The sequence below is a fragment of the Polaromonas sp. CT11-55 genome (genome assembly GCF_047303325.1).
Taxonomy (GTDB): domain Bacteria; phylum Pseudomonadota; class Gammaproteobacteria; order Burkholderiales; family Burkholderiaceae_C; genus Polaromonas.
In genome coordinates this window covers 1-54,495 of record NZ_JBKBEX010000001.1, presented here as the reverse complement: position 1 = coordinate 54,495, position 54,495 = coordinate 1, and the positions used below count along the sequence as shown (strand labels likewise).

General features: G+C 62.0%; 52 protein-coding genes and 11 tRNA genes (1 of these 63 only partly in view). 27 read left to right on the top strand and 36 right to left on the bottom strand.

The features are described from left to right. The 14 genes from ACEN8I_RS00315 to ACEN8I_RS00250 form a co-directional block, all read right to left on the bottom strand. Positions 1-212 carry the 5' end (the start) of an SPFH domain-containing protein gene (locus tag ACEN8I_RS00315; RefSeq protein ID WP_413325119.1) on the bottom strand. 1,831 nt of this gene lie to the left of the window's left edge, so the window shows 212 of its 2,043 coding nt (coding positions 1-212); it begins with the start codon at positions 210-212; its stop codon lies beyond the left edge, outside the window. A gap of 888 nt (positions 213-1,100) precedes the next feature. Then, a tRNA-Asn gene (locus ACEN8I_RS00310) sits at positions 1,101-1,176 on the bottom strand. A gap of 15 nt (positions 1,177-1,191) precedes the next feature. Further along, complete coding sequence (locus tag ACEN8I_RS00305) at positions 1,192-1,377, bottom strand: hypothetical protein (RefSeq protein ID WP_413325117.1); 186 nt, start codon at positions 1,375-1,377, stop codon at positions 1,192-1,194. 32 nt (positions 1,378-1,409) lie between these two features. Further along, positions 1,410-1,487 (bottom strand) — tRNA-Arg (locus ACEN8I_RS00300). A gap of 17 nt (positions 1,488-1,504) precedes the next feature. Next, positions 1,505-1,590, bottom strand: a tRNA-Cys gene (locus tag ACEN8I_RS00295). A gap of 120 nt (positions 1,591-1,710) precedes the next feature. Continuing rightward, positions 1,711-1,786 (bottom strand) — tRNA-Asp (locus tag ACEN8I_RS00290). A 27-nt stretch (positions 1,787-1,813) separates the two neighbouring features. Further along, a tRNA-Pro gene (locus tag ACEN8I_RS00285) sits at positions 1,814-1,889 on the bottom strand. Positions 1,890-1,897: 8 nt separating this feature from the next. Then, positions 1,898-1,983: transfer RNA gene (locus ACEN8I_RS00280), tRNA-Tyr, on the bottom strand. Between the two features lie 12 nt (positions 1,984-1,995). Continuing rightward, positions 1,996-2,075 (bottom strand) — tRNA-Arg (locus ACEN8I_RS00275). A 9-nt stretch (positions 2,076-2,084) separates the two neighbouring features. Beyond that, positions 2,085-2,163: transfer RNA gene (locus ACEN8I_RS00270), tRNA-Gln, on the bottom strand. Between the two features lie 9 nt (positions 2,164-2,172). Beyond that, positions 2,173-2,263, bottom strand: a tRNA-Ser gene (locus ACEN8I_RS00265). Positions 2,264-2,366: 103 nt separating this feature from the next. Further along, positions 2,367-2,444, bottom strand: a tRNA-Glu gene (locus ACEN8I_RS00260). A 198-nt stretch (positions 2,445-2,642) separates the two neighbouring features. After that, positions 2,643-2,718, bottom strand: a tRNA-Gly gene (locus tag ACEN8I_RS00255). Between the two features lie 174 nt (positions 2,719-2,892). Next, on the bottom strand, positions 2,893-3,078 hold the full coding sequence (locus ACEN8I_RS00250) for a hypothetical protein (protein ID WP_413325115.1): 186 nt from the start codon (positions 3,076-3,078) through the stop codon (positions 2,893-2,895). Between the two features lie 117 nt (positions 3,079-3,195). Here ACEN8I_RS00250 and ACEN8I_RS00245 point away from each other — a divergent pair, with 117 nt between their 5' ends. Together ACEN8I_RS00245 and ACEN8I_RS00240 are read left to right on the top strand one after the other, a co-directional pair. Continuing rightward, the gene (locus ACEN8I_RS00245; RefSeq protein ID WP_413325113.1) at positions 3,196-3,600 is read left to right on the top strand and encodes a hypothetical protein; all 405 of its coding nucleotides are present in this window, start codon (positions 3,196-3,198) and stop codon (positions 3,598-3,600) included. A 355-nt stretch (positions 3,601-3,955) separates the two neighbouring features. Next, on the top strand, positions 3,956-4,660 hold the full coding sequence (locus ACEN8I_RS00240) for a hypothetical protein (RefSeq protein WP_413325111.1): 705 nt from the start codon (positions 3,956-3,958) through the stop codon (positions 4,658-4,660). Positions 4,661-4,981: 321 nt separating this feature from the next. Here ACEN8I_RS00240 and ACEN8I_RS00235 read toward each other — a convergent pair whose 3' ends face one another. Continuing rightward, positions 4,982-7,318, bottom strand: a complete 2,337-nt coding sequence (locus ACEN8I_RS00235; RefSeq protein ID WP_413325109.1) for an ATP-dependent DNA helicase — start codon at positions 7,316-7,318, stop codon at positions 4,982-4,984. A 154-nt stretch (positions 7,319-7,472) separates the two neighbouring features. Here ACEN8I_RS00235 and ACEN8I_RS00230 point away from each other — a divergent pair, with 154 nt between their 5' ends. Beyond that, a complete protein-coding gene (locus ACEN8I_RS00230) occupies positions 7,473-8,411 on the top strand; it encodes a DedA family protein/thiosulfate sulfurtransferase GlpE (protein WP_413325107.1) in 939 nt (312 codons plus the stop codon). Between the two features lie 375 nt (positions 8,412-8,786). Further along, a complete protein-coding gene (locus ACEN8I_RS00225; protein WP_413325105.1) occupies positions 8,787-13,958 on the top strand; it encodes a PAS domain S-box protein in 5,172 nt (1,723 codons plus the stop codon). Positions 13,959-13,981: 23 nt separating this feature from the next. On the opposite strand, the gene ACEN8I_RS00220 is transcribed toward ACEN8I_RS00225, so the two are convergent. Next, positions 13,982-14,326: a VOC family protein gene (locus ACEN8I_RS00220; protein ID WP_413325103.1), complete on the bottom strand. Its 345-nt coding sequence runs from the start codon at positions 14,324-14,326 to the stop codon at positions 13,982-13,984. Between the two features lie 252 nt (positions 14,327-14,578). Between ACEN8I_RS00220 and ACEN8I_RS00215 the strand changes: the two genes are divergently transcribed. Continuing rightward, complete coding sequence (locus tag ACEN8I_RS00215) at positions 14,579-16,135, top strand: ABC transporter substrate-binding protein (RefSeq protein WP_413325101.1); 1,557 nt, start codon at positions 14,579-14,581, stop codon at positions 16,133-16,135. Positions 16,136-16,210: 75 nt separating this feature from the next. On the opposite strand, the gene ACEN8I_RS00210 is transcribed toward ACEN8I_RS00215, so the two are convergent. Further along, positions 16,211-16,582, bottom strand: a complete 372-nt coding sequence (locus tag ACEN8I_RS00210) for an EF-hand domain-containing protein (RefSeq protein WP_413325099.1) — start codon at positions 16,580-16,582, stop codon at positions 16,211-16,213. A 228-nt stretch (positions 16,583-16,810) separates the two neighbouring features. On the opposite strand from ACEN8I_RS00210, the gene ACEN8I_RS00205 reads away from it, so the two are divergent. From ACEN8I_RS00205 to ACEN8I_RS00175, 7 genes are all read left to right on the top strand, one after another. Then, complete coding sequence (locus tag ACEN8I_RS00205) at positions 16,811-17,269, top strand: ArsR/SmtB family transcription factor (RefSeq protein ID WP_413325097.1); 459 nt, start codon at positions 16,811-16,813, stop codon at positions 17,267-17,269. Next, on the top strand, positions 17,161-17,616 hold the full coding sequence (locus ACEN8I_RS00200; protein WP_413325095.1) for an SRPBCC family protein: 456 nt from the start codon (positions 17,161-17,163) through the stop codon (positions 17,614-17,616). Before ACEN8I_RS00205 ends, ACEN8I_RS00200 begins: the two co-directional genes overlap by 109 nt. Positions 17,617-17,664: 48 nt before the next feature. Then, positions 17,665-18,042: a VOC family protein gene (locus ACEN8I_RS00195; protein WP_413325092.1), complete on the top strand. Its 378-nt coding sequence runs from the start codon at positions 17,665-17,667 to the stop codon at positions 18,040-18,042. Positions 18,043-18,058: 16 nt separating this feature from the next. Next, positions 18,059-18,838, top strand: coding sequence for a DUF899 domain-containing protein (locus ACEN8I_RS00190; RefSeq protein ID WP_413325088.1), 780 nt, complete (start codon positions 18,059-18,061; stop codon positions 18,836-18,838). Between the two features lie 246 nt (positions 18,839-19,084). Further along, positions 19,085-20,536, top strand: a complete 1,452-nt coding sequence (locus ACEN8I_RS00185; protein ID WP_413325086.1) for a DHA2 family efflux MFS transporter permease subunit — start codon at positions 19,085-19,087, stop codon at positions 20,534-20,536. A gap of 155 nt (positions 20,537-20,691) precedes the next feature. Next, positions 20,692-21,156, top strand: coding sequence for a hemerythrin domain-containing protein (locus ACEN8I_RS00180; RefSeq protein ID WP_413325083.1), 465 nt, complete (start codon positions 20,692-20,694; stop codon positions 21,154-21,156). Between the two features lie 30 nt (positions 21,157-21,186). Then, on the top strand, positions 21,187-21,564 hold the full coding sequence (locus ACEN8I_RS00175) for a GFA family protein (protein WP_413325081.1): 378 nt from the start codon (positions 21,187-21,189) through the stop codon (positions 21,562-21,564). 164 nt (positions 21,565-21,728) lie between these two features. Here the strand turns inward: ACEN8I_RS00175 and ACEN8I_RS00170 are convergent, their stop codons facing one another. Then, the gene (locus ACEN8I_RS00170; protein ID WP_413325079.1) at positions 21,729-21,968 is read right to left on the bottom strand and encodes a SlyX family protein; all 240 of its coding nucleotides are present in this window, start codon (positions 21,966-21,968) and stop codon (positions 21,729-21,731) included. Between the two features lie 105 nt (positions 21,969-22,073). Here ACEN8I_RS00170 and ACEN8I_RS00165 point away from each other — a divergent pair, with 105 nt between their 5' ends. Continuing rightward, on the top strand, positions 22,074-22,790 hold the full coding sequence (locus ACEN8I_RS00165) for a glutathione binding-like protein (RefSeq protein ID WP_413325077.1): 717 nt from the start codon (positions 22,074-22,076) through the stop codon (positions 22,788-22,790). A 748-nt stretch (positions 22,791-23,538) separates the two neighbouring features. Next, the gene (locus tag ACEN8I_RS00160) at positions 23,539-24,543 is read left to right on the top strand and encodes a lysylphosphatidylglycerol synthase domain-containing protein (RefSeq protein ID WP_413325074.1); all 1,005 of its coding nucleotides are present in this window, start codon (positions 23,539-23,541) and stop codon (positions 24,541-24,543) included. Positions 24,544-24,902: 359 nt separating this feature from the next. Here ACEN8I_RS00160 and ACEN8I_RS00155 read toward each other — a convergent pair whose 3' ends face one another. Next, the gene (locus ACEN8I_RS00155) at positions 24,903-26,225 is read right to left on the bottom strand and encodes a sensor histidine kinase (RefSeq protein WP_413325072.1); all 1,323 of its coding nucleotides are present in this window, start codon (positions 26,223-26,225) and stop codon (positions 24,903-24,905) included. Positions 26,226-26,849: 624 nt separating this feature from the next. On the opposite strand from ACEN8I_RS00155, the gene ACEN8I_RS00150 reads away from it, so the two are divergent. Continuing rightward, on the top strand, positions 26,850-27,650 hold the full coding sequence (locus ACEN8I_RS00150) for an alpha/beta fold hydrolase (protein ID WP_413325070.1): 801 nt from the start codon (positions 26,850-26,852) through the stop codon (positions 27,648-27,650). A 34-nt stretch (positions 27,651-27,684) separates the two neighbouring features. Next, positions 27,685-28,062 (top strand): DUF4288 domain-containing protein, encoded by a 378-nt coding sequence (locus tag ACEN8I_RS00145; RefSeq protein WP_413325068.1) that lies wholly within the window; start codon positions 27,685-27,687, stop codon positions 28,060-28,062. A 23-nt stretch (positions 28,063-28,085) separates the two neighbouring features. Here ACEN8I_RS00145 and ACEN8I_RS00140 read toward each other — a convergent pair whose 3' ends face one another. Next, a complete protein-coding gene (locus tag ACEN8I_RS00140; RefSeq protein ID WP_413325066.1) occupies positions 28,086-29,894 on the bottom strand; it encodes an ankyrin repeat domain-containing protein in 1,809 nt (602 codons plus the stop codon). Between the two features lie 219 nt (positions 29,895-30,113). Here ACEN8I_RS00140 and ACEN8I_RS00135 point away from each other — a divergent pair, with 219 nt between their 5' ends. After that, a complete protein-coding gene (locus ACEN8I_RS00135; protein ID WP_413325063.1) occupies positions 30,114-30,515 on the top strand; it encodes a GNAT family N-acetyltransferase in 402 nt (133 codons plus the stop codon). Between the two features lie 47 nt (positions 30,516-30,562). On the opposite strand, the gene ACEN8I_RS00130 is transcribed toward ACEN8I_RS00135, so the two are convergent. Next, positions 30,563-31,474 (bottom strand): LysR family transcriptional regulator, encoded by a 912-nt coding sequence (locus ACEN8I_RS00130; RefSeq protein WP_413325060.1) that lies wholly within the window; start codon positions 31,472-31,474, stop codon positions 30,563-30,565. A gap of 105 nt (positions 31,475-31,579) precedes the next feature. Here ACEN8I_RS00130 and ACEN8I_RS00125 point away from each other — a divergent pair, with 105 nt between their 5' ends. Together ACEN8I_RS00125 and ACEN8I_RS00120 are read left to right on the top strand one after the other, a co-directional pair. Further along, a complete protein-coding gene (locus tag ACEN8I_RS00125; RefSeq protein ID WP_413325058.1) occupies positions 31,580-32,743 on the top strand; it encodes a mandelate racemase/muconate lactonizing enzyme family protein in 1,164 nt (387 codons plus the stop codon). Between the two features lie 115 nt (positions 32,744-32,858). Continuing rightward, complete coding sequence (locus tag ACEN8I_RS00120) at positions 32,859-33,860, top strand: tripartite tricarboxylate transporter substrate-binding protein (protein WP_413325056.1); 1,002 nt, start codon at positions 32,859-32,861, stop codon at positions 33,858-33,860. A gap of 197 nt (positions 33,861-34,057) precedes the next feature. Here the strand turns inward: ACEN8I_RS00120 and ACEN8I_RS00115 are convergent, their stop codons facing one another. The 5 genes from ACEN8I_RS00115 to ACEN8I_RS00095 form a co-directional block, all read right to left on the bottom strand. Then, complete coding sequence (locus ACEN8I_RS00115) at positions 34,058-34,540, bottom strand: GreA/GreB family elongation factor (protein WP_413325054.1); 483 nt, start codon at positions 34,538-34,540, stop codon at positions 34,058-34,060. A 252-nt stretch (positions 34,541-34,792) separates the two neighbouring features. Further along, positions 34,793-35,269 carry an SRPBCC family protein gene (locus tag ACEN8I_RS00110; protein ID WP_413325052.1) on the bottom strand — a complete coding sequence of 159 codons (477 nt, stop codon included), beginning with the start codon at positions 35,267-35,269 and terminating at the stop codon, positions 34,793-34,795. Between the two features lie 30 nt (positions 35,270-35,299). Further along, complete coding sequence (locus ACEN8I_RS00105) at positions 35,300-35,968, bottom strand: NAD(P)-dependent oxidoreductase (protein WP_413325050.1); 669 nt, start codon at positions 35,966-35,968, stop codon at positions 35,300-35,302. Next, positions 35,965-36,459 (bottom strand): SRPBCC family protein, encoded by a 495-nt coding sequence (locus ACEN8I_RS00100; protein ID WP_413325048.1) that lies wholly within the window; start codon positions 36,457-36,459, stop codon positions 35,965-35,967. Before ACEN8I_RS00100 ends, ACEN8I_RS00105 begins: the two co-directional genes overlap by 4 nt. A 44-nt stretch (positions 36,460-36,503) precedes the next feature. Next, the gene (locus tag ACEN8I_RS00095; protein ID WP_413325046.1) at positions 36,504-37,373 is read right to left on the bottom strand and encodes an SDR family oxidoreductase; all 870 of its coding nucleotides are present in this window, start codon (positions 37,371-37,373) and stop codon (positions 36,504-36,506) included. A 101-nt stretch (positions 37,374-37,474) separates the two neighbouring features. Here ACEN8I_RS00095 and ACEN8I_RS00090 point away from each other — a divergent pair, with 101 nt between their 5' ends. The 3 genes from ACEN8I_RS00090 (at position 37,475) to ACEN8I_RS00080 (ending at position 39,423) form a co-directional block, all read left to right on the top strand. Continuing rightward, a complete protein-coding gene (locus tag ACEN8I_RS00090; protein ID WP_413325044.1) occupies positions 37,475-38,371 on the top strand; it encodes a LysR family transcriptional regulator in 897 nt (298 codons plus the stop codon). Between the two features lie 232 nt (positions 38,372-38,603). After that, positions 38,604-38,882, top strand: coding sequence for a hypothetical protein (locus ACEN8I_RS00085; protein ID WP_413325042.1), 279 nt, complete (start codon positions 38,604-38,606; stop codon positions 38,880-38,882). A gap of 61 nt (positions 38,883-38,943) precedes the next feature. Beyond that, positions 38,944-39,423: a hypothetical protein gene (locus tag ACEN8I_RS00080; protein ID WP_413325040.1), complete on the top strand. Its 480-nt coding sequence runs from the start codon at positions 38,944-38,946 to the stop codon at positions 39,421-39,423. Between the two features lie 5 nt (positions 39,424-39,428). Here ACEN8I_RS00080 and ACEN8I_RS00075 read toward each other — a convergent pair whose 3' ends face one another. The 6 genes from ACEN8I_RS00075 to ACEN8I_RS00050 all read right to left on the bottom strand — a co-directional run bounded on the left by ACEN8I_RS00075 (position 39,429) and on the right by ACEN8I_RS00050 (position 43,908). Beyond that, positions 39,429-39,764: a hypothetical protein gene (locus ACEN8I_RS00075; protein ID WP_413325038.1), complete on the bottom strand. Its 336-nt coding sequence runs from the start codon at positions 39,762-39,764 to the stop codon at positions 39,429-39,431. 116 nt (positions 39,765-39,880) lie between these two features. Further along, positions 39,881-40,555 (bottom strand): glutathione S-transferase family protein, encoded by a 675-nt coding sequence (locus ACEN8I_RS00070; RefSeq protein ID WP_413325036.1) that lies wholly within the window; start codon positions 40,553-40,555, stop codon positions 39,881-39,883. Between the two features lie 215 nt (positions 40,556-40,770). Then, positions 40,771-41,916 (bottom strand): sensor histidine kinase, encoded by a 1,146-nt coding sequence (locus ACEN8I_RS00065; RefSeq protein WP_413325034.1) that lies wholly within the window; start codon positions 41,914-41,916, stop codon positions 40,771-40,773. Between the two features lie 62 nt (positions 41,917-41,978). Further along, entirely contained in the window at positions 41,979-42,908 is a 930-nt protein-coding gene (locus ACEN8I_RS00060) for an alpha/beta fold hydrolase (RefSeq protein WP_413325032.1), read from the bottom strand. A gap of 112 nt (positions 42,909-43,020) precedes the next feature. After that, positions 43,021-43,434 carry a VOC family protein gene (locus ACEN8I_RS00055; RefSeq protein ID WP_413325030.1) on the bottom strand — a complete coding sequence of 138 codons (414 nt, stop codon included), beginning with the start codon at positions 43,432-43,434 and terminating at the stop codon, positions 43,021-43,023. Between the two features lie 57 nt (positions 43,435-43,491). After that, positions 43,492-43,908: a nuclear transport factor 2 family protein gene (locus ACEN8I_RS00050; RefSeq protein WP_413325028.1), complete on the bottom strand. Its 417-nt coding sequence runs from the start codon at positions 43,906-43,908 to the stop codon at positions 43,492-43,494. Between the two features lie 167 nt (positions 43,909-44,075). Between ACEN8I_RS00050 and ACEN8I_RS00045 the strand changes: the two genes are divergently transcribed. Beyond that, positions 44,076-44,951, top strand: a complete 876-nt coding sequence (locus ACEN8I_RS00045) for a LysR substrate-binding domain-containing protein (protein WP_413325026.1) — start codon at positions 44,076-44,078, stop codon at positions 44,949-44,951. 264 nt (positions 44,952-45,215) lie between these two features. On the opposite strand, the gene ACEN8I_RS00040 is transcribed toward ACEN8I_RS00045, so the two are convergent. From ACEN8I_RS00040 to ACEN8I_RS00025, 4 genes are all read right to left on the bottom strand, one after another. Then, a complete protein-coding gene (locus ACEN8I_RS00040; protein ID WP_413325024.1) occupies positions 45,216-46,250 on the bottom strand; it encodes a DNA helicase UvrD in 1,035 nt (344 codons plus the stop codon). Next, a complete protein-coding gene (locus tag ACEN8I_RS00035; protein WP_413325022.1) occupies positions 46,235-47,803 on the bottom strand; it encodes an ATP-dependent nuclease in 1,569 nt (522 codons plus the stop codon). Before ACEN8I_RS00035 ends, ACEN8I_RS00040 begins: the two co-directional genes overlap by 16 nt. Positions 47,804-47,926: 123 nt before the next feature. After that, positions 47,927-48,169 carry a hypothetical protein gene (locus tag ACEN8I_RS00030; RefSeq protein ID WP_413325020.1) on the bottom strand — a complete coding sequence of 81 codons (243 nt, stop codon included), beginning with the start codon at positions 48,167-48,169 and terminating at the stop codon, positions 47,927-47,929. Between the two features lie 53 nt (positions 48,170-48,222). Continuing rightward, positions 48,223-49,023 (bottom strand): hypothetical protein, encoded by an 801-nt coding sequence (locus tag ACEN8I_RS00025; protein ID WP_413325018.1) that lies wholly within the window; start codon positions 49,021-49,023, stop codon positions 48,223-48,225. Positions 49,024-49,283: 260 nt separating this feature from the next. Here ACEN8I_RS00025 and urtA point away from each other — a divergent pair, with 260 nt between their 5' ends. The 4 genes from urtA to urtD all read left to right on the top strand — a co-directional run bounded on the left by urtA (position 49,284) and on the right by urtD (position 54,363). After that, entirely contained in the window at positions 49,284-50,546 is a 1,263-nt protein-coding gene (gene urtA / locus ACEN8I_RS00020; protein WP_413325016.1) for an urea ABC transporter substrate-binding protein, read from the top strand. Positions 50,547-50,750: 204 nt separating this feature from the next. Next, a complete protein-coding gene (gene urtB / locus ACEN8I_RS00015) occupies positions 50,751-52,340 on the top strand; it encodes an urea ABC transporter permease subunit UrtB (RefSeq protein WP_413325014.1) in 1,590 nt (529 codons plus the stop codon). Between the two features lie 2 nt (positions 52,341-52,342). Further along, a complete protein-coding gene (gene urtC / locus ACEN8I_RS00010) occupies positions 52,343-53,482 on the top strand; it encodes an urea ABC transporter permease subunit UrtC (RefSeq protein WP_413325012.1) in 1,140 nt (379 codons plus the stop codon). Then, positions 53,479-54,363 carry an urea ABC transporter ATP-binding protein UrtD gene (urtD, locus tag ACEN8I_RS00005; protein WP_413325010.1) on the top strand — a complete coding sequence of 295 codons (885 nt, stop codon included), beginning with the start codon at positions 53,479-53,481 and terminating at the stop codon, positions 54,361-54,363. The genes urtC and urtD overlap by 4 nt, the downstream gene beginning before the upstream one ends. Positions 54,364-54,495: the final 132 nt, after the last annotated feature.

The window sequence follows — 54,495 nt, the reverse complement described above, 5'->3', positions numbered from 1 at the left end:
TAGCCGGCCTCACCCTGCAGCGCGATGATTTGTCCGTCGGGCAGCTTGCTGTTGGCGCCAAAAAGGACAAATTTTTTAGTGACAGTTCCCAGGCTGTCGTCTGGGATCAGGATGACCCCGAAAAGCCAGAGCACGGCACGCCAGAAAATGATGATGAAGATGGCGGCAAGCACGCCGCCAAACAAGCCGATGTTATTTAGTAAGTAGTCCACGCACGCTCCCTTTGTTAAATGTGTGCGATGAATATTCTTCTCCTTTCGTTACAAACGTCAAGTGCAACCGGAAGGTGAGTACCATCTTCTAAGATCTTGGTTGCCACACCTAAAAATTAGGCGCAGCATTGCGTCGCCGCATTGCTTTTGCGGCGTTTGCTCAGTGCAGTCATCAACTCCCCGGCTTTGCTGTGCGTGCTTGCATGCTGAGGACATAGATCTATTGCCTGTAAGAAATCCACCGAGTACAGCCAAACTTGTAGATCGTTCGGTCTTGCCGCTAGCACCTTGCCGTAGAAAATAAGAACGGTTTTATCTGGTCGCACAGCACGAGTTAAAGTTGTCCGCTTTCACTGCCAGCTATAACAGCTATAACAGCTATGGGTCGATTGCAGTCTGAATGATCAACCCAATCACACCGGTCAGAGAATGCTGGAGCAGTGATCAAAGATTCCCGGAATACGCACAGTAGAGAAAATAGGTTCTCTTGAGCGTCGATGATTGGCCCTTTATTGTGGGCGGCTTCACTCGTAAATTGAATCTTTGAAATCAACGGTGTGGCCTCTATGTGTGGGGGTATGACACCGTTGAAACTGAATGAATCGGAAATGGCTGAGTTGCAAAAAGCGTGATGCGCAAGCAAACGGGGAATGCGGCCCTGGCGCGCCGGGCACGATGCGTGCTGCCGGTGGCGTAGTGCAGGGCCGCCTCTTCAGCCGTGATCCAGGCCTGGGGCGTTCCCTGGATGTCGAGCCGAAGAACATGGTGCATCAAAAATCCTCCTGAGTTGAATGAGTTGTGCAGAAAATGGGGTGCAAGACCGGACTCGAACCGGTGACCCGCGGGGTCACATCCCGCTGCGCCACATGCACCAGAAAAAAGAAAAGTTGGCTCCACAGCCTGGGATCGAACCGGGGACGACGCGATTAACAGTCGCGCGCTCTACCTGCTGAGCTGCCGTGGAATGAAAAAGAATCGATCACCACTCGCCGCATTCACGCACGCGCTGGTCGAGCTCGCGCTCGTCACGCGTTGATCTGTGTTTGGGTTGGGCATGGTTGAACCGGACGCTGCCGGCGGCGATGATGCCGCCCAGGAGCGCGCGGACGATGCGCTTGCGAAGCTTTTCCGGCCTTTTGAAGGTCGCTGTGTTTTTGGCTGTCATGGCAAACCTCCTTGGGTTGGGTGGATAAAAAGTGGCGCACCTGGGCCGATTCGAACGGCCGACAAACGGTGTAGAAAACCGTCGCTCTATCCGGGCTGAGCTACAGGCGCTAGAGGGTAGAGGAACCTGGAGGCGGCAGTCAGATTCGAACTGACGTGTGCTGACGCAAGCGGATTTGCAATCCGCCCCCTTCGGCCTCTTGGGTACGCCGCCGGAAATCATGGGCTGGCACGGGAAGAATCGAACTTCCAACCTTCGCTTTTGGAGGCCGCTGCTCTGCCTGCTTAAGCTACGCACCAAGGGAAAAAATAGCCGGTGGCCCGGCATGAACAGTGGCGGCCTGTACGGGAATTGAACCCGTGACCACATCCTGGACAGGGAAGTGCTCTACCAGCTGAGCTAACAGACCAAAAGTGAAGTGATACCGGAACGAAGGTGGTTCGTGTAGCAGGTCTCGAACCTGCGACCTCATGCTCCCAAAGCACGCGCGCTACCAGCTGCGCTACACACGGATAAAGAATGGTGGAGTGCCAGGGACTTGAACCCCGTATGTCCGAAGACGCCGGATTTACAGTCCAGTGCAGTAGCCAGTTCTGCTCGCACTCCGCGAAAATTGAATGGCCTCGCGTGAAAGATTTGAACTTCCGACCCTCTGCTTCGTAGGCAGATGCTCTGATTCCGGACTGAGCTAACGCGAGAAAAATGAATGGCAGGCCGTGATGGATTCGAACCACCGAAATGTCGGGATCAAAACCCGATGCCTTGGACCAGCTTGGCGAACGGCCTAAAAACAACTGGCGGAAGATAAGGGATTCGAACCCATGAGCCCGCTTTCGCGGGCTCTCGCTTAGCAAGCGAGTGCCTTGAACCTCTCGGCCAATCTTCCAAAAAAATCTCCGGTTACGAGTTCCGGTGCCCCCCTATCTTTGAGGCCGGTTTCCGCACTACGCCCTCTCGGGCACTGCGCTCCTTTTATTCACAACTGGAATTGGCGTCACGTAGGGGATTCGAACCCCTGTCTACAAGAATGAAAATCTTGTGTCCTGAGCCAGCTAGACGAACGTGACAAAAACATGCGCCCACAGTCGCGGGCAAAAAACTAAATCCATTTCGGCTGTACCCGTATGCGGGCGGCCGGCATCAAGCCGGACGGGATCTCCCGCTGCACTGCATCTCCGGGGCCATGAACCCCGGCCGCGAGCACACACGCCGCCAGACCGTTTCCTCGATCTCGCGCAGGCGGCGTGACACAGACACACCCGAAATGGAGCGGACAGACGGCTTCGAACCGACGACATTGAGCCTGGAAGGCTCACGCTCTACCGGCTGAGCTATGTCCGCAATTTCTTGCGGGACTCGCTGCCATCCAGTGTGTGGCTGCTGTCCCGCTGCTGAATTTTTAAAGAGCCCCGCGCTCGAAGCGCTCAGACGGCACGATCACCGTCAGGGGAAAACAAAAAGGCCCGGTTCCTTGCGGATACCGGGCCTCTGGTGTCAGAGATTCAGAAGGTACGCTCAGGCGTCTCCTCCTCCCGGTGGTGTGCAATCCTCATAGTTCTGTTTGAACATGGCCGTCGGCACAACGGACGGTGCAAATGAACTCAGCCCATCAAGCTGGCCCAGATAAACATCAAGGCGGCGCACGCCAGCACAGCCCCGTACGGGAGTGCTGTTGATGGCGATGGCGGCTATCGGTTTCATGATGGGTGTGTGAAAAGGGTTGGTATCAAAAGTAGCAATGGAAGGTAATGTAAAATCTTTTTACGTCACCGTCAACGCATCGTTGAAAAATAATTTTGATTGTTGCAATCACGTCACATGGATTCACCGGACATCAACCGAACGAGGCGCAACAACCTGCTGATCATCATTCGCGAATACAGCGAAAGGGAGCTGGCGGCCGGTGAGTCGCCTGTCGGCATGCTGGGCAGGCTGGCGAAAGAGCTGGGCCTGAGCGCCGGCGGGCTGAGCCAGTTCAAGGGAGACGCCAGCGGTTCAGGCCGGAACATCGGCGACGCCGCCGCCGCCCAGATCGAGAGCAGGTCGGGCAAGCCGAAAGGCTGGCTGGATGAAGACCATGGCGGCGACGCCTTCAACCCCGCAGAGAACGCCTTCATCGAAATGGCCCGTGCGGCATGGCGCACAACGGATGCCAAGGGCCGCCGGCATCTGATGCAGCTTGCGAAGCGGGGCTTTGAGGGCGCCAAGCCGGGCGATAAATAAGCCTGTTTCCCGCGCGCGGTGATTTGTAACTTGTAACGACAACGGTCCCGCTTGGTGCTCAGATGTTGCGCACCCGCATCTGCCATGCGGAAAATATCCGGCCTTGGCCACTGTTACATGAATCTGGGTTTCTTCTCTCGGGGCATGAAAATCGGCTCAGTGTGCCGTTCTCATGGAATTTGTTGCTATACAAACAATAGCGAGTATCCGAAGCAGTTCAGGGTTTCTCCGTTGAGCACAATTGCTTGCATCGCTAACATGGTGCAACCGCGCCGGGGTGCCTGACCTAGACAGCGACCCCGGTTTTTTGAATGTGCGTTCGCGCACTTTTTCGGCGCTACGCACAGGACCCAGGATGTTGTTCGCAGGCAGGAAACACGCAGCAAAAATCGCCCGCACGGCGGCCCTCGCCGTCCTTGCCGCTCCCTTGTTCTCCTTCGCCGCGCCGCTGGCACCCTACACCGACACCGCCGCCACATCATCCGCAAGTCCCGATACCGGCATGGCGCTGGTCTCCGCTTCTCCCGATGCACGCCAGGCCTTGCGCTGGGTAGTGGATGCGCGCGACAACGAAGGCCTGCCCTTTGTGATCGTCGACAAAAAAGGCGGGCGCATTTTTGTGTTCGAGGCGGGCGGCCAGCTACGCGGTACGTCGCCTGCATTGACGGGCCTGGCACCCGGCGACCACAGCGTGCCCGGGATGGCGCAGCGCAGTGTGGCCAGCTTGCGTGAGGATGAGCGCACCACGCCCGCGGGCCGCTTTGTCTCCGAGCCCGGCCACAACCTGCAGGGCGAGGCCATTGTCTGGATCGATTACGCGGCCAAGCTCGCCATACACCGCCTGCGCCCGGCGCCGCCGGCCGAGCGCCGCGCGGAGCGCCTGGCTTCGGAAACACCCGACGACAACCGCATCTCCATGGGTTGCGTGGTGGTGCCGGTCCGCTTTTACGAAACCGTGGTCGGCCCTGTCCTGGGCAAAAGCCGCGGCATCGTCTACGTGCTGCCCGAAACCCAGCCGCTGGCCAGCATGCTGGGCGCGCTGCAGCTAAGCCAGCGCTAGTCCTTCCCGGGCCCCGGCCTTCCTGGGTGCCTTGGTACGGCTGCGGCCTGCAAGCGGCTGCTTGCACAACTACACGCGCGTCAGCCATGCCCTACTTGCAACGAGCCTCCAGGCTGGCACGGCGCGCGCGGCCCGCCGCCTACATTGGATTTGTCTCTTCAACCCTGACTACTTTTTAGGAGAAACAAATGCCCATCATTGCCTGGCTATTAGGTGTCCCCCTCAGCGTGATCCTGATCCTCATGTTGCTGGGCGTGTTTTAGGCCCGCAAGGCGGCCTCAGGGCCGTTCAAACAAAAGCCCGCGAGTGCGGGCTTTTTGTTTACAGCGCATCGGCGGCTTCCCTGCGCCGCGCACGCACGCGTGCCACCTTCCACCAGCCCGGCAGCAGGCTTTGTATTTCGGGCCGGGTAAAGCGGTCGTCAATCAGGTAGACCACGCCGCGATCAGAGATCGTGCGTATTACCCGGCCGGCCGCCTGCACCACCTTCTGCAGGCCGGGGTAGAGGTAGGTGTAGTCATAACTCTGTGCCGCGCCGAAGTTGGCGCCCATGCGCTCGCGGATCTGCTCGTTCACCGCATTGATCTGGGGCAGGCCCAGCGTGGCGATAAAAGCGCCTATCAACCGGTCGCCCGGCAGGTCTATGCCTTCGGCGAATGAGCCGCCCAGCACGGCAAAGCCAATGCCTTTGGAGTTTTGCGTGAAGCGCGCCAGGAAGGCGTCGCGCGCGGCTTCCTCCATGCCGCGCGTCTGTTCCCACACCGGAATCTGCGGGTAGCGCTGGCGGAACAGCGCCAGCAGCTGCTGCAGGTAGTCGTAGCTGCTCAAGAACGCCAGGTAGTTGCCAGGCCGGCCTTCATACTGCCGCGCCATCAGGTCGATGATGGGCGAAAGCGAATCGCCCCGGTGCTGGAACCGCGTGGAGACGTCGCTGACCACCGAGACCTGCAGCTGCTCAGCCAGGAAGGGCGATTCCACCTCGGTCCACACCGTGCCGGCCGGCAGGCCCAGTGTGTCGGCGTAGTAGTTCTGCGGACTCAGCGTGGCCGAAAACAGCGCCGCCGACTGCGCGGCCGCGAAGCGCGGCGCCAGGAAGGGCGCCGGCACCACGTTGCGGATATTGAGCAGCGCCAGCGGCTGGCCCAGTGCCTGGCCTAAGGTTCCGGGCCCGCTATCGGTTTGCAGCGTCACGTCGAACAGCGAATGCTCGCCAAAGGCCTCGGCCATGCGCGAGAAATGCAGGGCCTCGAAATAAAAGTCCTGCAGCTCGCCGTCCATGCGCGTCGGGTTGGCCAGCAGGAAGTCGGTGATCTGGGTCAGGGCCTGGCCCAGGGTCTTGAGGAAAGGCGCGGGCAGCTCGGCGTGGACCTCGTAGGGTTCGTCCTGTGCCTGGTGCAGCTCCTGCAGGCCGCGGTTGATCCGCTCCAGCGCGCCGCGCACGGCGCGCGGCGCGCCGGCGTGCACCTGCTGCAGCTGCGCCTGGCTCAGCGTGGCCGAATACATTTTTCGTGCGCGTTCCACCAGGTTGTGCGCCTCGTCCACCAGCACCGCCACGCGCCACTGGTTGCCCTGGGCCTGGCCGTGCAGCAGCGCGCTGGTGTCGAAGTAATAGTTGTAGTCACCCACCACCACGTCCGACCAGGTCACCAGCTCCTGGCTCAGGTAATAAGGGCATACATGGTGGGCCAGCGCCAGCTCGCGCAGCGCGGCCTTGTCCAGTGGGCTGTGCGCGGCGGCGTGCTTCACGGCGGCGCTGCGCGCCTGCGGCAGGCGGTCGTAAAAACCCTTGGCCAGCGGACAGGCATCGCCGTGGCAGGCCTTGCCCGGGTGTTCGCAGGCCTTGTCGCGTGCCACCAGTTCCAGCACGCGCAGCGGCAGGGCCTGGCTGCTGCCCTTGATGCGGTCCAGCGCGTCCAGCGCCAGCCGGCGGCCCGGGGTTTTCGCGGCCAGGAAGAACAATTTGTCGAGCTGCTTTTTGGGCACCGCCTTGAGCAGCGGGAACACCGTGCCTATGGTCTTGCCTATGCCCGTGGGCGCCTGCGCCATCAGGCAACTGCCGGCCTGCGCGGTCTTGTAGACGGCCTCGGCCAGTTCGCGCTGGCCCGGCCGGAAGGCGGGGTGGGGAAATTCCAGTGCCGTCAGCGCCGCATCGCGCGCCTGGCGGTGCGCCAGTTCCTGCTCGGCCCAGGCCAGAAAGCGTTCGCACTGAGCCTCAAAATAGTCCTTGAGCGCGGCAGCCGTGAAGTGCTCTGTCAGCGGGTTTTCCTGCGTGCTGGCCACGTCGAAGTAGACCAGGCTCAGGTTGATGTCCTGCAACTGCCGATCCTGGCACAGTAGCCAGCCGTAAATCTTCAACTGTGCCCAGTGCAGGTGCCGTCGGTTGTCGGCCATGGCATGCAGGTCACCCCGGTAGGTCTTGACCTCTTCGAGCTGGTTCTGATCCGGGTCGTAGCCGTCGGCGCGGCCGCGCACCCTCAGTGTCTTGTACTCGCCCTCCAGACTGACTTCAGCCTGGTAGGACTCTCCACGGCGCGACGCGACCAGCGCATGGCCGGCCATGCCTTCCTGGGCCGAAGGCGAGGGGGTAAAGCGCAGGTCCAGGTCGCCGTGCTTGGCGGTGAACTCGCACAGGGCCCTGACGGCCACAAGGTATTTCAATCGGGGTGCGCTCTCTGGATGGAGGGGAAGCGGGTGGGGCAGGGCTTCATGGTAGCGCAGCCGTCCCCTCGCGGAGATTGTTCCCCCTGTGGAAACAGAACATTACCGCGCCCGCCATTTACCGATGCGCCGCAGCCGTCTACATTGACCCCCTATGGACCAAATTGTTGTGTGGCTGGAACAGTACGGCCTGGCCGCCGTCTTCCTCAACATCGTGCTGGAGCAGCTCGGCCTGCCGGTTCCGGCCTACCCGGTGCTGATACTCACCGGCGCCTTGAGTTTTAACGGCCAGTATTCGGCCGGCGGCCTGCTGCTGACAGCCGTGCTGGCCTGCCTGATCGCAGACAGCCTCTGGTACTGGGCCGGCCACCGCTACGGCAGCCGCGTGCTGAAAACCCTGTGCCGCATTTCGCTGTCGCCCGATTCCTGCGTGCGGCAGACCGAATCCATCTTCACGCGCTGGGGCGCCAGGTCGCTGGTGCTGGCCAAGTTCATTCCGGGTTTCGCCTCGCTGGCTACCGCGCTGGCGGGCCGTACCGGCGTGCCTTTCGGCCGCTTCCTCATTTTTGATGCGATAGGCGCGGCGCTGTATGCCGGCGTGGGTCTGGCCATAGGCATGGTGTTTCACAACGCGGTGGCTGATGTGCTGGCCGTCTTCGAGCAAATGGGGCGCATAGGCCTGATGGTGTTGCTGGCCGCCTTCGCGCTTTTCCTGGCGCACAAATGGTGGCAGCGCCAACGCTTTTACCGCCAGTTGCGCATGGCGCGCATTACGCCGCAGGAGCTGCTGCAGCTCACGCGCGGCGAGCAGCCGGCCGTGATCCTCGACGTGCGCACCGAGCTGAGCCGCGGCGCGGGCGGCATCATCCCGGGCGCCCTGCTGTGGTCGGACCCGGACCGCAAGATGACCACGCTGGACCTGCCGCATGACGTACCCGTGGTGGTGTATTGCGCCTGTCCCAACGACGCCTCGGCCGCCCAGGTGGCCAGGCGCCTGATGGCGGCGGGCTTCAAGAACGTGCGCCCGCTGCATGGCGGCATAGACGCCTGGCAGGCGGCCGGGCTGTCGCTGGAATACCCGCACGCCGTGTGAGTGAGGTGAATGAGGTGAATGGGTAAAAGTACCTTTGCCTTGCGGAGAAAGAGGGCGCTAAGCTCTTGTGCCCAGGCCGTTTCATTCAGTGCGCCGAAAAAGAGGTCTTAAGTTTTCAAATCTGGCATGTGCCGACGGTTACCGCACCCAAAAGAAGACAGGGTGTTGTCCTATGGCGGATTTTCCAGCGGCGCAGCACACTCGGTTTCGCAAACGCCGTGCAAAATGCATGAAGGCACCTCGCCTTTGCCAAGAAAGTAACCAGCAGCGCATGAAGCCCTCTTCGCCAGGCGAATTGACCGCAGCCCACCGCCCGCATGGCGCGGCGGGAGGGACCAGCGACGCGTTGGCGGGCCCGTTCACCGGAGTGAGGCCGTGAAGCGGGACGAAACCCTGGCCCAGGCTAACGAGCGCCTGCAGGCCGAGGCGCTGGCGCTGGCCGAGGCCAACAAGGCCCTGGCGCAGGAACTCGCCGAGCAGCGCCGCGCTGCCGAGGTGCTCCGGGACGATGTAGACAACCTGCGCAGCCTGGCGTCGATCTCGGCCGACTGGTATTGGGAGCAGGACGCCGATTACCGCTTCACAGCCTTCGCCGCCGAGCGTGGCGTGGGCGGCGCGGGCAGCAGTTCCGCGGACCCGGACCTCAACAGCGCCATCGGCAAGCAGCGCTGGGAACTCGACGGCGCCTACCCCCTGAGCATGTCCTGGGACCACCACCGCGCAGTGCTCGAGGCGCGCCAGGCGTTTCGCGATTTCGAATACATCCGGGTGCTGGACGACGGCGTGGCCCATTATTTTTCCGCCAGCGGCGTGCCGGTGTTCAACAAGCATCAGGAGTTCACCGGCTACCGCGGCATCACGCGGGACACCACGGTGGCCAGGCGCATTGAGGAAAAGGAGCGCAAGGCCGCGCGTTTCCTCGACGACGTCGTCGACAACATGCCGGTCGCCGTGCACCTGAAGTCGGTGCAGGACGGCCTGCGCATCGTGGCCTGGAACAAGGCCGCCGAAAGCCTCTACGGCATACGGCGCGAGGACGCCATGGGCCGCACCGTGCACGACCTCTGGCCGCAGGACCACGCGGACCGGATCAATGTCTCCGACGTGGAGGTGGCGAACACCGGCATCATGCAGGACTTCCCCGACCGGGTCATCATGACGCGGGACCGCGGCAGGATACGCGTGCACATGCGCAAGCTGCCGCTCAAGGACGGCGGCGGCAGGGTCACCCACATCCTGATTACGGCCGAGGACATCACCGAGCGCCTGGCCGCCGAGGACCGCCTGCGCAGCAGCCAGGCGCGGTTCAGAAGCCTCACCCAGCTCTCGTCCGACTGGTACTGGGAACAGGACAAAACTTTCCGCAACGTCTTTGTCTCCAACGATCCGCAGCGCTTTGCCCTGGGAACCCAGGTCATCGGGGAAGGGCTGTGCCGATGGGACCTGCCCAACTCCGCGCCGCTTGTCGGCACGTGGGAGGAGCACAAGGCCGTCTTGGAGGCGCATTTGCCGTTCCGTAATTTTGAGTACCAGCTGACCAAGGCGGATGGCGGTGTCATTTACCGCAGCGTCAGCGGAGAGCCGGTGTTTGGTGACAACGGAGCCTTCGAAGGCTACCGCGGCGTGGGAAGCGACATCACCGAGCGCAAGCAGACCGAAACCGCGCTGCGCACGAGCAACGCGCGTTTCCGGGCGGTGGTCGGGGCGCTTGCCGAAGGCGTGATGCTGCGCGACGCCGAAGGCAAAATCATCGACTGCAACCCCAGCGCGGAGCGCATCTTCGGCAAGACCATGGCGCAGATGAAGGGCCAGACCTCGGCGGCGCCGGATTGGGAGCGCTTGCGCGAGGACGGCACCCACATGCCCGAAGTTGAATGGGCCAGCGTGCGCGCCGTCACCAGCGGCCAGGCGCAGAACAACGTCGTGCAGCGTTACCGCAGGCCCGACGGCAGCACCTTCTGGGGCCTCATTAACGTGCAGCCTCTCTTTGACGGCAAGAGCGACAAGCCCATCGGCTTCGTCACTTCCATCTCCGACATCACCAAGCGCAAGCAGGCCGAGGTGGAAATCGTGCGGCTCAACGTCGACCTGGAAAACCGGGTCCTGCGCAGGACGGCGCAGCTCGAGGCCGCCAACAAGGAGATGGAGGCCTTCTCCTATTCCGTGGCGCACGACCTGCGCACGCCGCTGAGCACCATAGACGGCTTTTGCGCGCTGATGGAAAAACACATGCCGCCGGCCGCCGGCGAGCGCGCCCTGCATTTCCTCGAGCGCATACGCAGCAGCGTGCGGCGCATGGGCGAGCTGACCGACGGGCTGCTGGCCCTCACGCGCCTGTCGCGCACCAGCATGGTCTGGGACACGGTGGACATCAGCGCCGAGGCGCTGCGCCTGGCCAAGCGGCTCAAGGATGCCGAGGCCGGGCGCGAGGCGCGCATCGCGATCGAGCCCGGCATGGTGGCGCGCGGCGACCAGGGCATGCTCAGCCAGGTGCTGGAGCAGTTGATGGCCAACGCCTGGAAATTCAGCGCCAAGAAGGAGCGCGTCGAAATCGAGGTCGGGCGCCAGCGCGACAAGGACGGGCAGCCGGTTTTCTTCGTGAGGGATAAGGGCGCCGGCTTTGACATGGCCTACGTCGACAAGCTGTTCGGCAACTTCGAGCGCCTGCACTCGCCCGAGGAGTTCGCCGGCAGCGGCATAGGTCTGGCCACGGCCAAGCGCATCATCGACCGGCACGGCGGCAAGATCTGGGCGCAGTCGGTGGTCGGCGAAGGCAGCACCTTTTATTTCTCGCTGGGCGGTGACCAGACCGGCCTGGGGCAGGGCGGGCAGGGAGCTCAGGGCGCCCAGGCCGCCGAAATGGAGCACGAGTCGGGCTTTTCGACGCTGGAGGCGCCCAGCAGCGCACCCTTGAGCAGCGACAACGACGCCTTCATGCTCAACGACCAGCAGTTCAGCAACGCCTTCGAACATGCCGCCATCGGTATGACGCTGATCGGCATAGACTCGCGCCGCCTCAAGGTCAACACCGCCTTCTGCCAGATGCTGGGTTATTCCGAGGCCGAGATGCTGGCGCGCACCATCCATGACCTCACCCACCCCGACGACATCGAATGGGATCTGGAGCAGCGCAGGCGGGCGCTGGCCGGCGAGATCGAATCCTTCCACACGGAAAAGCGCTACATCCACAAGGACGGCCACATCGTCTGGGGTTATATGAGCTGCTCCCTGGTGCGCGACGAGGACCGCAAGCCGCTGCGCTTTATCGCGCAGATCCAGGACATCACCGAACGCAAGCAGACCGAGCAGGTGCTGCGCGAAAGCGAGGAGCGTTTCCGCGCGCTCACCGCGCTGTCCTCCGACTGGTTCTGGGAGCAGGATGAGAACTTCCGCTTTGTCGAGGTGTCCGGTGAGGCTCCCACCGCTTCGGGTGTGCGGAAATCAGCCTACGGCAAGACCCCCTGGGAGCTCGACCACATGCAGATGAGCGACGAGGGGTGGGCCCACTACAAGGCCCTGGTGCAGCGGCACGAGGTTTTCCGCGATCTTGAAACCACACGGCGCGATTCCAAAGGCCGGGTTCGTTATTTCAGCATCAGCGGCGTGCCGAAATTCGATGCCAACGGCAAGTTCACCGGCTACCGGGGAACCGGCCGCGACATGACCGAAATGCGCCGCGTCACCGAGGCGCTGCGCACCAGCGAAGCGCAACTGCGCGAAATCACCGACACCATACCCGCGTGGATCACCTACGCCGACGCCGACCAGTACCTGCGTTTTCACAACCGCGCCTACGAGGAAGTCTTCGGCATGACGAGCGCGCAGCTCGAAGGCAAGACCATACGGGAAATTGTGGGCGAGGAGATGTACGCGCTGATCAGGCCCCGGGTTGAGGAGGTGTTGCAGGGCTACCCGGTGGTCTACGAGCGCGCGCAGAAAACCGCCCGCGGCGGCACGCGCGACTACGTGGTCAACTACTTCCCTCGCTACGGCGAAGGCAGGGACGAGGGCAAGGTGATCGGCTTCTACACCCTGGCCAACGACGTCACCGAGCTCAAGCGCATAGACCGCATGAAGAGCGAGTTCGTCTCCACGGTCAGCCACGAGTTGCGCACGCCGCTCACCTCGATACGCGGTTCGCTGGGCCTGATTTCCGGCGGCGTCGCCGGCCAGCTGCCCGAGGCTGTCAAGACGCTTGTGGGCATCGCCAAGAGCAACTGCGAACGCCTGATCCGGCTCATCAACGACATCCTGGACATCGAAAAAATTGAGTCCGGCAAGATGACGCTGGACCTGCAGGTGATAGAACTCAAGCCCCTGCTGGAGCAGGCGCTGGCCGCCAACGAGGGCTACGGCACCGCCAAGAACGTGAGCCTGAGCCTGCATTGCTCCGACGAGGAACTGATGGTCAGGGCCGACGGCGACCGCCTGACGCAGGTCGTCACCAACCTCCTGTCCAACGCGATGAAGTTCTCCCCGTCCGACGGCGTGGTGGAAATCCATGCGACGCGCAGCGCGAGCGGGGGCGTGCGCGTCGAGGTGCGCGACCACGGGCCGGGCATTCCCGAGGAATTCCGCAAGCGCATCTTCCAGAAATTTTCCCAGGCCGACTCCTCCGACACGCGCCAGAAGGGCGGCACCGGGCTGGGCCTGAACATTTCGCGCGCCATCATCGAGCGCCTGGGCGGCAGCATAGGCTTTGAAACCCGTAACGGCGAAGGCACCACCTTTTACTTCGAGCTGCCCGAGTGGGTAGAGCCGCCGCCCACACGCCCGGTGGAGATGACCGGCGACAGGCCCTGCGTGCTGGTCTGCGAGGACGACCACGACATCTCCCGCCTGATCGGCATGATGCTGGACAAGGGCGGCTTCGATTCCGAGCCGGCCTACAGCGCCGAGGAAGCCCTGGCCCAACTGGGGCAGCGGCACTACGACGCCATCACGGTCGACCTCAAGCTGCCAGGCCAGGACGGCATCGCGCTGATACGCCAGCTGCGCGGGCGGCTGCTCACGCGCGACGTGCCCGTGGTCGTCATCTCGGCCTGGGCCAGTGAAGGCAAGGTGCAGTTCAACGACCAGGCCCTGACCGTGTCGGACTGGCTGGAAAAGCCCATAGACGAAAACATGCTGGTGCTGGGCGTGCGCCGCGCCATCGAAGGCGCCGCCGAAAACAAGCCCGTCATCCTGCACGTCGAGGACGACCCCGACATCCAGCGCATCGCGGCCACCATCGCGCAGGACTTCGCGACCTTTGTCTTCGCGGCAACCCTGCAGGAAGCCCGCGCGCGGCTGGAAAGCCAGCCCTTTGACCTGGTGCTGCTCGACATCAACCTCAAGGAAGGCTCGGGCTGGGACCTGCTGACCGACATCGAGGCTTTGGAGTCGCCGCCGCCCGTGGTGGTGTTCTCCGCGATGGAAGCCACACGCGCCCAGGCCGCGCGCGCCACCGCTGTGTTGGTCAAGGCCAAGACCTCTAACGAGGAACTGCTGGCCACCCTGAGGCGGGTGCTGGGCCTGGCGCGGCCTCCTGAAATAGAACTCGAGTAGCGCCGCGCAGCCGCTGACCACTACTAGGCGCCGGGCGATTCCGATTCCAGCAGCGCGGTGTAGCGGCGCTGCATCTCCTCGGGCGTCAGCGTCTCAATGCTGTGGCCCACGCTCCAGCGGTGGTCGAAGGAATCGCGAAAGCTGCCCGAGCGCTCGCCGTAAAACTGGTCCTGCGCGGCCATCTCCAGCGTGGCACCGGCTTGCGGCGCGCGGGCGATCACCGCGTCGCAGTCGTCGACATGCAGGTGCAGGGTCACGCTCACCGGCTTGCCCTGTGCGGGAGCTGCAGTGCCGTATTCCGGGAACTCGTCCGACAGCATCAGCGTGGTGCTGACGTGGATGTACGCAAACAGTTCGTGAATGGCCATGCCGGCTCCTGAAGAAGGGGGAATGCGGCCAGTCTATAGACCGACAGCCTCGCGGTCTGGAACAAATTGCCACGCCCCGGGCATGCAGCGGCCCAGCCTGCGGGGTTTAGCGGCTGCGAACGCAATCTTTCCTCTGATTGGAAATTTAATTTCAGAATAAACGCACGCCACCCAGGGTATTCACTTACATAAACTCACATTTACCCAAATATCCTACTGATTCTGAAAATTAATTTCACTTAGGAGCGCTTTATGGTTAACCATCGCCTGCATACGCGCCGGCTGCTGCCGGCTCTGGTTTTTGGCCTGATGGCCGCCCTGCAGGGCGCCGCCCCCGCGCTGGCGCAGGCGCCGGCCTCCGTAGCCAACCTGGCCATGGTGGGTGAACCGCCCTCGCTGGACCCCATGCAGGCCACCACCGACCTGGTCGGCACCATCATGCAGCACGTGTACGAGCCGCTCTACACCTTTGACGCCAAATGGAATGTCGTGCCCATGCTGGCCGAAGGCATGCCGCGTTTCTCGGCCGACGGCAAGGTGGTCACCATCACGCTGCGCAAGGGCGTGAAGCTGCACTCGGGCCGCGCGCTCGACGCCGAGGACGTGGTTGTCAGCCTCAAGCGCTGGATCAAGGAGGCGCCGCGCGGCAAGGCCGTGGGCAAGGAAATCGTCGATTTGAAGGCCGCCGGCCCGCTCACGGTGGAGCTGACGCTCAGGGCGCCTTACGCGCCGCTGCTCGCGCAACTGGCCCTTCCCAGCGGCATGGCCGCCATCATGGCCAAGGAGGCCGTGCAGATTCCGCTGCGCGACTTCATAGGCACAGGCCCCTACAAGTTCAAGGAGCGGCGCACCGACCAGTTCGTGGTGCTCACGCGCTTTGACGGCTACACCTCGCGCAAGGAGCCGGCCAACGGCTACGGCGGCAAGCGCGAGGCCTTTATCGAGGAGCTGCGCTTTATCCCCGTGCCCACGCCCGGCACGCGCGTCGAAGGCGCCTTGTCCGGCCAGTTCCACTTCGCCGACCTGCTGCCCATAGACGCGCTGGCCCGCCTCGAAAAATCCGGCGGCCGCGCCGCGCCCGTGATCACGCCGGCCTTCGGTTTTCCTTACCTGGTGTTCAACACCCGCGAGGGCATCAACGCCAACAAGGGCATGCGCCAGGCGATCCAGACCGCCATTGGCCCCGGTGAAATGATGGCCGCCGGTTTCGGCGACACGCGCTTCTTCACGGCCGAGGCCAACCACTTCCCGCAGGGCTCGCCGTATTACTCCGCCGCCGGCGCCGAGAACTACAACCAGCGCGACCCCGCCAAGGCCAAGGGCCTGGCCGAGGCCGCCGGCTACAAGGGCGAGACCGTGCGCATCCTCACCAGCCGCCAGTACGACTTCCACTACAACATGGCCGTGGTCATGGCCGAGCAACTCAAGCGCGCCGGCATCAAGGCCGAGCTCACCGTGGTCGACTGGTCCACGCTGGTGCAGCGCCGCAACGACTCCGCCGCCTGGGACATCTACGTCACGCACTCGGGCCTCTTGCCCGAACCCATGCTCTCGCCGCCGCAGCTCGGCGACGGCGCGCCCGGCTGGTGGAACACCCCGGGCAAGCAGGCCGCGCTGCTTGAGTTCAACCACACCCCGGTTCCCGCCAAGCGCGCGCCGCTGTGGGGCAAGGTGCAGCAGCTGGTGTACGACGAAGTGCCTTACATCGACATCGGCAAGTTCAACAGCCTGTCGGCCAAGTCCACCAAACTCGAAAACTACCAGCCCGCGCTGTGGCCTTTCTTCTGGAACGTGAAGCTCAAGAACTGATCGCAATCAGCGTTCAGAAAAACAAAAGCCGTGCGGCTGCAAACCGCACGGCTTTTTTCATGGGCGAAGGTTTCCTCAGGGTTGCCGGCTCTGGTTCATCGCGTTGTCGAATTCTTCGCGCGAGAGAAAGTTGTCCTTGTTGAGGTCGGCCTCGTCAAAGTGTTTCGAGACGCCGCGAAAGTTCGAGGCCTCGTCGCGGCTGACCTTGCCGTCGCCGTTCTTGTCCATGAACTTGAAGGCGCGCTCCAGGTCCTTGCTGTCGTACTTGGCGACCGCCGCAGGCGCGGAGGCCGCCGCCGCCGGCTGCGCAGTCTGGGCCTGCGCCTGCGTGGCCAGCAGGGCGGCCGCGGCGGCCAGGGCCAGCAAAGACCCCAGCATCACCATGCGGGGCCGGGCCAGGCTGGAAGGCGCGTGGGTGGGGATGGTCTTTGTCGTGGGCTGCTTCATGGGCTTCCTCTGTGGTGATACGTCATTGAGTGATACGTCATAGTCATCATTGGATGCTAACCCCGCCCTCAATACCAGTGTTCTTGCAGGGTGTTGCGCCGCTTTACCTGCGCGTGCGCGCCCGACACACTTCTTTGCACGCCCGCGCCAGGCGCGCTCACACAAAAAAACATCTTTCCCGATGAAGCCGGGTTGACAAGGCAGGTGGCCTGTCTAATACTAAGCTAAATGGTTAAGTATCAAGACAATGCCGATGAAGCCCTCAACGCCGTGTTCGCCGCGCTGGCGGACCCGACACGCCGCAAGGTACTGCAAGACCTGGAGCGCGGCCATCTTTCCGTCGGCGAGCTGGCCCAGCCGCACGGCATGTCTTTGCCCGGCTTCATGAAGCATCTGCGCGTGCTCGAGGATGCCGGCCTGGTGACCCGCGCCAAGGATGGGCGTGTCGTCAACCTGGCCCTGTCGCCCGAGCCCATGCAGGAGGCCGCCATGTGGCTGTCCCGTTACGAGAAGTTCTGGTCCGAGCGCCTCGACGCGTTGGGCCGCTACCTGTACCACCAAGAGGAGCTGAACCCGCCATGGAAAAAAGCGCAACGCAAGGCAAGCCGACCTCCGTCAATTTCACCCGGCACTACCCCGCCAGCTGCGAAAAAGTCTGGCGCGCGTGGACCGACCCGCAAGCGCTAGCGCAATGGTTCGGGCCCGACCCGGCCGGCGTGGTGACCCTGGCCGAGATGGACGTGCGCGTGGGCGGGCGTTACCACATCCGCTTCGGTGTGCCGGGCCAGGAGACTCACAACGTGAGCGGCACCTACCTTGAAGTGGAGCCGCCTCACAAGCTGGTGTTCGACTGGGGCTGGCAGAGCACGCCCGAACGCGTGTCGCGGGTCACCGTCACGCTGCGGCCCTCGGGCGGCGGCACCGAGCTTGTGTTCATGCACGAAAAATTCTTCGACCAGGCCGCGCGCGACAGCCACAACCAGGGCTGGGCCGGCGCCTTCCTCAAACTCGACAAGCTTTTCCCCGCTGCATAGTCCGCGCCGTCCGCCGCCTGGAGCGCATCACCCAGAAAGGAGTCCACCATGCTCGCCAACCGAAACGCCATGCCCACCATCGCCGTCAAGGACCTGGCCGCCGCCCGCAGCTTCTATGAAGGCAAACTGGGTCTCACGCCGCTGCAAAGCGCGCAAGAGGGCGTGCTCATTTACCAGAGCGGCACCGCCACCCTTGTCGTCTATGTCTCGCAGTTCGCCGGCAGCAACCGGGCCACCGCCTGCACCTGGGGCGTGGGCGATGAGTTCGACGCCATCATGAAAGCACTCAAGGCCAAGGGCGTGGTATTTGAGCACTACGACCTGCCCGGCATGGCGCTGCAGGGCGACGCCCATGTGGCCGGCGACTTCAAGGGCGCCTGGTTCAAGGAACCGGACGGCAACATCCTGCACATCCTCAACCGTTGATCAAGGAGCCACGCCCGTGAATACCAACCCCGCCATGCATGCCATCGTGTCCCGAGAGGAATGGCTCGCCGCGCGCCGCCTGCTGCTGGCCCGCGAAAAAGAGCTCACCGCCCAGCGCGACCTGGTGAGCGCCGAGCGCCGCCGCCTGCCCTGGGTGCCGGTCGACAAAGCCTATGTGTTCCACGGCCCGAACGGCCCCGAAAGCCTGGCCGGTCTGTTTGAAGGGCGCAGCCAGCTCATCGTCTACCACTTCATGTTCGGCCCGGACTGGAAAGAGGGCTGCCCCAGTTGCTCGTTTCTGGCGGACCACGTCGACGGCGCCTTGCCGCACCTGGCCGCGCGCGGCATCACGCTGGCCGTGGTCTCGCGCGCGCCGCTGGACAAGCTCGCCGCCTTCAAGCGGCGCATGGGCTGGCGCTTCAAGTGGGTGTCGTCTTCCGGAAGCGATTTCAACTACGACTACCACGTCTCCTTCACGCCCGAAGCACTCGCCGGCGGAAAGGTCGACTACAACTACCGCATGGAAGACGTCGGAAACATGGAGGACCTGCACGGCATCAGCGTGTTCGCGCGCGACGGCCAGGGCAATCTCTTCCACACCTATTCAAGCTACGCCCGCGGCGCGGACGCCCTGGTGGGCACTTACCACTACATGGACCTCACGCCCAAAGGGCGCGACGAGGACGGCCTGCCTTTTCCCATGGCCTGGGTGCGCCACCATGACAAATACGGCGCGGCTGAGCCCACGGCCCAGGTCGCCCCGGCCTGTTGCCACGCCGAGGCCGGCGCCGCATGACATAGGTGAGAACCGCATTTTCGGAGTTCTGCGGATAAAGCTAGATCCACAGAAGAAGCTGATCCGCAGATTTCGCGGATGTACGCAGATAAGAAAAAAATCATAATGTAAAGCCGTGAATCGACGTAGGGGACAGGGGTGAAGCCTTGAGTACAAACACCTTGCCTTCAATCTGCGCAAATCTGCGTCATCTGTGGATAAAACTTGAAGCATTCATGTAAGTAAAAAGCAGAGGAGAAATCGCCCATGAGACAACACATGGACAGCCGCAAGCGCTGGTGGGCCCTGATGGTGCTGTGCCTCGGGGTGCTGATGATCGTGCTCGACACCACCATCGTCAACGTCGCCCTGCCTTCCATACGCACCGACCTGCATTTCACCGAAACCTCGCTGGTCTGGGTCGTCAATGCCTATATGCTGACCTTCGGCGGCTTTTTGCTGCTGGGCGGCCGGCTCGGCGACCTCTACGGCCACCGCCGGCTGTTTCTTGCGGGGCTCAGCCTCTTTACCCTGGCCTCGCTGGCTTGCGGCCTCGCCAACTCACAGGCGCTGCTCGTCGTCGCGCGCGCGGTTCAAGGCCTGGGCGGAGCCGTGGTGTCGGCGATTTCGCTCTCGCTCATCATGAACCTCTTCACCGAGCCGGCCGAGCGTGCCAAGGCCATGGGTGTCTACGGCTTTGTCTGCGCCGGCGGCGGCAGCATAGGCGTGCTGCTGGGCGGCGTGCTCACCGACTCGTTGAGCTGGCACTGGATCTTCCTGGTCAACCTGCCCATAGGCGGCGCGGTCTTCGCGCTGTGCCTCTTGCTGCTGCCCGGCGGCAAGGGCCAGGTCACCGGCGCCAGGCTTGACGTGGGCGGCGCCGTCACCGTCACGAGCTCGCTGATGCTGGCCGTCTACGGCATCGTCAACGGTAACGAGGCCGGCTGGCTCTCGGGCCAGACCTTGGGCCTGCTGGGCGCGGCCGCGCTGCTCATGGCCGTCTTCCTGGCGATTGAATCCAAAGTGCAGACGCCGCTGATGCCGCTGGGCCTGTTCCGTCTGCGCAACGTCGCCACCGCCAATGTGGCGGGTGTGCTCTGGGCGGCCGCCATGTTCGCCTGGTTCTTCATCTCGGCGCTCTACATGCAACTGGTGCTGGGCTACAGTGCCATGCAGGTGGGCCTGGGCTTCTTGCCGGCCAACCTCATCATGGCCGCGTTCTCGCTGGGCCTGTCGGCCAAAATTGTGATGCGCTTTGGCATACGTGCGCCCCTGGCCGCTGGCCTGTTGCTGGCCGCCGTGGGCCTGGCGCTGTTCGCGCGCGCGCCCGTGGCCGGTAACTTCGTGACCGATGCGCTGCCCGGCATGCTGCTGCTGGGTCTGGGCGCCGGCATGGCCTTCAACCCCGTGCTGCTGGCCGCCATGAGCGATGTGGACCCCAGCGAATCGGGCATCGCCTCGGGCGTGGTCAACACCTCCTTCATGATGGGCGGCGCCCTGGGCCTGGCCGTGCTGGCCAGCCTGGCGGCCGCGCGCACCACGTCGCTGGGCGCCGCGGGGCTGGAGGCGACCGCGGCGCTCAACGGCGGCTACCAGTTGGCCTTTGTGATCGGTGCGATCTTCGCGGCCGTGGCCGCTGTGCTGGGCGCCGTGCTGCTCAGGCCCGGCGCGGCCCCGGGCGGTGCCGGCGAACCCTCGCCCGCCAATTCACCGGGCTAGGCCGCAGGGCCAAGGCCGTCGTCGCCGCGGCGCGCCGTTTCCTACATGCGCTGGCAGGCTTGGCCTACCCCGAGGTAGCGGCCGCCTTCCAAGAATCGCGTAACAGCCCGCCCCGGGTTGCAACCAATCCCAATTACCAAACTGAAGGAAACACCATGCCCACCACCAAGGCCACACCCGTGCACAAGGAAGCCACCGCCATGCTCAGGGCCGACCACAAGCTGGTCAGCGAGCTCTTTGATCAGTACGAAAAAAGCCGCTCCCCCGCCAAAAAGAAGGAACTGGTCACCCAGATCTGCAAGGAGCTCACGGTGCATGCGCAGGTCGAGGAAGAAATTTTCTACCCCGCCGTCAAGGCCGCCCTCAAGGACCATGAGCTGATTCCCGAGGCCAGCGTCGAGCACGCCACCCTCAAGGACCTGATCGCCCAGGTCGAGGGCCTGGAGCCCGACGGCGAAATGTTTGACGCCAAGATCAAGGTCATGTCCGAATACGTCAAGCACCACGTCAAGGAAGAGCAGAACGAGATCTTCCCCAAGGCCCGCGCCACCCAGCTGGACATGACCGAGCTGGGCGCGCAGATCAGCGCCCGCAAACAGGAACTCATGGCCGCTGCCTGAGGCGGCCCGGTCCACGGCAGGAGAGGGCCCATGGCGACCATTACCGGAAGCTGCCACTGCGGCAAAAACGCCTTTCGCATAGACGGCGAAATGCCGGCCCAGCTCACGCGCTGCACCTGTTCGTTCTGCAGCAGGCGCGGCGCGCTGCTCGCTTACTACACGCCGGAACAGTTCCACGTCACCACCCCCGAGGACGCCGACGCGGTTTACCGCTGGCAGACCAAGCTCGTGGACCACCACTTCTGTGCCAAGTGCGGTGTTTCCACCTACTCCGACAGCCCTGCCTTTGAGATGGACGGCAGCTGGGACGGCAGCACCCGCCGCATAGGCGTCAATGCGCGCCTGTTCGATGATTTTGATGCCGCCGAAGCGCCCGTCGCCGTGATAGACGGCAAAAACCTCTGGTAGCCCGTGCGCGTACTCCGGGGATGCAAATTCATCCGCAGATTTCGCAGATTTACGCAGATTAAAAACAGGAAGTTTTAATCGAAATCTCACACCCCGCGACTTTGCATCTGAGGGTCTTCATCTGTGTAAATCTGCGTAATCTGCGGATATAAATTTCCCACAGCTCAGAAGTGCGGCGGCAGCTCGTCGCGCAGGCTGCGCGTGGTGGTGATGTCGCCGTCACGCACGGGCGCGGCCTTGAGTTCGGCCACCTCGCGCAGCAGGGCGTCGATTTGCTGCTGCTGGCGCACGATGATTTTGTCGAGCTGCTCCAGCAGGTCTTCGGCAAAGCTGGCCTTGATCTCGAGTTCGGTCAGGCGGCTGTCGGTGTGGTTCTCGGCTTGCATGCCCTTATTGGACACCATGGCGGGGGGAGCCGGGGAGGCCGGGGAAATAACCGGCGCCCTGCGCGTTTGCCCGGCTTGGGCTACGCTTGGCGGCTGTCGTTTATTTCCAGCCGCACACACACCATGACCCAAGCCAAAAACTTCCCCCAGGACTTCCCCATCACCCAGAAATGGCCCGCCCAGCACCCGGACCAAATCCAGCTGTACTCGCTGCCCACGCCCAACGGCGTCAAGGTCTCCATCATGCTCGAGGAGACCGGCCTGGCCTATGAGCCCCACCTCGTGAGTTTTGAGACCAACGACCAGATGTCGCCGGCCTTTCTCTCGCTCAACCCCAACAACAAGATTCCCGCCATCATCGACCCCAAAGGCCCCGGCGGTCAGCCTTTGGCCCTCTTCGAGTCCGGCGCCATCCTGCTCTACCTGGCCGAAAAAACCGGCAAATTCATCCCCCAGGACGCCGCAGGACGCTATGAAGCCATCCAGTGGCTGATGTTCCAGATGGGCGGCATAGGCCCCATGTTCGGCCAGCTCGGCTTTTTCCATAAATTCGCCGGCAAGGCGTATGAAGACAAGCGGCCCCGCGACCGCTATGTCGCCGAATCGAAACGTCTGCTCGGCGTGCTCGAGCAGCGCCTCCAAGGCCGCAACTGGATCATGGGCGATGAGTACACCATCGCCGATATCGCCACCTTCCCGTGGGTGAGGAATCTGGTTGGGTTTTATGAAGCTGGCGAACTTGTTGAGTTCGCCGGCTTTCCGAATGTGAAGCGGGTGTTGGAGGCTTTTGTGGCGCGGCCGGCGGTGGTGAAGGGCTTAGCTATTCCCAAGCGGGGTTGATGTCGGGTCTTGTTCCGGCGGGCGCGCTCTTCCTCTTCATCCTCCTCCTTCCTCTTCTTGGTTCAGCTGGCCGGGTCTCGCCCCGGCGGGCGACCTACTTTCTTTTGCTTCGCCAAAAGAAAGTAGGCAAAGAAAAGGCGACCCGCAGTCTGGGTCCCCTGCGCTTCGCTGCGGGGCAATCTGCGGTGCTCGAGCCAAGCGGGGTCCGGCTAAACTCGCTTCGCTCAGACAACGCCGGCCCTGATCCGCTTGTCTCTGCGCTCCTCGGCCCAGCCAGGACGGGGCAATCGGGAGCGGGGACAGAAGACAAAGAAACCAATACCAATACAAACAAGGACACGCCATGGCGTGTCCTTGTGGGTTTCTGTATTCGGTATTCCTATCCCACCCCCTTGTGTATGCGCCGAGGAGCGCAGGTTCAGGCGGATAAGGGATCGCGTTGTCTGAGCGAAGCGAGTTTAGCGAGACCCCGCCTGAACCGAGCACCGCAGGTTGCCCCGGAGCGAAGCGCAGGGGACGCAGACACCAGGGTCGCCTTTCTTTTGCTTACTTTTCTTTGGCGAAACAAAGAAAAGTGAGTTGCCGCCGGGCAACCCCCGGCCAGCCGCTCTCAGCAGAGGAAAGAGGAGGAAGAGCGCGCAAGGCCGGAGCAAGACCCGGCCCCTCACCCCGTCGGTCTGCGCCTACAAAAAGCAGCGCCGCCACCGTCTGGCGCCCAGCGCCCGCCCCGGGGCAAGATGCAGCCATCATGGTCACCAGCGCGGCGCCTGTTTCCGCCAGCCCTTCTTCATCGTCCCCTTCCTCCGTCGCTACTTCGCTGTGGCCGCGCGTGCGGCGCTGGGTGTTTCCGGTGCTGGGAATTGTGGTGCTGGGCCTGCTGGTGTCGCATGCGCACAAGGTGGACTGGGCTGGCGCCTGGCAGGCGCTGTGGCGTTATTCGCCCTGGCTGCTGCTAGGCGTGCTGGGCCTGGCGACGGCCAGCCATGCGCTGTATGGCTGCTTTGACCTGATAGGCCGGCGCCACACGCGCCACACCTTGCCGCGCCTGCAGACCTGGGCGATCGCGGTAACGAGCTATGCCTTCAACCTGAACCTGGGCTCGCTGGTGGGCGGCGTGGCGCTGCGCGCGCGCCTGTACACCCGCGCGGGGCTCGACGAAGCAACCATCGCGCAAATCGTGGGCCTGAGCCTGGCGACCAACTGGCTGGGTTACGGTTTGGTGGCGGGCAGCCTGTTCGCCGCGGGCCTGATCGCCCCGCCCAGCCAGGCCCACATAGGCGCGACGGCATTGCGCGTACTGGGCGCGGCCATGGTCTTGCTGGCCCTGGCCTATGTGGCGGCCTGCGCCTTCGCGCATGGGCGCGAGTGGCGCGTACGCGGCAAGCGGCTGACATTGCCTTCGCCGGGCCTGGCACTCATACAGCTGCTGCTGTCGGCCGCCAACTGGGCGCTGATGGGCGCGGCCATGTACGTGCTGCTGGGCGGCCAGGTGGAGTACGGCAAGGCGCTGGGCGTGCTGATGGCGGCCGCCATCGTGGGGGTGATCATGCCGATTCCCGGTGGGCTGGGGGTGCTGGAGGCGGTGTATCTGGCGCTGTTGTCGGGGAGTGTGAAGCAGGGCACTCTAATGGGAGCCGTATTGGCGTACAGGGCGCTGTACTACCTCTTGCCCTTGGCTGGGGGCTTGCTGTTGTATGTGTTGCTGGAGAAATATGCAGCCAGCCATGCAGGGGCCGCACCCGCTGTCGAATGAAAGCCTATTGCGGTTTTCTGTATTCGGCTGTTTGGTATTCCTGTTCCCACCCCTTCTGGATGCGCCCAGGAGCGCAGGGCCAGACGGATCAGGGATCGCGTTGTTTGAGCGAAGCGCAGCGTAGCGAGTTTAGCGAGACCCCGGCTGGACCGAGCACCGCAGGTTGCCCGCAGCGAAGCGGAGGGACGCAGCAAGTAGGGTCGCCTTTTCTTTTGCTTACTTTTCTTTTGGCGAAGCAAAAGAAAAGTGAGTAGCTGCCGGGCTACCCCCGGCCAGCAAGCCTCAGCAGAGTAAGCAGAAAGACGAAGAGAGGAGAACGAGAGAAGGGGGAGGCGCGCCCGCCGGAGCAAGACCCGGCATCACCCCTTCTCGTACCTCGCCAGCTCAACCCAAAAAACACTACCCTTTCCCTGGCGGTCAGCCATCCCCACCGGATGCCCCAGCAGCTGGCTCAGGCGGTAAATCGCCGCCAGTTCCAGCCCGAAGCCCTCGGCCGTGCCCTGCTGCGGAATGCCTTGCGGGAATGTTTGCTGGCGTTCGTGCGCGATGCCCGCGCCCGTGTCCCAGAGTTCTATGCGCCACTGGCCGCGCCGCGGCCTGGCCGCCAGCAGCACGCCGCCGCCGTGCGTGTTGCGCAAGGCGTTCGACAGCAGGCTGCCCACCAGCCGCGCCAGCAGCACCGGGTCCGACAGCGCCTGGCCCGAGGCCGCCCGTGTGCGCAGGCGCAGGCCCTTTTCGCGCGCCAGCGGCAGGTGCTCTTCGGCCACCGTGTGGATCAGCGCGGCTAAATCCACCGGCTGCGTATGCACCGTCAGCGACGCCGGGTCCAGCCCCGCGAGGCTGAACAGCGAATCAAACAGGTCGTCGATCTTGCGCGTCGAATCGGCGATCTTGCGCGCGATCTGCGTCGCGAACTCCGGCTCCAGCGTCAGCCAGTCGGCATACAGGCCCAGCGCGTGCACCGGCCGGCGCAGCTCATGCGCGGCGCTCGCGATAAAGCGCGTGCGCACCGCCTCCGCATCCGCCACCGCGCGCTTGCGTTCCTCCAGCGCCTTGATCAGCTCCTGGCGGTCGAACTGCCGCTCCAGGCTGATGTGCCGGGCCCGGTACATGCGCCGCCCCGTCACATGCGCCACCGCCAGGAAGACCAGCACCACCGCCATCTCGGCGCCGGTGTCCAGCGCGGCGGGCACGCCGCCCCCAAAGTCCATGCGCCAGACAAAGGCCGCCAGCACCGAGGCGCCCAGGCCGTTGCAATAATCCGAGAAAGTGCGCAAACACGGCGGCGACGAAGACACCGCCGTCGCCGCGAGGCCCGACAGCATCAGCATGCAGATCAGTTGTTCCTCCACGGGCGCCCGGTGGTAGACCACAAACATCAGCGCGCCCCAGACCACCGCGCTCAAGGGCCAGGCCCAGCTGTGCAGCGACATGAACTCCCGCAGCGCCACACCGTCGGCCTCCGCCAGGCGCGCGCGGTAGGCATGCAGGATGGCATAACGCAGCAAGGTCATGGAGCTTGCCGCCACCGCCCATACCGAGAGGTCCCAGGGGTCCACATGCCGGTACAGCAGCGCCACCGTCGCCATGATCGCCAGCACCGCTGTATGGAGCGTGGGCTGCGCATGCCGCATAAAGGCGTGGGCCAGCTGCGTGCTGACCCAGGACTCGCGCGGGCTCATCGGCGGGCGCTTCCGGTGGCGGCTGGCAGGATGGGCGTCATTGAGAAAGAAAGGATTTTTTCCGTAAGCGAGAGCACGACAACAACAACCATATCAGAGGGCGGGACGAGGGTTCCTACGTAGCCAGCTTAGGGACATCCACCATGCCTTCGCGCCGGAAAGGTCTGTATGCAGACATTCTTTGCGGGGTTTGGCGGATTGGCCGCGGCGCGGCTGTTCCAAAGGCTTAACGGCAGCCGGGGCGCGGAAGTTCTGCCTTGTGCTGGCGTGCCCGCGTCCGGTCCTGCCAGCCCCAGGGCCGATCTTGCCAGTGTTGGCGGGCTTGGGCGAGTCGTCTTTGGTTGTCGTTGGGCGGTGCTTGCGGGGGTGGAACGCATACCTTTTTATTCATGGTTGTAGGGGAAAACACCGGTAGTGCTTGCATGTAAGTCCCGGGTCCCGGGATGAACCCGGGTTGAAACTGTGGAAGCCGGGCGCAGGATGTTCTGGCTAAGATGGGGCCTAACTGCAGAAGCGGATATTTCCAGTTCTTCCGTGGGTGCATACCTGCGGACAGAGATCAAGAAGTAGCGAACTGGCACCGCTCGAACCAGCCGTCTTGCCGAAAATTTGAGAGATACACCCATGACAACGACGTACGCTCCCAAACAGACGGCCGCTCGTGGGCATACTATTCAAATCAACAACATTGAGATGTACTACGAGGAGTACGGTGCCGGAAAACCCCTGGTGCTTTTGCATGGGTTTGGCGGCTGTGCGCAGAACTGGCATCCCTTCACCGCGAAGCTCTCGGAGCGCCATCGGCTGATCGTCGTGGACCTGCGTGGCCATGGCCATTCCACCAATCCCGAGAACAAGTTCACGCATAGGGAGGCGGCCGGTGACGTGTTCCTCTTGCTCGACAAGTTGGGTGTCGGGCAGTTCTCGGCGATGGGAATGAGCTCCGGCGGAATGACGCTGCTGCACATGACAACGAGCCAGCCAAAGCGCATCGACTCAATGGTATTAATCAGTGCAACTACCCATTTCCCCGATCAGGCACGAGCCATCATGCGCAGAGCTTCGTTTGGCACCATGCCCCAGCAAGTGCGGGAAATGTACCGGGAGTGTGCAAAACGCGGTGAGGAACAGATTCGTCAACTCATGGCACAGTTCAACGCGTTACACGCCAACTACGACGATATGAATTTCACCGCGCAAAGGTTATCAACCATCACAGCTCGCACGCTCGTCGTGCACGGTGATCGCGACGCCTTTTTTCCCGTTGAGATTCCTGTAAGCCTCTACCGTTCCATACCGGATGCCGAGTTATGGATTATTCCTGGCGGCGACCACGTTCCAATTTACGATTCCACGGTTCCATTCACCTCTACAGCACTGCGATTCCTTGATGAGGCAGGCAGCAAACAACCATCAACGGCCTGACGCGGCGCTCAAGCTCACACTCAGGAATTCCCAGATGGCGTATGACAAAAACATATCCCCTGTGAACTGGTACATGGTCTCCTACCTGCTTCGGTTCACCGAGTTGGGAGATCCCCGAAAGAATGACAACGAAGCGCGGTTCATGTCCTGGGAAAACACGATTCTTGTCAACGCGCCCTCCATCGATGAAGCGTATGAGAAGGGACTCAAAGTAGCGCGGGGGAGTACCCAGCCCTACAAAGGCGGCCCCCAAGGCATCCCCGTTCAATGGAAGTTGGTCGGTATCACGCAAGTCCTTCCCATTTACGAGGCGCTGGAAGATGGCTGCGAAATCGCCTGGACGGAGCGGGCCCCACGCAAGCTCAAGAATCTGAAGCAGATGGTTGGGTCAAAGAGTTCATTGCTTCAATGATCGGCGAAATGGCGAAATGGCTGTCATGACATCGGCTCTTCGCCGCCAGGCTTGCCGACATGCCAGGCCGCGCCTTCCAGGCGGGCAAGATTGGCAAGAACGCCCTCCTTGTATGCCTTCAGCGTTGCCTCAGGCAGCTCGCCCTCCACCATGACCTGTACACACCAGTGCCCCTCTTTCATGCGAATGGCAACGCCGTCCACAAATACCTTGAGGAGTCTGTCTTCACCTTTCTTCAGCTGGACATCGGATGTCAGTCCATCCACCCGGTAAATGGACGCCACCGCGTCAAGGTCGGGTTCATGGCCCAATTTTTCTGAAAGCCGCTGCATATCGCTCTGGAACTTTTCCGTCCAGTTTGCATTGCGTGTCCAGAGAGTGTGCCGGATCTCCCATAAGTGATTCTGTTTTCCGTCGAGTCGCGCAAATGTCCACTGGGGCCAGCGACGGTTCGTGCTGCGCGTCCATACCCAGGTCGTGAGGTCCAGCACCCATTCATCGATGTTTTCAAGGGCCGGTGTCTTCAAGCCTTGCTCGATTTCCCCACCTGAAACTATCAGGCGGCCTTGGCCGTCAAGCCTGGCTTTGTGCCTGTGAATCCACCCCGGGTGATCGCCGCTGGTTTCAATTTTCTGGATCTCGAAGTTTGCGAGGCTCAAGCGATAGACGGGCGTGTGCCCAAACTGCCGGCCTCCTGAGTAACCGAGGCAACCCACGATCAGAATGGCATCGCCCATCAGCGTGGCGGTGTGAAAGTCCGTCGGAGGAAAAACGTCTTCCGGGTACCCAAAGATGCGGATAGACCCGTCAGGCCTGAACTCGGTCACATCGTTGTAAATGCAAAAGTCCGGGTCGTAGTAGTCCTCGTGTTCCCCGGCGATCTCAATGATGCGGCCGTCGTCCAGAACGGTGGTGGACCTTCCGAACCGCTGGTAGCACCACACCGGTTCGCGTTCCCCGGCGCTTGCGTCCGCGAATTTCTCGCTCGCCTTCCAGGCAGACGCCCCCGAACGAACCATTGCAAGCCAGAAGGGGTTCTTGATTTGCTCCGGGTTTCCAGTGCCGAACCGGCGATTTTTTCCCGCCGCATAGTCGTCGGGCGAAACTTCCGGTTCTGAATCATGCCCAACCCCGAGCAAGCTGGCGTGCATCTCCGAGCTGATGTCGTTGATGTCGGCGCCGTGGCTCACCAGCATGCGAACAACTTCCATATTCGCTGCAACTTCAATGGGCTTCTGTGGAATGGAGTCGGCCTTATGAATATCCGCCCCGCATTCGATCAAAAATTTCACGCAGTCAACCATGCCTTGCGAGGCAGCCTCCAGCAAAGGCGTATCCATGAACTCATCGGTGGCTTCGATGTCGAATCCCTGGTCCACCAGCCATTTCAGCATCGCCAGGTTGTTCTGTTGAACTGCGTATTGCATGGGCGTCCTTCCGCATCGCCCTGTGGCCAGTCGATTGGCACCCAGGTCCAGCAGCAGCTGGGCTTTCTCTATGTCGCCAAGCTGAACCGCGACCAGAAAGGGTGTTCGCTCCCAGTGGTCAACCGTCTCAAGGTCGCCATTCTCCTCAACCGACTTCCTGATGCTGGCCGGCGTGCCATAGACCACTTCGTAAATCGTCTTGCTCCATTTGAGCTGGCCCCGATCAGCCGAGGCATTGAGCAGCACCTCGACCACGTCAAACCGGCCAAGCCTGGACGCAACCCGAAGCGCGGACTCACCATGATCGGTGACTCTGTTAACGTCTTCTCCTTGGGCAATACAGGATCGCACCTCTTCAATGAGGCCGGCCTCGTTGCTGTAAATCAAACCGAGTAAGTTTTTCATGCGTGTGGAATCCCTTGGCCTGTGCTTGGCTGATATTCAGCTGATGTCGGGGTCTTGTTGAGAATGGCGAAGTGGCGTGCCGGAGGTAGTCCATTGGCGCATTTGAGGGGGCGCTTCCTGGATGTTCACCCATATGGGTCTACAGTCGCCGATCGAATGACAAGCATTCTGCCAGTGCCTTGGCCCGGCCCGACGACTCTCGCCCAGAAGCGGACATTTATGCAAATCAGATCCTTTCAGCAGGCCGATGCCTCAGACGTGTTTCGGCTTCTAACTGCCAATGGATGGCAGCATCGAATTCCTTCGATGGACTATTTACGAGAACTGGTCGTTGCATCCCAGCGGGTCATCGTCGCTGTGGACGGGAGCCGAGTCATCGGGTTCGCCCGGGCCATCACCGACGGCTTGTCCAATGGGTATCTTTCCATGGTCGTGGTGGAAGCGTCTTGCCGGGGTCAAGGCATTGGGACCCAGCTGGTTGAGCGAATCGTCGGCGACGAACCGCAGGTGACGTGGGTACTTCGTGCGGGGCGCGAAGGAGCGCGCGAGTTTTTCTCCAAACTCGGCTTTAGCGCCTCTGCGGAAGCGATGGAGCGGGTGCGCCGTGCAGCGACCCGATGACGGCTTGGGCCGGTTGCGACTTAAGCCAGTAGCGGACGCGAGGGGCGTCAGGAAGCAGGGCCCCCCGCCCTCGTCACAGCCTCCCAAAGCGCCTCCGCGGCCCGCCCCATTGCATTGCGGGAGCGGAAGAGCCTGATCTCCAGCGGAACGCGCAACGCAGGCACTCCCGCTTCGACCACACGGCCCGTTGCCAGGTCGTCGTGAATCAGTGTTTGCGGCAGCCATGCCACGCCGCGGCCTTCGAGGACCATGGTTCTCAACACAGAGGCCAGGTGCGCGGTGAACACTGTTTGTGTGGAGACCTTCTCCATGGCCTCAAACCTTGTTTCGCGCAGGATGCGGCCAAGCCCCGATTCGGCGCTGTAGCCGAGAAGGGATACCGGCGTCTTGCCCGTTTTCAGTGCGTGCAGGGGCCGGCCTGAGGCATCAAGCGCCGTCACCGGCATCAGGTAGTCGGCGCCAATTTGAATCGAGGGAAAACCGCCGGCCTCAAGGCCGCCCGGCGCGTCAGGGTGGGCATGGCACACCACAAACTGCACCTTGCTTTGCTCCATCAGCGCCTCGCAGCGCGCCAGCACGTCGGACTCCAGGTGCATGGTTCCGGCCATGGTGTGCGCTTCAAAACTCCGCAGCCAGGCCGGCATAAAGGTAAACGACAGCGCGTGCGTTGCGGCAAAGCGCAGGGAATGTGAACTGGCTTCCGCAATGATCCTGGCCTCGCCCGGCACGCGGGCCACCTGGGCCGTCAAATCATTGGCAACGCCCTGAAACCACCGTCCGGCTTCGGTCAGCCGGACTGGCTGCGAGCTTCTGTCAAACAGCTCCGTGCCTATCCACTCTTCCAGGGCGCGCACCCGGCGTCCGAAAGCAGGCTGCGTCATGTGGCGCTCTTCGGCCGCGCGGGAGAAGTTACCCGTCGCGGCCAGCGCGGAAAAGTCTTCTAGCCAGGAGAAATTCATGCCCGGTGCTTTGAAAGCATTGAAGAAAAGAAAAACAGCATTGGTCAAATGCGGCAGCCTTCGCGATCATAACGACCATCATCACAACCCGTCATAGAGACCGCCATGAGAATCGTTGAAATCAGGGAGAAGACCCTCCCCATCAGTTCCCCCATCCGCAACGCCTACATCGACTTCAGCAAGATGACCTTAAGCCTGGTGGCCGTCATCACCGACGTAATCCGTGACGGCAAGCCGGTGGTGGGCTACGGGTTTAACTCCAACGGCCGTTACGGGCAGGGTGGGCTGATCCGCGAGCGCTTCCTCGGCCGCATTCTTGACGCGGCACCCGAAAGCCTGATCGACGCCAAAGGCACCAACATCGACCCCGCCAAGGTCTGGGCGGCCGCCATGAGCAACGAAAAACCCGGCGGCCATGGCGAACGCTCCGTTGCCGTGGGCACGCTTGATATGGCGGTCTGGGATGCGGTCGCCAAGATCGAGGGTAAACCCCTGTTCCGCATGCTGGCCGAGCGGCATGGGCGCGAGGCCAATCCGCGCGTTTTTGTCTACGCTGCCGGCGGCTATTACTACCCGGGCAAAGGCAACGAGGCGCTCTGCGCCGAGATGCGCAGCTACCTGGATCGCGGCTACAACGTGGTCAAGATGAAGATAGGCGGCGCCTCCATCGATGAAGACCGGGCGCGCATTGAGGCGGTCTTGAAAGAGATCGGCTCAGAGGGCCGGCTTGCGGTGGATGCCAACGGCCGCTTCGACCTGGAAACCGGCATTGCTTATGCCAAGATGCTCCGCGAGTTTCCGCTGTTCTGGTACGAGGAGATCGGCGACCCGCTCGACTACGCCTTGCAGGCGGCAATTTCAGAGTTCTATCCCGGCCCCATGGCCACCGGCGAGAACCTGTTCTCGCACCAGGACGCTCGCAACCTCCTGCGTTATGGCGGCATGCGCCCCGATCGCGACTGGCTGCAATTCGACTGCGCGCTGTCCTATGGCCTGGTTGAATACCTGCGCACGCTCGACGTGCTCAAGCAGTTCGGATGGTCGCCCGCGCGTTGCATTCCCCATGGCGGGCACCAGATGTCCCTCAACATCGCAGCCGGCCTGGGCCTTGGCGGAAACGAAAGCTATCCCGACCTGTTCCAGCCCTACGGCGGTTTCCCCGATGGCGTCAAGGTGATCGACGGCCATGTAAGCTTGCCTGAACTGCCTGGTATTGGCTTTGAAGGCAAGGCGGACCTTTACGCGCAGATGCAAGCCCTTTCCGCCTGATGCTGCTGGCGGCCAACGATTTGCCATTAGCCATTAGCCATTAGCCATTAGCCATTAGTGATGAGCGATTGGCGGATAGCGGTCGGCGGTGAACGACTACAAAAGGAGACAAAACATGAAGAACAATAAGTGGATGTTCAAACGGGTTCTTGTTTCGGTGTTGCTGGTCCTGTCGGCGGTGTCGGGTGTGTCGGCGGTTTGGGCGCAATACCCGGACAAGCCGGTAACGCTGGTCGTGCCCTTCGCCGCCGGCGGGCCCAGCGACAAAATCGCGCGCGACCTGGCCGAAGCACTGCGCAAGCCGCTGGGCCAGACCGTCATCGTCGACAACACCGCCGGCGCCGGCGGAACCATTGGCGCGGCGCGCGTTGCCCGCGCCAAGGCCGACGGCTATACCCTGCTGGTGCATCACATCGGCCTTGCAACCGCCCCGGCCCTTTATAAAAAACTGCCCTATGACACCCTCAAGGACTTCGAGTACCTGGGCCTGGTCAACGAAGCGCCCTCCGTGCTGATCGGCCGCACGACACTCGCGGCCAACAACCTTGCCGAACTGCGCAAATGGATCGCGGATTCCGGCGGCCGTGTGAACCTGGCCAACGCGGGTGTCGGGTCGGCTTCACACCTGTGCGGCTTGATGCTGCAAAGTGCGCTCAAGTCCAAAATGGTGGCGGTCCCCTACAAGGGAACCGCCCCCGCCATGACGGATTTGATAGGCGGGCAGGTAGACCTGATGTGCGAACAGGCGACCAACGCCGTGCCGCAAATCGAGGGCAAAAAAGTGAAGGTGTATGGCGTCAGCAGCAAGGAGCGCCTGAGCCTGCCCTCACTGGCGCAAACGCCCACATTGGCCGAAGCCGGCCTCGCGGACTTTAACGTGACGGTCTGGCATGGCGTGTATGCGCCGCGCGGCACACCGCCGGAGGTTCTGGCCAGGCTCAATGCCGCGCTGCGCGAAGCCCTCAAGGACCCGGACCTGATCAAGCGCCAGGAAGCGCTGGGCTTGCATCTTGTGACCGATGCCAGGCTCAGCGCAGCCGGCCACAAAGCCTATGTTCAGGCGGAAATGGCGCGCTGGGGGAAAGTGATCAAGGATTCGGGCGAGACGGCGGAGTAAGTTTCCAAGGCGCACACGCAATGTTGCGCCTCAAAGGCCCGCCGGTAAGCCGGCCGCGCCACGCCGCGCGCGATATAGGCCGACAGCGTCGGATGTTGTTCCAGCAGGCCCGAGCTCTCCAGCCTGCCGCCTGAAATGAAGGTTTGCGTGGAAGGATGTGCAAAGACCGCTTTGGGCCCAGATGAGTCGTTTACGGCTCAATGAACCCGCAGCACCTCAAACTGCTGTCCGATTGCAGCGACCTGTATCGACACATCATCACCCTCGCATTTGCCCAGCATGGCCCTGCCCAAAGGGGCTTCCATGCTGATGACCTGAACCAGCTGAGTGCCGCTGCCCAACTGCATGCTGCCCCCATCCGGGCCGAGAAAGAGCTGTTGCTGCTTGTCGTCGGAATCGACCAGGCAGACCAGCGCGCCGAGCTGTATCCCTTTGCTGGCGTCGTAGGGACGCGGGCGGAATTGGCGCCACTTGGCCATCGCCTGGCGGATGGCTTCGGCGCGCCGAACTTGGCCGGTGGCCAGGTAGGCGGCTTCGAGTCCCAATGTGTCGTATTTGTTTTCGGCGATATTTTCTGCGTGGGTCGCCGTTTCGTGTGCCACCCGCACTGCATCTTCGGCTTGCAGCAGGTCTTCGGCGAGCCGTTTCAGCACCTGTTGTTGCAGCGAGAATTTATTCATGACGGAAGGTAGGCATCTCAAACAAGCGGGGGAAGGCCTTAATTATGAAGGCTCCTCCAGCCGTCGACCCGATTGCACTTTCGGCAGTGCGCCGTCAGCGTTCATTCTTGCCGCCTACCGTGCTGCGCCGAAGCACTATAAATGCGCCCTGCGGGTTCTGATGTCTGCTTCTGGCCGAAAACGGTCATCTTACCGGCGGCTGCCCCGGCTACCCCGGCTATTCCCGCGCGTATGCACAAACAGTTCGCCTTGCTAGCCCTCCACCTGCGCCTTGGATAAACGCAGCGCCTTACCCATATACCCACGCCACAAGCTCCGCGTAAAGAGGCTGACCAGAGGCTTCAGGATGGCCGATCGGCTGATGAACTCGTAGCGCCAGCGAATAGACGTTGCGGAACGGCCCGGCACGCTTTCGAACCACCACTCGCCGCGTGCCTCGCTGGCGAGAAAGCGCAGCACCCCCGTGAATTCCGTGATGCGGTAGGCGAAGCGGCTCGGGTATTCGTAGCTTGTCAGTGTCTCCCGGGCGGAACTTCCGTCAGAGAAGACCACGGTTCGGGTCCGGCCCGCGGCATCCCACGGGCCGGTCTGGTTCAGCGTCTTCGTTACCGACGGGAGCGGGCCGTACCCGGTAAAGATCGATGCGAGGGCTATAGGGACGATATGCAGGAAGGTCTTTTCCCTGGATGCCTCAATCGTCGTGGCTACTATTGCTGCGGCGGATTTCATGTTTGCTTCCTTGTTGAGAGTTAGTGCGGTTCACCAGCTAATAAGCGGTGCGCGGCCCAGCCAGGTGTTGCTGTGCACCTGGTCCAGGACAAAGCTCGCGACGTCGGCCCTGGCGATCGTCCCGCCATGAAAACCAGAAAGATCCGTGAGGGCGCGCATCTCGTGCCTGGCGGGCTTGTCATTCAGCACCGAAGGACGCACCAGCACCCAGTCCAGGCCGCTGTCCTTGACGATCGCTTCCTGCCGGTTCTTGTCGGCATACACCTTGCGCAAGAGGGCGGGAAAAATCAGCCGGTCGAAAGCTAACCCGCCATGACCGGCGCTGTCGCCCGCCCCCATGCCGGTGATGCACACCAGGCGCGAGACCCCGGCAGCCTTCATGGCGTTCACAAGCGCCTTCGTTGCCGAAGACAGGAGCGTGACCTCTTTGAACGGGCTGACCGGCGTGCCCAGGGCGCTCACCACGGCATCCCGGCCCTCCAGCGCCTTGCGCAGCACGGCTTCATCGCGGGCGTCACCGATGAAGACCTCGGCGCCCTCCAGGCCACTTGCCTTTGCGGGTGAGCGCACGAGTACCCGAACCGCAAACCCCCGTGCGAGGGCTTGCTTGACGATCAGCCGGCCCGTGCCGCCTGTGGCGCCGATCACCAGGATTTTCTGGCGTGCAAGATCGGATTGCACAGTGTTGACGGCGTTCATTGCGCAGCTCCTGACAGTGACAGCTTGCCTTCGGCGAGCAATTCGCGCGTGCGTTTGAGCGTTGACAGCAGGGCTGCCTTGTAGCCCTTGTCGCTGTCGAATTGCGCCTGTTCGGCCTGCTCTTCGGGGCCATTCGGCTCCTTGCCGCGAAGGCCGATGTAGCAATAGAAACGAAGCTGGAGGTTTCCCGATGCGTCTTCAAACAGTTCGTTGACAATCGCGCCTTCGCGCGGGCCGGTGGCCTGGAAGAAGGTCACCTTGGTCTGCGGCTCAAAGGTGATGATTTCACGCACGTCCGTGCCGGCGATGGTGGCTTCGCGCACGATGTGGGTCTTGCTCTCTTCCACGACCTCGCAATAAGTGCAAAGGCCGGGCGGCAAAAAGAGCCGCGCGTCGCGCGCCTTGAGGACCAGGCCGGCCCACACCTGGGCGCGCGTGAGGGGTAGCTCGCCTGGTGGGTTGACCTGGGCGGTGGCGGTCGAATAGATCATGATGGTTTCCTTGGTTGAAGTTTTGAAGTGTTGAAGGCCAACGCTCAGACCGGTGCCGAAATTTCAGCGGCGAAGTCGCGGTACGAGCGCAGCGGGCGGCCCAGCAGCTGGGTCAGGCGCTCAACATCGCCCGCTTCGGGAACCATGCCCTCCGTCAGGAAGCGCTCGCTCATCAGGCGCATGTCATACGCCATCCATGCGGGCATGAAGTTGCGCAGGTTCTTCTCGAAGGCGGCCGTGTCGTCGCCGCCATAGGTGATGGGGCGGTTCAAAACGCTGGACCAGATCGCGGCGACAGCGTCTCCGGTCAGCGTGTCGGGGCCGACCAGGTTGATCCGCTCCAGGGGCAGCGGGCCGGACGCGCGTTCGCGGCGCAGCAACTCGATGGCCGCGATCTCGCCGATGTCGCGCGCATCAATCATGGCCAGGCCCTTGCTTCCGATAGGCATGGGGTACACGCCGTAGCCCGTCACCACGTCTTTGATGCTGTGCTCGTTGTCCATAAAGTAGGCCGGCCGCAGGATGGTGGCGGCTAAGCCCATCTGCTCCAGCATCCGCTCGACGCCGAACTTGCCGGCGAAGTGGGGAACGTTCAGGTACTTGTCGCTGTGAATCACCGACAGGTAAACGATGCGGTCTATGCCTGCCTCGCGTGCCAGGTTGAGCGCAATCAGGGCCTGGGTGAATTCATCGGGCACCACCGCATTGAGCAAAAACAGGGTGGAAACGCCTTTGAAGGCCAGGCGCATGGAGTCCACGTCGAGCAGGTCGCCCTGCACCACATTCACACTCGCCGGAAAGTTGGCTTTTGAGGGGTCACGAACGAGTGCCCGCACATCTGCGCCCCGGTTGACGAGTTGCTGGACAACTTGGCGGCCGACGTTGCCGGTGGCGCCGGTGATCAGGATGGTCATGAAAATTACTCCGTTTGGTTTGAAAGAGCCTTGATCTTCATCGTTTCGCCAAATGTCCGATAGACGTTATATTTAGACAATCTGTCTCACTGGTGGAACACATGGACTTACTGGCTCTTGCTGACTTCACGCTTGTCGCCCGGCATGGCGGCTTTGGGCGGGCCTCCCGCGAATCAGGGCGCCCCAAGGCCACCCTGTCCCGCCGGGTGGCCGACCTGGAAAGCGGCCTCAACCTGCGCCTCTTCGAGCGGGGAGCGCGCGCGCTCAAGCTCACCGAGGAAGGGCGGGCGCTGTTCGAGAAGACCTCCGTACTGCTCGCCGAGCTCAATGAGACAACGGCGGCGATCGCCTCCGGTGGAGACGAACCCCGGGGAAGGTTGCGGGTGAGTGCGCCGCTGCTCTTCTCGCAGGCCGCCATGGGAAAGCTCGCAGCCCAGTTCGCCATGAAACATCGCGCCATCCGCCTGGAAGTCACGACGGAAGACCGCCCCGTGGACATGGTGGAAGAGGGCTACGACCTGGTGATTCGCGTCAACCCGGCTCCAGACGAAAGCCTGGTCGGCCGGATCTTCCTGAGAGACCGGATCGTGATGGTGGCGCACCCCGGGCTTCCCCGGCCTGCGGGCAGTGCACCCGTTCCGGTCGTGCTGCGGGGAGGCGCCATCGGCGAACAGACGGACGTCTGGGAATTCACGGAGAAGGGAAGAAAGAAGCGCCTGACGGTCCAGCCTGTCCTGAGCCTGGCATCGCTCTTCATGGTTCGCGACGCGGTCCGTGCGAACGTCGGTGCGGCACGCCTTCCCCTGTCGCTGGTCATCCCCGACCTGGCGGCCGGAACGCTGGTGCAATGGGGAGACGTCTCGGGGCCCGAGGTTGCGCTGTGGGCGCTCTATCCTTCGCGCCGCCTGCTGAGTGCCCGGGTGTCCGCCTTCCTGAACTTTCTCAAAGAGGCTTTCCCAGAAGGAAGCCCGGACGAATTGGCGGCGTACATCCGGTGAAGCCGCTGAATCAAGCTTGCTGTCTCATAAAACCCATTGATAACACCGCGATCTTTGTGACGTTAAGCAAACCCTCCCCTAATCGGAGGGTTTTTTTACGTGTTGGCTGGCCTACATTTAGCCCACTGGCTCGCCCAGATTAGCAGCGGATCAAAACTGCCAAAACTGCCGTTCCCCCCTTCACCCTTCACCCTTCACCCTTCACCCTTCACCCTTCACCCTTGGAGAAAGTATGTCGCACAAAACCCTGCATCGCGTGCTCACCGCCCTTGCCCTCACATTGGCCGCGCTGTTAACAACTACGCAGGCCGTCGCAGCTCCTAAAGCGGAAGGCAAGAACGGAGCCGTCAAACCCGCGGCGGCAAAGGTCCCACCGTTCTGCACCGCGGTGCCGGGCGGCCCACCCATTTCCTGCGCTATCGGCATGAAGGACTTTTATATTGAATCTGCGGTGACGTGGGCGTGTTGCAGTCGCGATCCGTATTCAGCCGGGGTGCGTAACGCCTCTTGACGGCCGCTTTCAGCCAGAAGCGGACATTCGGCAATCACGTTGACTCAAGTGAAATAAGAAAATGGAAAGCAAGCTTGAAATTTCTGTTGGTGAGTACGTAGATCAGCTTCGCCGCGTGGAAATTTGGATTGATGGCGAACGTTTGACTGGTGACGACCCCTTTGTCTATCCCGAAGCGTTCTTAACCCACTTGATTCGCAGCAGAGACCATCTCAAGACGGAATTGAATTTCCTTAAACATGAAGCAGAACTAATGGGGCTTGGCATAGACGATGCATTCGAGCGCGTTTCCTCAGGAAACCTGCATACGACCCTAAGGGTGCTCGACTGGGGGCCCACAACTGACGACTATCTTTGCTTTCTGCTACCGATCCAGTCCCGACTTTGGCTGACATGGAAAAGGCAAAGGGCACCTGCAAAAGTCCGGGCCATTCAAATTCTTCCGTATGAGCTTATTTCTGCGATAGAAGTCGCCGCAGATCAACTTCGGAACGGGGACACCGGTGACTGCAACGGGCCCTTAGCAGACACCAACAAGTAGTGTGCCTACTCGTCGTTTTGGGCCTTGAAGCGGCGCTGCCATTTCTCATGGCTGCCTGAAGCACGGGCCAACTCGCGCCCCACAGCAAGCAATAAATCCACACTCTCTTCGTCGTGCTCTGGGCCTTGGGTTACCCAGACCTCAACCTGCTGCAGCGCATCTCTACAGCGTTGGTACATGCCTATGGCTTCGAGCTTGGGCCGTACAGATTCGAGTTGGCCATAAATCCAGGAGTACTGGGATAAGTAAAACTCGTTAATCCCCCGCCGATAAAGAGTGATGTTTCCAGACATGCCCTCAAGATCAGATTCGAATCTGGACAGGGATACGCGCTTGTTCATTGCTCAGATGTCCGCTTCTGGCCCAAAGCTGTCATCTTAATAGTGGCCGCATCGGGCCCATAGCAGACATGAACGCTGGCCTGCAGCGAGTTCACACCCGCCCAAAGCCGATCTCGTCAGCCGCCCGCTGACGAACCCGTAAACACCGCCAGCTGCGCCGCAAAAGCCCGCTGGTAAGCCGGCCGCGCCACAGCCCGCGCGACATAGGCCGACAGCGTCGGATATTGCGTCAGCAGGCCCGAGCTCTCCAGCCTGCGCAGCACCGTCACCATCAGCAGGTCGCCCGCGCTGAAGGCGCCGTCCAGCCAGTCGGCATCACCCACATCGCCCAGGTGTTTTGAAAGCTCGCCCAGCCGTGTGTGCACGCGCTCCTCCAGCATGGGTTGGCGTTCGGCATACCAGGGCTTGTCCTGCTCGAAGATGAAGGCCATGCTGCGCTCCACAATCGGCGGCTCCACCGTATTGAGCGCGGCAAACATCCAGGCGATCGCGCGGGCGCGGGCATTCGCGTCGGCGGGCAACAGGCCCGCGTGCTGCTCCGCGATATGCAGCACGATGGCGCCCGATTCGAACAGCGCCAGCCCGCCTTCCTCATAGGTCGGAATCTGCCCGAAAGGGTGCAAGGCCAGGTGCGCGGGCTGCTTCATCGCCGCGAAGGACACCAGGCGCACCTCGTAAGCCTGGCCGACTTCTTCAAGCGCCCAGCGCACGCGCATGTCGCGCGCCAGGCCCCTGCCGCGGTCGGGCGAGCGTTCAAAGGCTGTGATGGTCGGGGTCGTTGTTGGGGGCATGGCGCTTTCTCCTTTACGTAATGTCTTGTGGCGTGCCGGACGGGCGGTTTTCCGCACATCTTCCAGTACGACGTTCGGGAGGAGGCCAATTCGACATCCGGCAGCTCTTTTCGCAGTTGTTGAAAAGCCGACCTTTGTGCGGTGCTTCTCGCCTGACCGAGCCGCACGTCGTGCCCGGGCAAGCACCGAGACGCTGGCGCGGAGGCCTCCAGTGTTCAGCTCTGCGTTTTGGGTGCGGCCGGCTCCCGGGGAATGCGCACGGTGAAGGTGGTGCCGTCAACATCGTTGGAGCTGACCTCGATGGTGCCGCCGTGAGCAAGAGTGGTCTCCCGCGCGATGAACAGCCCCAGGCCCAGGCTGGTGCGGGGGCGGCCGGGCTGCTCGCCGTCGACCGGAAGCTGCACCATCGCGCTGAAAATCGTTTTAAGGGCCTCGGCGGGGATGGCGGGCCCGCGGTTGGTCACGGTGATGGCGACCTCGTCCTGCTCGCCTTCCACATTCAGGGTGACGGCCGTCCCCCTGGCCCGGTACTGGGCCGCGTTGGTGAGCAGGTTCACGATGACCTGCTGCAGCCGGACGTCATCGAAAACGCCCGACAGGTCGCCGTCCGAGTGGAACTCAAAAGCGCAATCGGGATGTGCCGACGCCGCGTCGTGCAGGGCCGCTTGCGCGATGTCGCCCATGTCCGAAGGCGACGGCGCCATGGGCATCTTGCCGCCCAGCTGGCTGCGCGAATATTCCAGCAAGTCATTGACCATCGTCGACATCGTGGCCGCGCTTCGAACCAGTCTCTTGCCCATCGCCGCGTTGCCCTCCACCGAGGTCGACCGCGCCAGCAGCGCGCCGGTCAGGCTGATGGCTGAAAGAGGCGTGCGCAGGTCGTGGCCCAGGATCGCCAGGAAGCGCTCGCGCGTCTTCTCGTTGTGTTCCGAGAAGGTCACTGCCGACTCGGCCAGGGCCTGGTCCACCGCTTCGTTAAAGCGCATCAGGTCCTCGTGGACTTCCTCGGTGAACGCGCGCACATGGGGCAGCCAAAGGCGCAGCACGCTCGCGCGCAGTGCGCGGAATTCCGCCGTGAGCTGCACCAGGGAGAAACCGCTGACGTCGCGCAGCGTCCCATGCATGGACGCGGCGCTGTTGGGAAACTTCAAAGGCGCGTCGCCTTGCGACTTGGCCGTCTGCTGGGCGTCGCTCTGGAGGCTGTCGATGTCGAGCGCGATGGCCTTGATCATCTGGGAAGCGTGGTCGCGCAGCGCCGCGCTGCTCATGAGGGCTGCGGCGGGCCCGAGCGTTTTCGCGAAAGCCTCCCACTCCGCCAGAATATCCTCGACGCGGTCCGTGAGAAATTGAGAAAGCTTCATATCGCCCTTTGTTGGCCTTGGCCCATGTGGGCGTCACCCATTATGTTCGCTTGGGGTCTCCCTTACTTCTGCCCACTCACCTGCTGCGCCCAGCTGGCCGTATTGCTCTTCCCGTCGAGGAAAGGCAGCACCGTCGGCACCAGGGCGGGCGCCAGGAACAGGTCGTAGTGCGTGTACCCCGGCAATATCGCCAGCCGGTTCTTGGCCATGTTTTCCCGGCCCCAGCCCGCGTCCTTCAGCCCGCCGCCCAGCAGCTGGTAAAACTTCACGATGTGCTCGGGGCGGTACATATCGCTGTCGCCGTACACCAGCATCACCGGCATTGCGAGTTTCTTCACGTCTTCCGAATAGTCATAGGGTTTGCGCATCATGGCGCCCATCTGGTCCAGCAGCTTGGGGAAATCCTGCGGGCGCGGCGCCACCGCCACATACGACTTGTACATGGGCGTCTCCTTCATCATGTCGGCCATGGCCGCGCCCACCTGCGCCTGCAGGGGCAGCATTTCGGGGAAGAAGCCGTCCTGCGCATAACCGGCCGACACCAGCACCAGGCGCCGCACACGCTCGGGGTGTTGCACCGCCAGGCGAAAGCCCACACCCCCGCCCATGGAATACCCCATCACATCCACCTGGCCGTAGCCCAGCTGCTGGATGATCTGCGCCATGTCATCGCCCATGTCGACCAGGCTCACGGGCCTGTCGGTCAGCGCCGTGCGGCCGTGCCCATACAGGTCAACGCCTATGACCTGGCGGGTCTTGACCAGCCCCGCCAGCACCGGCCCGAACATCTCGAACTGGCCCAGGCCGCCATGCAGCAACAGCAAGGGCTCACCCTTGCCGTGGACTTCGTAGTGGTAGTTGACGCCGTTGACGCTGAGGTAACCGCTCTTGACGGGCTTGCTTTCCTGGGCGTGAGAGGTGACCGGGAGGAGGGCGGCAAGGGCCATCGCGGCGCCGAGCAGCGGGGCGAAAAGGGTGCGCAGGAACTTCATCGATTTCTCCTTGGGTTAAAAAAAGGAACAGGCCCTGAGGCCGTTCGTGTGGCTGACACAAGCACGACGAACGGGGGCCGGAGAATTCGACAAAGCCTGGCTACGTATCTGCCTACGCAGCGGCTTGCGCAGCCGCCATGTCCATCCACACCGGCTCGAACACGTGGCCGTCCGGGTCCTGGAAGGCGCGCGAATACATAAAGCCCATGTCCTGCGGCGGGCGAACGTCGGCCTTGCCGCCGGTGGCCGCCGCGGCTTGGTTGATGGCGTCCACCTCTTCGCGGCTGTCGCGCGACAGGGCCAGCAGCACTTCGCAGCTCTGCTGCGCGTCGCTGATGCGTTTCGAGGTGAAGGTCCCGAAGTACTCGTGCGTCAGCAGCATGAAGCTGATCGTCTCCGACCAGACCATCATCGCGGCCTGCTCGTTGCTGAACTGCATGTTCTGCTCGCAGCCTATGGCCTTGTAAAAACGTATCGCGGCGGCAAGGTCCTTCACGGGCAGGTTCACAAAAATCATCTTGGGCATGGTGGCTCTCCTTGGGGTTGGGATGACTTGGGGTGACTTGGGGTCGGGGTGAATGAATCAAACGGTTTGCGCGCGGCGGTACTTGTCGCCCACTTCCGCGCGTATCGGCGCCGTGTCGTAAACAATCGTCATGGCCTCAATCAGGCCCTGCTCGTCAAAATCAAAAATATCCACGCAGCGAAAGCTCACCTGCGCGCCGTCGGCCAGCTCCCACAGGTAGGTGAATGAGACCGAAGCCCGGCGCGAGCCGGCCGCGCTCACAAACACCTCGGCATCCTCCAGCACGCTGCGCCGCGTGGCCGCCTTGAGCTGGTCAAAGAACTCCCCCGCCGGCTGCACCCCCAGAAAGGGCGAGTTCACCATCCCCCGCGGGCTGAACAGCGACACAATGCCCCGCACGTCTCCCGCGGCCAGCAGGGCCAGGTAGCGGTTAATGACGTCGATATAAGCGATTGCGTTCGAACTGATGACCATGGTGTGTGCGGCGACTTGTTGGAATGAGTGAATGAATAAACAAACAGGGCGCCATCGTAGGAGCGCCCGCACCGCAGCACCATCGAAAGATTTTGGGGTCAGCCATGTGCGGCGCGCATGGCTGCCGCCACCATGTCGCCACTGGGCCGCCACGATAAACTGCGCCCATGCCCGCCTTGCCGCCCCTCTATGCCCTGCAGGCCTTTTTGGCCGCCGCCGACTGCGGCAGCTTCACAGGGGCGGCCACCCGGCTCAACCTGACGCAGGGCGCGGTGAGCCGGCAAGTGCAGTTGCTGGAAGAGTATTACGGCTGCCCGCTGTTTGTGCGCGTGGCCCGCGGCCTGACGCTTACCGCGGAAGGCCAGCAGCTGCTGGCACCGGTGCGGCAGGCGCTGGAAACCCTGGCCCAAGCCAGCACGCGCGTGCGGCGCGGCGCAGCAGATGTGCTCAGGGTCCAGTTCCCGCCCACCATGGCCGTCAGGTGGTTTTTGCCGCGCCTGCCGGCGCTGCAGGCCGCGCTACCGGGGACTGAAATCCGCGTGGCCACCCACTGGACCGATGCGCCCGATTTCAGCAACACCGATGCCGACGTCATCATTGCCCATGGCAAGGGCGGCTGGCCCCAGCTGGTCGAGGTGCCACTGATGCGCGAGCGCCTGGTGCCCCTGTGTGCACCGCAGCTGGCCGCCGGCCTGCGCGAGCCGGCCGACCTGGCCGGCGCGACCCTGCTGCATGCCACGGCCCGGCACCACGAATGGTTGACCTGGCTGCGCGGCGCCGGCGTGCCGGACCTGCAGGGCGCGCGTGAGCAGCTGTTTGACACGGTGGACATGTGCGTGCAAAGCGCCGAGCGCGGCCTGGGTGTGGCGATTGCCGATGCCGCGCTATTCACCGACCTCATCGCTTCGGGCAAGGTGGTCAAGCCCTTTGACATTGAGGTCGACAGCGGGAACGGCTACTTTCTGACCTATCCGCCGCAGCGGCGGGAGCAGAGGGGTATTCGGTTGTTTGAGGAGTGGCTTGTGTCCGCGCTCCGGGGGTGAGGCTGGCCGAAGTGTTCCGCAAGGCAGGATTCGCGCATTTCAAGCGGGCGGCGGAGATGTCGTTTTAAGTTGGTTCTTGAGGTGAGGCGGTGGAGCTGACGAGCGCTAATATGCAGTTATCGATAGTTAGCTTTTTTGCCGCGGCGAACAGCACTGCTGCACCATACATCTGATGAACGGTGTCACCCGGCGCGACATATGCATCCAAGCTGCGCAGCAGAGCTAGCACGTCGACAGGGCCGCGGCTTGCACGCAATAGATAAACTATTGGCCGCGAAGGAATTTCTTGAAGAGCTTTTCCGGGGCAATGAAGAGATTTCCTCTTGCGCGGGAGAAAGCTACGTATAGCTTGTTGCGAATGATTGGCTTGGCCTGAGCCAATTCGCCCTTGACGAATTGATGCCAGCTTTTGTCGTTTAGAACGACGCACACATCTTGGTAATGGTCGAGCCCCTTGCACGCACCCCAGTTGTGCGAATAGCATTCATAACGCCAGTGCGTCTCCATAAAAAGCTTGACCGTCTTAGGGTCGGCATGCAGGCGATCCGCCTCGGCTGCGGAGTCGACAACACGGACGTCGGATACGACGGCCCCCTCCGATGCGATTGGAACGCCGATCGAATCCACTATGTGCTTGCAAACCTCGCTACTGCACCGGTGGCTCTTCGACAAGGACGAGGTGTCCACCCTAAAACCGGCGTTCGCGAATCTTTGGCGATAAGCTGCATAGTCTGCGTGAAGGGATCGGTTAACGTTTCCGTCGTGGCTCGTCGAAAAGGTGTGCTGGTAGAAGTCACCGACAAGCCCCATGCGCACCTTTGCCGACGACAGCTCGACCAGGAAATTGAAGTCGTGACCGCCAAAGTCCTGGACTTCGTCGACAAAGACATCGTCATAGTAGCGTTCGAGTCGACGTTGCAGCTCGGGCACACATCCTTTAACGCTGAGGAGTTTCGCCATGCGGCAGTGATACACCCGGTCGCCCTGCATGAACCGGGCTCTGTTTTGTAAGCTGAATTGCATGGACTCCCTGCTTGGTGCGGCGAAGGAGATGCCGCGGCTGCGCATGTTGGACTGCAGGAACGGCTTGTAGCAAAAGCGATTGAGGAAGGAGAAGTAGGTCGTCACTGCGACGCCCTCGGGCACACTTCCAAATTTGAGGGCGATGCGGTCGCGCAAATCCTGCTCCGTATTGGTCGTGTAGGTGAGCACGAGCGCGCGGCGCCCCGGCGCGATCTTCTCCACGATGCTGCGCGTCTTACCGGAGCCGGCCACCGCAAAGGTTACTGTCTTATCCACGCGATCGCATCCTGAATGTATTGTGGAGCGACGAGCTCGGCGCCGGCCTTCTCTAGGAGCTGAAAGGCCGCATCGGCCTTATTGGCGAGCATGTATTCGCGCACCCCTAGGGTCTTGCGCTCTGCTCCCAGGTGCTTCTCGCAGAGAGCCTTGTTGTCGTCATACAGGCAAATTTCGAAGGTGCTGCGAGCGTTGTCCTCGTCCGCAAACACGCGCGCGTTGTCCATCTTATAGTCGTCGTAGTTATCGACGCAGGTCTTCTGCCAATCTTTGTCGTTGTCGCGCACGACCGCAGTCTTTACGCCCAGAAGCTTTGCGAGTTCAAGATAGCGCTTGAAGCTGGTGCCTCCCACCGAAATGACATGGACGCGGTCTGCGGCAAGCGACGCCCCTTTGGCATGCCGGGCATACAGGGCTTCGAGCAATATGAACTCGGCGTCGCCCTCGACCAGAATCACTTTCTTCGATAGCGAGAATTCCAGGACATTGTTGTCCGGCGCCTTCATGAAGAACTTGGCGGTGTCGTCAGTCAGGCCCGACAAGGCACCTTGCTTTCCAGGCGGTGCGCCAAGCAGCGCGGCTTTGCGCAGGTCCAGCCGGGAGGAGATGAGGCTGCTGTGGGTCGCGACTAGAAGTTGGCGGCCCTCGACCTTTGACAGTTGCTCGACCAGCTTGCGCATGTTCGAGTGGCTCAGATGGTTCTCAGGTTCTTCAAGCAGCAGCAGATGCAGTGGGTTTGCGGCGGTACCTTTGCGCAAAGCGAAATCGATTTTCACCATGCACTGTCTACCCTTACCGCGAATGTCCAGCGGAAGGTTGTCTTCGAGAATTACCAAGTCGGTGCCGAGATTCGACTTCGAGCTTGTGCGAACGCCGAAAGCGAAGTCGGGGATCTTCTCGTTGATAGGTTTCAAATGCTCGTCGCGAAACTCGTCCTTGACGCGGCGATAGGATGCTTCAAGTTTGTTTTTCGCCTTATGGTCGGCGTTTGAGTTGAAAAGAGATTGTGTGTAGATCTTGGAAGCTTGCTCGCTGTCGATCCGAGAGCTGTCGATCAGCAGGTGTCGGACGTATTTTTTGAATCCCAGTTGGGAGTCCTCGGCGAAAGTGGAAAACCGAGGCACGTAGTATTCATATGGGAAAGGTGCCTCCCGATCCCGAAGCAACTCTGCGACCTCGACTTCGAGTTCGCGTGGCACCGCACATTCCATTTTGATGCCATCGCACTCAGCGCCGTCGACATTGTTCTTTCCGCACAAAAGAGGCTCGCCCCCTGGGGTGAGAAAGAGTTCAATGAGGACCTTGGGAAGGTTGGCCACAGTTCTAGCTCCGTCCAAAAAACGCGATACGGCGGTAGCACTCAAAAGCGCCTCGACGCCGAGCGTTTCAAATTTCGTGCGGCTCGCACTGAGCGTCAGGTCGATCGCCAACAGGACGGAGCTCTTGCCGGCTTCGTTGTCGCCAAGCAGGACATTTAGGCCGGGATTTAGACGGAGGTCCAGTTTCTCGAACCTTTTGAAGTTCCTCAGCACAACTTTCGTTATTGTCGCCATCGCCCCTCCTTTGCTGCTTGGTATTAAATTAGCCGAGACTATGGATGCTAATGACTCGACCTACGCCCGCGCTTGGGAATAACTATCGATAAGTACATATTGCCAATAGTCAGGTAATGAGCGCTATTTGCAGATGATGCAAAGACTGGAGATAACGATAAGAAGAAAAAACAGAACACCCAGAACCGCGACCAAACCAGCCATACCGATTCCAATGGCAGCTCCCTCAAGTACCGAAAGTCGCTTTTGCTTGCCGGTGGCATTCTCAGATTCGTCTTCAGGCAACGGCTCCTGAGATAGTTCTCCGCTGGCCCTAGCGGCTGCCACGCGTTGCCGCGCTTCATCGATTTTCTGCTGATAGCTCACGGGGGATACCTCTTTGTGTGGTGATGATCAGTTTTAACCGCTGATCAGCAGCCTTATTTTTGCACTCGCGTAGCCAGAAATTCCTCAACTTTCTTGCCGACAGTAGTCGTGCTCTCCACCGTCTTCGCACGGCTATCCCAGGCTGGCGCGAGTACGGCCTCCATCGAGTCGAGCAACTCTGCGACCGTCCCCAGGTCCTTGTTGGGGATAACTCGGTATTCCGCGGCTCGCGCTTGAACTGCCAGGCAGTTGGAGGCTTTTTTCTTCAAATCGCCAAGCTGCAGACGCAGAAGCGAGCCCGCAAGTTCCAGCATCTCGGAGGGTGTGCTCGGGAGTTCGAGGAAACGATGCGCGAGTTGATCGAAACTTATGGCAATCATGTCGCAAGGCAGGCCTTGGCGATTTTCGACTTCCATTTTGAGTGACTCAAAGTCTTGTCGAAGAAAGTCATCGATGGACCACTGCATGGGGCTTTTCCCCTTGCCAAGCATGTCTTCACACAAGCGCTGAATGCCGGAGCTTGGCGTTGTCAGGAAGGACGTTGCCAGGTTTTGGTCCGCAATCCGTTGAGCCATCTGGTCAACGTCTTTTCCGCTCGGCGCGACAAGCGCGCGGCCAACTTCCCTTCCGCGTTCAATGTCGGGTAGCAAGCGTTGATGAAAAGCCTGCTGGGCCGCAAGTAGTTGCTGACGAAGCTCCGGGTATTTCTGCGCGCAGCTATCTGCCGCCGTGGAGAGGTAGACATCTACGAAGAACACTTTCAGTTGGGCTTGCTCCATCACGTCAGCCGCCCGCGCGGTGCAGCAGGTGAATGCAAGGAGCAGGCATGGCAGTAAATGCAGGCGAAAGAGCATGGCTGGGTAATAGTAGTGTGCGGCGGGTCAGGTGGCGCTCAGGAATTTCGGCAAAAAGAGGTGAAAAATGCCGGCCCCCAGGCCGAATCCCCACAGCATATCGCCCACCCCACATACGCCACCCGGCGTATTCCCCAATCCCCCTCCGGTCCCCAGAATCCACTCATCGTTGCGCCAAAGCCTTGTTTTTCCTGGCTTTTGCGCAGCGAAACGCGATTCATTGACCCCATACCTATCTATTTACCGGAGAGGATCCCACCATGCAAGAACGTCGATTTACCCTCAAGGCGATGACCGCCGCCGTCGCACTGGCCGCCCTGGGCGCCGTGCCTGCTTTTGCCCAGGACACGATCAAGGTTGGCGTGCTGCACAGCCTGTCGGGCACCATGGCGATTTCTGAAACCACGCTCAAGGACACCGTCCTGATGGCGATTGAAGAAATCAATGCCAAGGGTGGCGTGATGGGCAAAAAGCTCGAGCCCGTGGTGGTGGACCCGGCCTCCAACTGGCCCCTGTTTGCCGAAAAAACCAAACAACTGCTGGGCCAGGACAAAGTGGCCGTGATTTTCGGCTGCTGGACGTCTGTGTCGCGCAAGTCGGTGCTGCCGGTTGTCGAAGAAATGAACGGCCTGCTGTTCTACCCCGTGCAGTACGAAGGTGAAGAGCTGTCCAAGAACGTGTTCTACACGGGTGCGGCGCCCAACCAGCAGGCGATTCCTGCGGTCGACTACCTCATGAGCAAGGCCGGCGGCGGCGCCAAGCGCTGGGTGCTGCTGGGTACCGACTATGTGTATCCCCGCACCACCAACAAGATCCTGCGCGCTTACTTGAAGAGCAAGGGCGTGGCCGACAAGGACATCGACGAGAAATACACCCCCTTTGGCCACAGCGATTACCAGACCATCGTGGCTGACGTGAAGAAGTTCTCGCAAGGCGGCAAGACGGCCGTGGTGTCCACCATCAACGGCGACTCGAACGTGCCTTTCTACAAAGAGCTGGGCAATGCCGGCCTCAAGGCCAAGGACGTGCCCGTGGTGGCCTTCTCGGTCGGTGAAGAAGAGCTGCGCGGTGTGGACACCAAGCCCCTGGTCGGCCACCTGGCCGCCTGGAACTACTTCCAGTCCATCAAGAGCCCGGCCAATACCGAGTTCATCAAGAAGTGGTCCGCTTACGCCAAGGCCAAGAAGCTCCCCGGCTCCGACAAGCCTTTGACCAACGACCCGATGGAAGCCACCTACATCGGCATCAATATGTGGAAGCAGGCGGTTGAAAAAGCCAAGTCCACCGACACCGACAAGGTGATCGCCGCCATGGCCGGCCAGACCTTTAACGCGCCTTCCGGCATCGTGAGCAAGATGGACGAGAAGAACCACCACCTGCACAAGTCGGTGTTTATCGGCGAGATCAAGGCCGACGGCCAGTTCAATGTGGTGTGGAAGACGCCTGGTCCTGTGAAGGCGAAGCCTTGGAGCCCGTACATCGAAGGCAACGACAAGAAGCCTGATGAGCCTGTGAAGAAGTAAGAGGCTGGGGGGTGGGTGGAGGCCGTCGCGCCCTCACCCTGGCCCTCTCCCAGAGGGAGAGGGTAAAACCCCCGAAGGCCGGACTTCACTCCTTCTCCCTCTGGGAGAAGGCTGGGATGAGGGTCTGACCGCTTCCCAAGGAAGTTGCAGTCTGGGCGCCCCACCGATAAGCTGGTGTGCGCCCAACCTACAGGTTCTTTCCACATGCTGCTACGCCACCTTTTTGCCGTCTCCTTCACGCTCCTTTTAGCAGCCCACGCCCATGCCTTGACCGCCGAGGAGGTCAAGGGCATGGCCATTGGCGAGACGGAGGCGCGGGTGGATGCGCTTGCCAAGGCGGCGGCTGTGGCGGACGAGAAGACGGCGGCTTTTATCCAGGCGCTGTCTGACGACGCGGTGAAAACCAAGGGCGACAAGGTGTTTGTCGTGAAGGACGACAAAGCCTATGACCCGGTCACGGGTACCGAGACACCGCTGCCGGCCGATGCCGAGGATGTGATCAACCCCAATTTGATGCGCAGCGAGATTGACAATGCGCTGGCGGCGCTCAAGCTGTTCTCCAAGGACGAGAAGCAGCGGCGCGATGCGATCAAGACCCTGGGCGGCAGTATGGACAAGGAAAGCGACGAAGCCCGCCTGCCGCTGATTGAAAAAGCCTATGCGGCCGAGACGGTGCCCGAGCTCAAAAACCAGCTGGAGCTGATGCGCTCGGCCATTTTGCTGGGCAGCAGCGACAAGGCCAAGCGCCTGGCCGCGGCCGCGCAGCTGGCCGGCAGCAAAAACCCGAATACCAAGACCGTGCTGATAGAGCGCCTGGGCACTGAGGCCGATGCCGACGTCAAGGTGGCTTTGCAGGCGGCGCTGGCCAAGGTGGAGGCATCGCTCGAATGGGGCAACAAGCTGGGCGCGATTTTCAGCGGCATCAGCCTGGGCAGCATCTTGCTGCTGGTGGCGCTGGGCCTGGCGATTACCTACGGCCTGATGGGCGTGATCAACATGGCCCATGGCGAGCTCATGATGATTGGCGCCTATGCCACCTATGTGGTGCAGGGCGTGTTCCAGAAATACTTTCCCGGCCTGTTTGACTGGTACCTGCTGGCGGCGGTGCCTGTGGCCTTTCTAGCTTCGGCGCTGATGGGCGCGGCGCTGGAGCGCGGGGTGATTCGTTTCCTCTATGGCCGGCCGCTGGAGACTTTGCTGGCCACCTGGGGTATCAGCCTGATGCTGCAGCAGCTGGTGCGTTCCATCTTCGGCGCGCAAAACGTCGGTGTGGAAAACCCGGTGTGGATGAGCGGCGGCGTGCAGGTGCTGGGCAATCTTTCGCTGCCTTACAACCGGCTCATCATCATTGTGTTTGCCATCGCGGTGCTGCTGGGCGTGGCCTGGCTGATCAGCCGCACGCGCCTGGGCCTGTTTGTGCGCGGCGTCACGCAGAACCGGCCCATCGCCTCGTGCATGGGCGTGAACACCGCGCGGGTCGATACCTACGCCTTCGCGCTGGGCTCCGGCATCGCGGGCCTGGCCGGCTGCGCGCTGAGCCAGGTGGGCAATGTGGGCCCCGACCTGGGCCAGGGTTATATCGTGGACTCGTTCATGGTGGTGGTGCTGGGCGGCGTGGGCCAGCTGGCCGGCACCGTGTATGCCGCGCTGGGCCTGGGCATCCTGAACAAATTCCTCGAAGGCTGGACGGGCGCCGTGCTGGCCAAGATCGCCGTGCTGGTTTTCATCATCATCTTCATCCAGAAGCGGCCGCAGGGCATCTTTGCGATGAAGGGTAGATCGGCAGAGGCCTGATCATGAGCACCCCCATGGCAACCCCGAATACCGCGGCCTCCCGCGTGCAACTCCCGGCCAAAGGCCCGCTGCTGACGCGCGGCGGCTGGAGCGCCTTCATGATGGCGCTGATCGCCGTCTGCGCCATCGCACCGGTGCTGAACCTCTGGGTGCCCGAGGGCAGCATGTTCCACATGAGCACCTATGCGGTGGCGCTGCTGGGCAAGATCATGTGCTACGCCATCTGCGCGCTGGCCATGGACTTGATCTGGGGCTACACCGGCATCCTCTCGCTGGGGCATGGCGTGTTCTTCGCGCTGGGCGGCTACACCATGGGCATGTATTTGATGCGCCAGATTGGCCGTGATGGCAATTACAAAAGCGACTTACCGGACTTTATGGTCTTCCTGGACTGGAAGGCGCTGCCCTGGCACTGGGCCCTGAGCGACAGCTTTGTGGCGACCTTGATTCTGATTGTGGCGGTGCCTGGGCTGGTGGCCTTTGTGTTTGGCTTTTTTGCGTTCCGCTCGCGCATCAAGGGGGTGTATTTTTCCATCATCACCCAGGCCATGACGTTTGCCGCCATGCTGCTGTTCTTTCGCAACGAGACGGGCTTTGGCGGCAACAACGGCTTTACCGACTTCAAGCGCATTTTGAACATCCCGCTGGCCACGCCTTCGATGCGCATGACGCTGTTTGTGCTGACGGGGCTCACGCTGCTGGGCTTCTTTTTGTTCGCCAAATGGCTGGTGGGCAGCAAGTTCGGCCGGGTGCTGCAGGCCATACGCGATGCGGAAACGCGCGTGATGTTCTCGGGCTACAACCCGCTGGGCTACAAGCTCACGATCTGGGTGATCTCGGCCGTGATGTGCGGCGTGGCCGGCGCGCTGTATGTGCCGCAGGTCGGCATCATCAACCCGAGTGAGATGAGCCCGGCCAACTCGATTGAAATCGCCATCTGGGCGGCAGTGGGCGGCCGTGCGAGCCTGATAGGCCCGATAGTGGGCGCCTTTATCGTCAACGGCGCCAAGAGCTGGCTGACCGTGGCTTATCCCGAGTTCTGGCTGTACTTTCTGGGCCTGCTGTTTATCAGCGTCACGCTGTTCCTGCCCGATGGCGTGGTGGGCCTGGTGAAGAAGCTGCGCAAGGGAGGTGCGAAATGACACCCGACCTGCTTGAACAAGGCGCGCGCCGCATTGAAGAGCGCCGCGCCGCACTCGAAGCCGGCAAGGCCAATACCGAATCCGGCGGCCGCAGCACCAGTGGCAGCCGCGTGGCTCACCCCACGGGTGAGGTCGACGTCACCCATGGCCGCATCCTGTACCTGGAAGACGTGAGCGTGAGCTTTGACGGCTTCAAGGCCATCAACAAGCTGAGCCTGGACATCGCGCCCGGCGAGCTGCGCTGCATCATTGGCCCCAACGGGGCAGGCAAGACGACGATGATGGACATCATCACCGGCAAGACCCGACCCGATGAAGGCACGGTGTTTTTCGGCAGCACGATTGATTTGCTGCGCCACAAGGAAGCCGAGATCGCCCAGCTGGGCATAGGCCGCAAGTTCCAGAAGCCCACGGTGTTCGAGCAGCTCACCGTGTTTGAAAACCTGGAGCTGGCCTTAAAGACCAACAAGGGCGTGAAGCACTCGATGTTCTTCAGGCTGGACTCCGCCCAAAGCGACCGCCTGGCCGAAGTGCTGGTGACGATTCACCTGGCCGACAGCGTGGGCCGCCTGGCCGGCAACCTGAGCCATGGCCAAAAGCAGTGGCTGGAAATCGGCATGCTGCTGATGCAGGACCCGAAACTGCTGCTGCTCGACGAGCCGGTCGCCGGCATGACCGACGAGGAAACCGCGCGCACCGCCGAGCTGTTCCTGACGCTCAAGGGCCAGCACTCCCTGATGGTGGTGGAGCACGATATGAGTTTTATCAAGACGATTTCGGAGATCGTCACAGTTTTGTGTGATGGTTCGGTGCTGGCACAAGGGACTCTTGACCAGGTGCAGGCGGATGAGCGGGTTATAGAGGTGTATCTTGGGCGGTGAGGTTGTTTTGCCGGGTCTTGTGCCGGCTTGCACGCCTGCTCCCTCTACTGGGAGTTGCTGGCCGGGGGTTGCCCGGCGGCAACTCACTTTTCTTTTGCTTCGCCAAAAGAAAAGTAAGCAAAAGAAAAGGCG

What these genes read in the sequence shown, in the direction of transcription:
- ACEN8I_RS00305 (WP_413325117.1), bottom strand. Translation starts at nt 1,377, where the DNA reads ATGACAGCCAAAAACACAGCGACCTTCAAAAGGCCGGAAAAGCTTCGC.
- ACEN8I_RS00250 (WP_413325115.1), bottom strand. Translation starts at nt 3,078, where the DNA reads ATGAAACCGATAGCCGCCATCGCCATCAACAGCACTCCCGTACGGGGC.
- ACEN8I_RS00245 (WP_413325113.1), top strand. Translation starts at nt 3,196, where the DNA reads ATGGATTCACCGGACATCAACCGAACGAGGCGCAACAACCTGCTGATC.
- ACEN8I_RS00240 (WP_413325111.1), top strand. Translation starts at nt 3,956, where the DNA reads ATGTTGTTCGCAGGCAGGAAACACGCAGCAAAAATCGCCCGCACGGCG.
- ACEN8I_RS00230 (WP_413325107.1), top strand. Translation starts at nt 7,473, where the DNA reads ATGGACCAAATTGTTGTGTGGCTGGAACAGTACGGCCTGGCCGCCGTC.
- ACEN8I_RS00220 (WP_413325103.1), bottom strand. Translation starts at nt 14,326, where the DNA reads ATGGCCATTCACGAACTGTTTGCGTACATCCACGTCAGCACCACGCTG.
- ACEN8I_RS00215 (WP_413325101.1), top strand. Translation starts at nt 14,579, where the DNA reads ATGGTTAACCATCGCCTGCATACGCGCCGGCTGCTGCCGGCTCTGGTT.
- ACEN8I_RS00210 (WP_413325099.1), bottom strand. Translation starts at nt 16,582, where the DNA reads ATGAAGCAGCCCACGACAAAGACCATCCCCACCCACGCGCCTTCCAGC.
- ACEN8I_RS00205 (WP_413325097.1), top strand. Translation starts at nt 16,811, where the DNA reads ATGGTTAAGTATCAAGACAATGCCGATGAAGCCCTCAACGCCGTGTTC.
- ACEN8I_RS00200 (WP_413325095.1), top strand. Translation starts at nt 17,161, where the DNA reads ATGGAAAAAAGCGCAACGCAAGGCAAGCCGACCTCCGTCAATTTCACC.
- ACEN8I_RS00195 (WP_413325092.1), top strand. Translation starts at nt 17,665, where the DNA reads ATGCTCGCCAACCGAAACGCCATGCCCACCATCGCCGTCAAGGACCTG.
- ACEN8I_RS00185 (WP_413325086.1), top strand. Translation starts at nt 19,085, where the DNA reads ATGAGACAACACATGGACAGCCGCAAGCGCTGGTGGGCCCTGATGGTG.
- ACEN8I_RS00180 (WP_413325083.1), top strand. Translation starts at nt 20,692, where the DNA reads ATGCCCACCACCAAGGCCACACCCGTGCACAAGGAAGCCACCGCCATG.
- ACEN8I_RS00175 (WP_413325081.1), top strand. Translation starts at nt 21,187, where the DNA reads ATGGCGACCATTACCGGAAGCTGCCACTGCGGCAAAAACGCCTTTCGC.
- ACEN8I_RS00170 (WP_413325079.1), bottom strand. Translation starts at nt 21,968, where the DNA reads ATGGTGTCCAATAAGGGCATGCAAGCCGAGAACCACACCGACAGCCGC.
- ACEN8I_RS00165 (WP_413325077.1), top strand. Translation starts at nt 22,074, where the DNA reads ATGACCCAAGCCAAAAACTTCCCCCAGGACTTCCCCATCACCCAGAAA.
- ACEN8I_RS00160 (WP_413325074.1), top strand. Translation starts at nt 23,539, where the DNA reads ATGGTCACCAGCGCGGCGCCTGTTTCCGCCAGCCCTTCTTCATCGTCC.
- ACEN8I_RS00155 (WP_413325072.1), bottom strand. Translation starts at nt 26,225, where the DNA reads ATGAGCCCGCGCGAGTCCTGGGTCAGCACGCAGCTGGCCCACGCCTTT.
- ACEN8I_RS00150 (WP_413325070.1), top strand. Translation starts at nt 26,850, where the DNA reads ATGACAACGACGTACGCTCCCAAACAGACGGCCGCTCGTGGGCATACT.
- ACEN8I_RS00145 (WP_413325068.1), top strand. Translation starts at nt 27,685, where the DNA reads ATGGCGTATGACAAAAACATATCCCCTGTGAACTGGTACATGGTCTCC.
- ACEN8I_RS00140 (WP_413325066.1), bottom strand. Translation starts at nt 29,894, where the DNA reads ATGAAAAACTTACTCGGTTTGATTTACAGCAACGAGGCCGGCCTCATT.
- ACEN8I_RS00135 (WP_413325063.1), top strand. Translation starts at nt 30,114, where the DNA reads ATGCAAATCAGATCCTTTCAGCAGGCCGATGCCTCAGACGTGTTTCGG.
- ACEN8I_RS00130 (WP_413325060.1), bottom strand. Translation starts at nt 31,474, where the DNA reads ATGAATTTCTCCTGGCTAGAAGACTTTTCCGCGCTGGCCGCGACGGGT.
- ACEN8I_RS00125 (WP_413325058.1), top strand. Translation starts at nt 31,580, where the DNA reads ATGAGAATCGTTGAAATCAGGGAGAAGACCCTCCCCATCAGTTCCCCC.
- ACEN8I_RS00120 (WP_413325056.1), top strand. Translation starts at nt 32,859, where the DNA reads ATGAAGAACAATAAGTGGATGTTCAAACGGGTTCTTGTTTCGGTGTTG.
- ACEN8I_RS00115 (WP_413325054.1), bottom strand. Translation starts at nt 34,540, where the DNA reads ATGAATAAATTCTCGCTGCAACAACAGGTGCTGAAACGGCTCGCCGAA.
- ACEN8I_RS00110 (WP_413325052.1), bottom strand. Translation starts at nt 35,269, where the DNA reads ATGAAATCCGCCGCAGCAATAGTAGCCACGACGATTGAGGCATCCAGG.
- ACEN8I_RS00105 (WP_413325050.1), bottom strand. Translation starts at nt 35,968, where the DNA reads ATGAACGCCGTCAACACTGTGCAATCCGATCTTGCACGCCAGAAAATC.
- ACEN8I_RS00100 (WP_413325048.1), bottom strand. Translation starts at nt 36,459, where the DNA reads ATGATCTATTCGACCGCCACCGCCCAGGTCAACCCACCAGGCGAGCTA.
- ACEN8I_RS00095 (WP_413325046.1), bottom strand. Translation starts at nt 37,373, where the DNA reads ATGACCATCCTGATCACCGGCGCCACCGGCAACGTCGGCCGCCAAGTT.
- ACEN8I_RS00090 (WP_413325044.1), top strand. Translation starts at nt 37,475, where the DNA reads ATGGACTTACTGGCTCTTGCTGACTTCACGCTTGTCGCCCGGCATGGC.
- ACEN8I_RS00085 (WP_413325042.1), top strand. Translation starts at nt 38,604, where the DNA reads ATGTCGCACAAAACCCTGCATCGCGTGCTCACCGCCCTTGCCCTCACA.
- ACEN8I_RS00080 (WP_413325040.1), top strand. Translation starts at nt 38,944, where the DNA reads ATGGAAAGCAAGCTTGAAATTTCTGTTGGTGAGTACGTAGATCAGCTT.
- ACEN8I_RS00075 (WP_413325038.1), bottom strand. Translation starts at nt 39,764, where the DNA reads ATGAACAAGCGCGTATCCCTGTCCAGATTCGAATCTGATCTTGAGGGC.
- ACEN8I_RS00070 (WP_413325036.1), bottom strand. Translation starts at nt 40,555, where the DNA reads ATGCCCCCAACAACGACCCCGACCATCACAGCCTTTGAACGCTCGCCC.
- ACEN8I_RS00065 (WP_413325034.1), bottom strand. Translation starts at nt 41,916, where the DNA reads ATGAAGCTTTCTCAATTTCTCACGGACCGCGTCGAGGATATTCTGGCG.
- ACEN8I_RS00060 (WP_413325032.1), bottom strand. Translation starts at nt 42,908, where the DNA reads ATGAAGTTCCTGCGCACCCTTTTCGCCCCGCTGCTCGGCGCCGCGATG.
- ACEN8I_RS00055 (WP_413325030.1), bottom strand. Translation starts at nt 43,434, where the DNA reads ATGCCCAAGATGATTTTTGTGAACCTGCCCGTGAAGGACCTTGCCGCC.
- ACEN8I_RS00050 (WP_413325028.1), bottom strand. Translation starts at nt 43,908, where the DNA reads ATGGTCATCAGTTCGAACGCAATCGCTTATATCGACGTCATTAACCGC.
- ACEN8I_RS00045 (WP_413325026.1), top strand. Translation starts at nt 44,076, where the DNA reads ATGCCCGCCTTGCCGCCCCTCTATGCCCTGCAGGCCTTTTTGGCCGCC.
- ACEN8I_RS00035 (WP_413325022.1), bottom strand. Translation starts at nt 47,803, where the DNA reads ATGGCGACAATAACGAAAGTTGTGCTGAGGAACTTCAAAAGGTTCGAG.
- ACEN8I_RS00025 (WP_413325018.1), bottom strand. Translation starts at nt 49,023, where the DNA reads ATGCTCTTTCGCCTGCATTTACTGCCATGCCTGCTCCTTGCATTCACC.
- urtA (WP_413325016.1), top strand. Translation starts at nt 49,284, where the DNA reads ATGCAAGAACGTCGATTTACCCTCAAGGCGATGACCGCCGCCGTCGCA.
- urtB (WP_413325014.1), top strand. Translation starts at nt 50,751, where the DNA reads ATGCTGCTACGCCACCTTTTTGCCGTCTCCTTCACGCTCCTTTTAGCA.
- urtC (WP_413325012.1), top strand. Translation starts at nt 52,343, where the DNA reads ATGAGCACCCCCATGGCAACCCCGAATACCGCGGCCTCCCGCGTGCAA.
- urtD (WP_413325010.1), top strand. Translation starts at nt 53,479, where the DNA reads ATGACACCCGACCTGCTTGAACAAGGCGCGCGCCGCATTGAAGAGCGC.